Origin of the sequence: Stenotrophomonas sp. (assembly GCF_050737575.1) — a bacterium.
GTDB lineage: Bacteria > Pseudomonadota > Gammaproteobacteria > Xanthomonadales > Xanthomonadaceae > Stenotrophomonas.
Map to the genome: position 1 here is coordinate 1 of NZ_JBOHXW010000006.1, position 56,421 is coordinate 56,421.

Consider the following 56,421-nt stretch of genomic DNA (forward strand, 5'->3'; position numbering starts at 1 on the left):
GCCGTGCAACTCGGTAGTCCTGCCGAGTTGTCGGCCCGCTGACGGGAGAAGGGAAGGAGCGTGGCATCTGGGGACATCGATGCGGGCGGTGCGGGTAGCTGAAAAGTTGCCGTCAGGAATCCAGCTGCAGTGAGCGTGTCTCGCGTTGGAACCACTGGGGTTTGCCGTTGACTGGCTCGAAGACGTGGCTGCGTTGCAGGCTGCGCTGATAGACGTGCACCGACACGGCGATGTCGTCGCTGCGGGCGTTGCGTAGCGTGTGGTATTCGTCGGGTGGAATCAGGTTGCCGGCGCTGCCGCGGCAGCCGTGCAGACAGGGTTGCCGGGCGAAGCGGAAACGTTCGTTTTCGCGTTCGACGAGCTGATATGGCGTGATGTCGAGGTCGCCACGCCAGACGCCTTCCACGCACCAAAGTCCGTCGTGATCGTGAAGTGGGGTGCCCTGCGATGGGCCCCAGGTCATGGCGATGATGCTGTAGCCGTGGCTTGGGCTGCGGTAGAGCTCGCGGCGGGCGTAGTGATCGGTGACCGGTGAATGCACGCTCGGTGGCAGGCTGATGCGGGGATCGTTGATGGCGCGTTGAAGCACCTGCTGTATCTGCAGAACGGTTTCGGTCGCGTCTTTGGCTTGCATCGCTGCATCAATGCCATTGAGCAGATGTTGGCGGCCGGGAAAGTCAGGGTAGTGGTGAGAATCCGAGTGCATGGCCGCAGTCTAGGTGACGGCCGTAAATATTCTGTTGTCGGCAGGTGGGCTTGGCTGGGGAACGTGTAAAGCGCCCTCACCCGCCCTTCGGGCACCCTCTCCGGCGTGCGGGAGAGGGGAGTTCTGCCGACTATGGACCGTCTGCCGGAGCCTCGCGGATCCCGCAGATCACGCCGATTCGGTGACGTTTGCCATGGCGAAAACAAGGCTCAGAATGTCCCCCGCTGGATGAAAGGTGCCTGTTGATAAAGCTGTCGCTCGCCGCCGCGAGGATCATCGCTTTGGTGGCTTTCGGTGTCGAACTGCAGTGTTTGGCGGCGATCCAGCGCGTATTGATCCCATTGCGGCAAGCCGGTGTGATTGGGATTTCCGTGGCGGGCGAAGGCCAGCAAGGCGTCGCTTATCGTGTCGGCGACGCGTTGTGCCTCGGCGCTGTTGCCGGTGCGGGAGCCGGGTTGCTGCAGGTTGTGGAAGACCAGTGGGATGTCGAGGGTGTGGAAGGCGCGCAGGTTGGCGGCGTCGCCGTTGCGGTCGTACCAGTCGAGTTGGTAAGCCCAGGTGGGCGCGCCTTGGCGGGCGCGGGCTTCGAGTTCTTCGACCGCGCCGCGCCAGGAACGGCCGGCGGTGGTGGCGGCGAAGAAGATCTCTGATGGGGTGTAGTTCGGGTACAGGCGGCGGTATTCGGCGATGACGACCGAGGGCAGTAAATCGGTGTACTGCTGGGCTTCGAGCCTGGCCGGCAGCTCATCCCAGCTCAACGCATGGTTCTTGGGATCGTTGCCGAGGAAGGCGCGGGTTTCGTCGTGGGTGTTGCCGATGACCATCGGGATGTTGGCCGATTGCGCGGGTGCCTGTGGCCAGAACGGATGCGCCGGCAGGTTGCGGGCGTCCAGTACCGGGCCGACATAGAGGCTGCTGTTTTCGATGCGCGAAGGGTCGCGGACCTTTACCGCTTCCAGCAGCTTCTCCATCGGCAGCCTGCGCAAGGCATCGGCATCGGCGAGCTTGAAGTGATCGAGCACCAACTGGGCGCGCTGGGTGGCAGCACGCGGACCGGCGGCGGTGACCTGTTGGCCGCTCATGGTCCAGGCGCGGTGGAACAGCCCCTTCGCTGCCGGCATGGCCATCAGCGTGGCGATCTTCGCGCCACCGCCGGATTGGCCAAATACGGTGATGTTGCCGGCATCGCCGCCGAATTCGGCCGCATGCTGACGCACCCATTGCAGTGCCTGGATCAGATCGAGCTGGCCGACATTGCCCGAATCCGCCAATGCCTCGCTGCCGAGCTGGGCCAGATACAGGTAGCCGAACAGGTTGAGGCGATGGTTGACGGTGATGACCACCACGTCGCCGCGCCGGCACAGGTTGCCGCCGTCATACAGCGGGTCGCTGCCCGAGCCGTTGTTGTAGGCGCCGCCGTGGATATAGAGCAGGATCGGCCGCTTGGCGCCGTCGCGCAGGGCGGGCGTCCAGATGTTGAGGCGCAGGCAGTCTTCGCTCCCCGGTGCTTCGCTGCCGGTTTGCGGGGCGGCGGGGCCGTAGGTGAGTGCGTCGCGGATGCCGCGCCAGGGCGCTTCCTGCAGGGCGGGTTGGAAGCGGCGGGTTGAGGTGTCGGCGCCGTAGGGAATGCCTCGGAAAACATGGACGCTGTCTTCGGTCTGGCCGGCGAGACGGCCGCTGCGGACGCGGGCAATGGGGCTGTTGCTGTGGGTGGTTGCCGGATTGGCCCAGCCGGCCGTCGCATGGGTGGCCAGGCCGGCGCCGAGGGAAAGCAGGGTGCCTTGGCGGAGGAAGTCGCGGCGATGCGGGTTGGTGGGCTGGGTCATGGTGGGTTTTTTGGGTGGTTGGTGAGGTCGTGCTGACTTCGGATGGTTTTGGTTGCGCGGAAGGGAGGCGGCTTCGGTTTTGCCCTCACCCCAACCCCTCTCCCGCCTTGCGGGAGAGGGGCTTAAGGAGCAGCTTCCCGCTGCTGCTGCGAAGCCATCCAATCCAGTGCCAGGCGTGGCCAGGCGGCGGTGGTCAGGCCGGTGGTGCCGCGTGTGCCGAAGCCGTGGCCGCCGTGGGGGAACAGGTGCATTTCGCTGGAGATGCCGGATTTTTGCAGTGATTGATAGAACAACAGGCTGTTGCCGACCGGCACTGCTTCGTCGTCGGCGGCGTGCAGGAGGAAGGTGGGCGGGGTGTCGCGGCGGACCTGGGTCTGCATGGCATAGCGCTGCAGCAGCTCGGGTGGGGGATTCGTGCCGAGCAGGCGGGCGCGTGAACCGATGTGGGTGTCGCTGCCGATCATGTCGATGACGGGGTAGATCAGCAGCTGGAAGTCCGGCCGTGCGGATTCGGTGTCGATGGCGTCGGAGGCCGGATAGGCGATCTGGTCGAAGCCGGTGCCCAGGCGTGCGGCGAGGTGGCCGCCGGCGGAAAAGCCCATGACGCCGATGCGTTGCGGGTCCAGGTTCCATTCGCCGGCGCGATGACGGATCAGGCGCAGGGCGCGCTGGGCATCGGCCAGTGCTGCCTCGCGGCCTTCGCGGCCTTCGCCGGGCAGGCGGTAACGCAGTACGAACAGCGTGGTCCTGCCCTGGTCGACGAATGCCGGCACCAGCGCGCTGCCTTCCTTGTCGAGCACCACCCGTTGGTAGCCGCCGCCGGGAATCACCAGCAGCGCGTCGCCATTGGGCTGGGCCGGGCGATAGACGACCAGATACGGCCGGCTGACATGGTCGATGTAGCGGTCTGGCAGGGCGGCATCAGCGCTGCGTTCGACGATGCGTTGCGCTTGCTGCAGCGGCTTGTCCCCCGGTGCCAATCCTTGCGGCCACAACGCGATGCGATCTGCAGAGCCTGGCGCCGGCTCGCCGTCGTTCGAGGCCATTGCAGTTGAGGAGACGACGCTGGAAACCAGCGCAATAAGCAGCAATATCAAGGGTTTTCGGAATGTCAGCGGCTGCATATAGATGATCGGCTCGGCGGGGTCACAAGGCTTCTGGTGCACTGCACATTGTCAGATGACACCGGTTTACCTTATACAGCCAGCCACGGCACTGTCGATTGGCAGTGCAACAAAGACATCAGGAGAGCCACTTGAGCAACGACCCAGGCAGCCAGCCACCGACGAACACCGGACTGGACGACATTGCCCGCAGTTTTGTGGAAGCACGCCGCGAGGGACGTTCGCTTCCGGATTTTCCCGGCACGATCCCGGACGATCTGCTGACGGCGTATCGCGTGCAGGACCTGGCCATTGGTCGCTGGGACGATGAAGTGGTCGGCTGGAAGGTCGGCTACATCGCCGCCGAGCGCCGCGATGCCTCGGGCGATGAGCGCCTGCTTGGGCCGATCTTCAAGCGCAATCTCTGGAATGCTACCGGTGCCATCGTCGATATTCCGGTGTTTTCGGCCGCCGGTGGCTTTGCCGCGGTGGAAGCGGAATACGTGCTGCAGCTGGAAGCCGATGCACCGGCCGACAAGTTCGACTGGACCCCGGAAGAAGCCGAGGCACTGCCGGCGCGCTTGTTCATTGGCGTGGAAGTCGCCAGCAGCCCGCTGGCGACGATCAATGTCCTCGGCCCGCGTGTCGTGGTTTCCGACTTCGGCAACAACAACGGCCTGGTGCTGGGCGTTGAGATTCCCGAGTGGACTCAGCGCGACGAACCGGACCTGCGTGCGCAGACCGAGATCGATGGCGTGGTGGTGGGCACCGGCGGCGCGACGCATTTGCCGGGTGGCTTGCGCGCGGCCTACGCCTTCGCCTTGTCGCGCTCGGCCAAGCGTGGTCGGCCGCTGAAGAAGGGCGATCTGATCGCTACCGGCAATGCCACCGGCATCCACGACATCACCGTGGGCCAGCAGACATTGATCCGATTTGCCGGTTGCGGCGACATTTCCTGCCGGGCTGTGGCCGCCGGATAACGGCGCGGCAATCCGATCACGCGCGGGAGGGCGCAATGGTTACTCGACGAGGTTTTCTCACTACCGGCTTGGGCGTGTTGGCGGCGCCGATGCTGACGGCCTGCTCGGCAGGTGGCAACGGTGCGGCGGGCGGCAGCCAGCTGCTGACCGCAAGCGACGTGCATGTGGCCGACTACCCCACGGTGACGGCGGTGAAGTGGATTGGCCAGCAGCTGCAACAGCGCACCAACGGGCGCTTGCGCCTGAGCCAATACCACTCCGGTCAGCTGGGCCGCGAGTCGGAAGCCATCGACATGGCGCGCTTCGGTGCCATCGACATCACCCGCGTGTATTCCGGCGCGCTGAACAATGCGTTCCCGCTGACGCAGGCACTGTGTCTGCCGTACGTGTTCGACTCGGTGGCGCACATGCGCCGTGCATTGGATGGCGGTATCGCCGAGGCGGTGCTGCGTGGATTCGAGAGCCGCGATCTGGTTGGTTTGGCGGTCTACGATTCGGGCGCGCGCAGCTTCTACAACACCAAGCATCCGATCGTGGAACCGAAAGACCTCCATGGTCTGAAACTGCGTGTCGCCAGCTCGGACATCTTCCTGCAGCTGATGCGCATGTTCGGCGCCAACCCGACGCCGATGTCGCTGGGCGACACGTTCTCCGGCATGGAGACGCACATGATCGACGGCGCCGAAAACAACATGCGCAGCTTCCATTCCAGTCGCCATTTCGAGGCCGCGCATTACTGGTCGGAAAGCCAGCATTCGTACGCGCCGGACATCCTGCTGATGTCGCGCCGCAGCCTGGACGCGCTGAGCCCGGCCGACCGGCAACTGGTGCTGGAACTGGCGCGGCAGTCGGTACAGGTGATGCGTACCGAATGGGACGCTTCGGAAAGCAAGGCACGCGAAGCGGTACTCGCCGCTGGCGTGAAAGCCAATGCAGTGGACATGCCGGCGTTCCGCGAAGCCGCCGCGCCGTTGCTGCGCGATTACCTGAAGCAGGCGGACATCGCCGCGCTCCACCGTCGCATCCGCGACTTCGCCTGAGGACGCCGCACCGATGTCTGACACGAACGAAAACACGGCAACGACGGGCTTCCAGCGCGTATTGGAAACGCTGGCCGATGTTGTCATCCACGTCGCCGTGCTGGCCTTGCTGGGGCTGGTGGTGGTGCAGGGCTGGCAGGTCTTCGCCCGCTATGTGATCAATGATTCGCCGAGCTGGACCGAGCCGGTGACCTTGCTGCTGTTGAGCACGGCAATGAGCATGGGCGCCGCGGCGGGCGTGTATACCAACCGCCACTTCGGCTTCTTCCTGTTGGCCGAGCACATCAACCCGGCGATCAAGCGCGTGATCGATGCACTGGTGCCGCTGATCATCGCGGTCATTGGCGGCTTCATCGCCTGGTGGGGCTGGGTGTTGTGGATGGACGGCCTGCATATCAAAACCGCAGGCGCCAATCTGCCGCAGAGCGTGAACTACCTGCCGCTGAGCATCGGTGGTGCGCTGATGGCGGTGTTCGCATTGAACCGCATGGTGCTGGCCGTGCATGCCGGTGCCGGCAGCGCCGACACCGTTGCTGAAGGGGACCGTTGAGCCATGGGTATCGCAATTCTCTTTGCCATGTTCGGCGTGCTGCTGTTGATCGGCGTGCCGGTGGCGTATGCGCTGGCCGCCGCGTCACTGGCCACGCTGTTGTATCTGGATCTGCCGAGCATCGTGCTGGTACAGCAGATTTCCGCCGGCACCGGTTCGGCCTCGCTGATCGCCATTCCGCTTTTCATCTTTGCCGGTGAAATCATGATGCGCGGCGGCATCTCCGAGCGCTTGATCTCGCTGGCCTCGGCATTGGTGGGACGCTTGCGTGGCGGCTTGGGCCAGGTGTCGATCCTGTCATCGCTGTTCTTCGGCGGCGTGTCGGGCTCGGCCATCGCCGATGTCTCGGCGGTCGGTGGCACGATGATCCCGCAGATGATCAAGCGGGGTTACGACCGCGATTTCGCGGTCAACGTCAGCATCACCGCCGCGCTGGTGGCGCTGCTGGTGCCGCCGTCGCACAACTTGATTCTGTTCTCGGCGGCCGCGGGCGGTGGCTTGTCCATTGCCGATCTGTTTGCCGCAGGCATCGTGCCGGCGCTGTTGATGACGGTGGTGTTGATGATCACCGGCTACGTGGTCGCGCGCCATCGCGGCTACGGCGTTGAAGCGTTCCCGGGCATGCGTGCGGTGTTGCTGCGGTTGGTCGCAGCGTTGCCGGGTCTGGGCTTGGTGGCGCTGATCTTCTTCGGCATCCGCGCCGGCATTTTCACCGCGGTGGAATCGGCCGCGATTGCAGTGGTCTACGCGCTGCTGGTGACCACGGTGCTGTATCGCCAGTTGCGGGTGAAGGAGTTCATGGCAACGGTGGTGCATGCCGCACGCAGCACCGGCGTGATCCTGTTCGTGATTGCCACGGCGGCGGTGTTTGGCTGGTTGCTGGCCTACCTGCAGGTGCCGACCGCCGCGGTGGACTTCCTGCAGTCGTTCGCGCACAGCAAGTACATGGTGCTGCTGATGATCGTGGTGATGCTGCTGTTACTGGGCACCTTCATGGATCTGGCGCCGATGATCCTGATCTGCACGCCGATCTTCCTGCCGGTGGCCAAGGCCTACGGCATCGACCCGATCCACTTCGGCCTGGTGCTGGTGCTGACCGGCGGCCTGGGTCTGGTGACACCGCCGGTGGGCTCGGTGCTGTTCATTGGTACGGCCATCGGCAAGATCAGCGTCGGCGAAAGCATGAAGACCATCTGGCCGTTCTGGCTAGCCGGCCTGGCAGTGCTGCTGGCGGTGGCCTTCTTCCCGGAAATGTCGCTGTGGCTGCCGGCATTGCTGCGCAGTTGATGTGCCTGCTTGAGGGGCCCCGCATGGCGGGCCCCGCTGACCCGGCGCCCACCCGCACCGCGACGAATGGAACGCCTGCCGCATCCCGTTCAGATGGGAAGTGGCGGCAGCCATCACAATGCGACGGGGAGTTTCCTGCAGCGACGCCGGCCTTGCAGGCCGCCGTCACCGGCAAGGCACACACCGCAACATCCGCAACCGCGCTCTGGACCGAGCGCGGGCCGATAGAATGACCGCAATGAACGGTTTCAAGGACATGCCCTTGCGCAGCAAGAAGACCGATATCGACCCAACGTCCCGCAACCTGGGGCGGCCCGCCACGATCAACGATATCGCGCGGTTGTCCGGTGTCTCCAAAAAAACCGTGTCGCGGATCATCAACAACTCGCCGTTGGTGCGCAAAGACACCCGCGACAAGGTGGAGACCTTGATGCGTGAGGTGGGTTACACGCCCGATCCGCTGGCCCGTGGCCTGGCGTTCCGGCGCTCGTTCCTGATCGGCATGGTTTACGACAACCCCACCGCGCAATACGTGGTGGACATGCAGAACGGCGCGCTGGATGCCTTGCGTGGCTCGGCCTTCGAGCTGGTGGTGCACCCTTGCGACACCCGCAGCCCCGGCTACATCGAGGGCGTGAAGCGCTTTGTGCAACAGCAGAAGCTGCACGGCGTGATCCTGGTGCCGCGTGCGTCTGAAGACCAGGCGCTGGCCGACATGCTGGAAGAAATCGGCTGCCGCTTCACCCGTATCGCCTCGCTGCCGCTGGATGAAACCTCGCAGATGGTGATCACCCACGACCGCGATGGCGCGGCCGAGGCGGCAGACTATCTGTTGTCGTTGGGGCATCGCGACATCGCGCTGATCACCGGCCCGTCGGCCTATCGTTCGGCGCATGAGCGCACCGCTGGTTTCATCGAGGCGCTGCGCAACCGGGGCGTCGAGCTGCCGCCGGCACGCATCATCGAGGCCGGTTACACCTTTGAATCGGGTGTGGCGGCGGCCGAAAAACTGCTGCTGGGCAAGCAGCGTCCCACCGCCATCTTCACCGGTAACGATGAAATGGCGGCCGGCGTCTACAAGGTGGCCATGCGCGCGGGCATCAGCATTCCCCGCGAATTGTCGGTGGTGGGCTACGACGACAGTCCCTTGGCCTCGCGGTTGTGGCCGTCGCTGACCTCGGTGCGGCGCAATACCCGCGACACCGGCCGCACCGCTGCGGCCATGCTGATCCAGCCCGAGGGCAAGAACGCCATGCCAATGGCCAGCGTGCGCCCGCACCTGATTGTCCGCGACTCCTGCCAGCCGCCGCAGGACTGATCCACTCAAACGTTTGTTCCATAAAGGAAACACTTCTTTTTGCGGCGCAAAATGACACCGGTTTCCTTTGTGGCTAGAATCACCCCGAACCCGCCCTGGAGCCCTGCTCAGGGGCCACCCGGACACGCCCGCGTCAGCCGCTGAAATGCAGCCGCCGCAACCCTTCCGGCCATGTCGCCGGTTGCAAACCACGAACCACCGCTCAGGGAGAGGAACACCATGACGAATCCATTCAGTCTCGAAGGCAAGGTCGCACTGGTAACCGGTGCCAATACCGGCCTGGGCCAGGGCATCGCGCTGGCGCTGGCCGCCGCTGGTGCCGACATCGCCGGTGCCGGCATCGTCCCGGCCGACGAAACCGCCGAGAAGGTGCGCGCGCTGGGCCGCCGCTTCCTCAACATCGAAGCCAACCTGATCAGCATCGAGCCGGTGGACCGCGTGGTGGCAGAGACCATCGCCGGGCTGGGCCGCGTCGACATCCTGGTCAACAACGCCGGCCTGATCCGCCGCGCCGACGCGGTGGATTTCAGCGAGAAGGACTGGGACGACGTGATGAACGTCAACATCAAGTCCGCGTTCTTCATGAGCCAGGCCGTGGGCCGGCATTTCATTGCCCAGGGCAGCGGCAAGATCATCAACATCGCTTCGATGCTGTCCTTCCAGGGCGGCGTGCGGGTGCCGTCGTACACCGCGTCCAAGAGCGGCATTGCAGGCATCACCCGCTTGCTGGCCAACGAGTGGGCAGGCAAGGGCGTGACCATCAACGCGATTGCGCCGGGCTACATGGCCACCGACAACACCGCGCAGCTGCGTGCCGACGAAGACCGCAACAAAGCGATCCTGGACCGCATCCCGGCCGGCCGCTGGGGCAAGCCGGAAGACCTGGGCGGCACGGCGGTGTTCCTGGCGTCGAGCGCATCGGATTACGTCAACGGCGCGATCATCCCGGTGGATGGCGGTTGGCTGGCGCGCTAACAGCGTAGGAGCGCCCCTCACCCCTACCCCTCTCCCGCAAGCGGGAGAGGGGAACAGCCTGAGATCGCAGGTTGTGCGTTGGTTCTGATTTCCCTTCTCCCGCACGCGGGAGAAGGTGCCCGAAGGGCGGATGAGGGCAGCTTCTGCTCCTCCATCCCAACACCGTTTTTCACTATCAAGAGAGTCACGCAATGAAAATCGCTTTGATGCAGGAGTTCAGCCAGGCCGCCAAGAACCCGGTGATCCTGGAACAGCTCAACACCGTGGCCGCCGCACAGGGCCATGACGTGTTCAACGTCGGCATGGACGGTGACAACGATCACCGCCTGACCTACATCCACCTAGGCATCTGCGCCGCGCTGCTGCTGAACTCCAAGGCCGTGGACTTCGTCGTCGCCGGTTGCGGTACCGGCCAGGGCGCGATGATGTCGCTCAACGCATGGCCGGGCGTGTACTGCGGCTACTGCATCGAGCCGACCGATGCGTTCCTGTTCGCACAGGTCAACAGCGGCAACGCGCTGGCGCTGCCGTTCGCCAAGGGCTTTGGCTGGGGCGCGGAAATCAACATCCGCTACATCTTCGAGAAGGCATTTGCCGGTGAGCGTGGCCAGGGTTATCCGGCCGAGCGCAAGGAATCGCAGATGGCCAATGCCGGCATCCTGGCGCAGGTGAAGCAGGGCGCCTCGAAGGACTTCGTGGAAGGCCTGAAGTCCATTGATCCGGAACTGGTGAAGCAGGCCATCGGCGGCGAGCGCTTCCAGAAGGCGTTCTTCGACAATGCACAGGACGCGGACATCGTGGCCTACGTGAAGGGTGTGCTGGGCAAGTAAGCCCACGCATGCGGTAGCGCCCTTGCGGGCAGACAAGGGCGCCTGAGGGCGCCTTTGTTGTTGGTGGTTTTGATGTGTGGCACAGGTAGCAGCAGACCTTGAACACGAAGCCTTCTCCCCCTGTGGGAGAAGGTGCCCGAAGGGCGGAAGAGGGGAGGCGTGCGTAGCACGCGTGCTTCTCAGTGTTGGCGGCCGATATAGCGGCGATCTTTGATCGCGCTCCCGCTCCCCAACCCCTCTTCCGCAAGGGGAGAGGGGCTCAAGCCAAAGCCCAAACCAAAGCCATAGCAAAAACCAAAACCAAAACCAAAACCAAAGCAGGAACGGGTTCCATGAAGCGTCTACTTCTCAGCATGTTCTTGCTGTGTGCGATCACGGGCGGTGCACAAGCCGAAACTTCACCTCATCGCATCTTCATCGCCGCAGACTCCACCGCTGCCAGTTACGGCCCCGAACGCGCGCCGCAGGCCGGTTGGGGGCAGGCGCTGCAGAGTTGGTTGGATCCGGTGCAGTGGCAGGTGCGTAATCACGCTGTGGGTGGCCGCAGCACGCGCAGCTTCATCAATGACGGTCGCCTGGATGCCATCGCCAGCGCGTTGCAAGCTGGTGATGTGCTGTTGATCCAGTTTGGTCACAACGATGCCAAGGCCGAAGACGCCACGCGCTACACCGATCCAGACAGCGACTATCAGCAATTCCTCTCACGCTATATCGCTGTCGCTCGTGCGAAGGGCGCGACGCCAATCCTGATCACACCCGTCGCGCGCCTGCTCTACGACTTCGGCGCGCTGCTGGATACGCACGGCCGCTACACGCTGGCGATGAAGCGTGTGGCGCGTGAACAGAACGTGCTGTTGATCGACCTCAACGCCAGTTCGACGGCGTGGATCCGCGCACTGGGCGAACAAGGCGCAAAGCCGTATTTCATGTTTGTGCCTGAGCAGAACAAGGCCGACGGCACGCACTTCAGCATGGCAGGTGCCACGGCGGTGGCATGCCTGGTGACGCGCGGTTGGGTGGACGTGCAGCCGCAGATGAAGTCGAGCCTGCAGCGTGATATCGACTGCGGTGCGATCACCGCGCCGGTGCCGACCGGGCCTGCCAAGCCGGCCGCTTTGCCTGCGGCCGCACCGACCACAGCCGATGTGCAGAACGCTCACGGCTCACAGGTAGTCCGCGAGCAGGACATCGCGCGCGAACAACCCGGCCCGCACGGCGGTGCCGGCCCGACCACGGCGTACTCGTTCTTCGCCGACGTCGGCGATCTGCCGTTCGTGCTGCGCAAGCGCGTGTTGCACAAAGGGGCGGGCATCGGCCTGCACCCGCAGCACAAGGACGAGATCTACTACATCGTCAGCGGTCGCGGGATGTACGTGTTGGACGGCCGGCAATACGAGGTCGGGCCCGGTCATGCATTGCTGACCCGCAGCGGCAGTACGCATGCGTTGCAGCAGACCGGTGATGACGATCTGGTGGTGATGCTGGCCTATCCGACCGGCAGGTAGGCGCTTGCCTTCCGCGTTTGCCGAGTGTGGCTCGGCGCTACTTTGGATCTGGCGCGACCGTTGTTGCCCACGGCGCCTGCTCCAGTCGCGCGGCGAGGTAGTCAATCAGCGCCTGCACGCGTGCGGGCCGGTGCAGGCCGGGCGGGGTGATGATGCTCAGTGCCAGCGGTTCGACTTTCCAGTCGTCCATCACTGCTTCCAGCGTGCCGTCGCGCAGCGCTTCCCACACCAGAAAGTCCGGTTGCAGGGCCAGCCCCAGCCCGGCGCGCAATGCGGCATCGAACACTTCTGCGTTGTTGGCCTGCAGTTGTCGCGGCACGGTCTGCGCGAATTCGCCGTGGCGGGTGTGGCGGAAGCGCCAGGTGTTGCCGCTGCGCGTGTAGCTGTACTGGAAGCCGCGATGATCGACGAGATCACGCGGGTGCTTGGGCCGGCCGTGTTTTTCGAAGTACGCCGGGGCGCCGACCAGCAGGATGCGCACCTGGCAGAGCCGGCGCGCACGCAGACTGGAGTCGGCCAGCGTGGCGATGCGCAACGCCATGTCGAAGCGCTCGCCGACCATGTCCACCATTTCGTCATTGAGCTGGACGTCCAGTTCCACGTCCGGGTGTGCCTGCATGAATTCCGGCAGCAGCGGCGCCAAGCGCGACACGCCGAACGACATCGGCGCGGCGATGCGGATCAAGCCACGCAACGCGGCCGAGCGGTCAGCAACTTCGGCTTCCACCGCTTCGCCTTCGTCCAGGATGCGCGCGGCCCGCTGCAGTGCCGCTTCGCCGGCTGCGGTCAGCGACATGCGCCGCGAGGTGCGGTGAAACAAAGTGGTGCCGATGCGCGTTTCCAGCCGGGTGATGGCTTTGGAAATGGTGGCCTGCGACAGCTGCAGCGCGTCGGCGGCGCGGGCAAAGGAGCCGGCTTCGGCCACCTTGGCGAAGATGGCCCAGGCTTCCAGATCGGGGAGTCGGTTCATGGCGGGCAATCGCAGGGAGTGGGCCGATCATGTCACAAACGGAATGGATGCTTTTCCATTGGTTCTATTCTCGGCAGGCAAGTGCCTGCCTAGACTGGGCCCATCGAAACCACACACCCGCAGGAGAACGCCATGATTGAACGTCGCCCCTTTGCCAGCCTCGGTGGAGCCAATCACGGTTGGCTGGATGCCAAGCACCATTTCTCGTTTGCCGAGTATCACGACCCCAAGCGCATGCACTGGGGGGCGATGCGGGTCTGGAACGATGACACCATCCAGCCCGGCACCGGCTTCCCGCCGCACCCGCATGCGGAGATGGAAATCATCACCTACGTGCGCGAAGGCGCCATCACCCATCAGGACGACCAGGGCAACAAGGGACGCACCGAGGCCGGCGATGTGCAGGTGATGAGTGCCGGCAGCGGCATCCGCCATGCCGAGTACAACCGGGAGCCGGGTATCACCCGCATCTTCCAGATCTGGATCTTCCCGGATGAGCGCGGCGGCACGCCGTCGTGGGGCACCAAGCCGTTCCCCAAGGGTGAGCGCTCGGGGCGTTTCGTGACCCTGGCCAGCGGTATGCAGGGCGATGACGATGCACTGCCCATCCGTGCCAATGCCCGTGTGCTGGGTGCCTCGCTCAAGGCCGGTGAAACCACCGAGTACCGTTTCACCGATGCCACGCGCCACGGCTATCTGGTGCCGAACATCGGCAAGGTCGAAGTGGACGGCGTGACCCTGGAGGCGCGCGACGGCGCCGCCATCACTGGCGTGGAAAGCATCCACATCCGCGCGCTGGAAGACACCGAGCTGGTGCTGGTGGATACGGCGGCCTGAGCGGTTTGTCGCGGGTATGAAGCCACGAAGCAAAGGCGCAGGTGACTGCGCCTTTGCTGTTTCTGCCAACGCGAAAGTTGTCGGGCAACGCGTGTCGACGCGTATCCGGGTTACGACGATTCGCCCGTACTTTTCTTCTTTCGCGGTGCGCTCTTGCGCTTTGCAGGTGCGCGGCCGGTTGCGAGGTTGCCGCCTTCGCCACCACTCAACTGGTCCATCCACGTCAGCACATCGACATAGGCGATGAAGTGCTGCAGGTAGTCGGGGCTGATGTCCTGCATCAGCGCCATGGCGCGGTAGGTGAGCACGCTGGAGTGCAGCGGGCCGGCATCTTCGGGCAGTGAATCCAGGCACTGTCGCAACAGGCTCTCGATGCGGATGCGGCTCCACAGCTGCTGGAACTCATCCAACACCGGCATGCGCGCCGCATCATCTGCGTCGTCGCTGCGGTTGCTGTCTTGCGCCTGCGCAGGATTGGCGGCATGCAGGGGCAGGGGATATTGCAGTGGAACCGAATTCAAGTGTTCCAGCAGGGCTTTGAGCGGGCTTTCGTTGGCAACCTTCTGCGCCGCTGCAGGCGCCGGCCTGGCGAGCAGCTCGGCATACGCGTCGGCCAGCGCCGACAAGCGCGCATCCAACTGCTTTCGCACCTGCCCCTCATGCCGTGCGGCGCGATCCGCCAGCGCACACATCACGCCGAAGCGCAGCGGACTGACGCGGTCGGCGCCGGCTTCGCGCCAGGCGTCCAAGCGCGACTGCGGCGTGGTGGCGTTACGGTGCATCCGCCGTGCCGTCCTGTTTCGGTCGCGGAATAGGCGCGATTTCGACGCGGCGGTTCTTCGCGCGGCCGGCTTCATCGTCGTTGGAACTCACCGGCTGCTCGGCACCGAAGGCGGCGGCAAACACCGATGATGCCGGCATGCCATCGGCGATCAGGGTGCGGGTCACGGTGAGTGCGCGTGCGGCTGACAGCTCCAGGTTGTCGGCGAAGCGCGCATTGGCCACGCGCACCGGCTGGTTGTCGGTGAAGCCGCTGACCATCAGGATTTCTTCGCGCGCATGCAGGTACTCGCGCAGCGGGCCGGCGATGCTCTGCAGCAGCTCGCGACCTTCCGGCTGCAGCTGGTCGGAGTTGAGCGCGAACAACACGCTGCCGCTGATGCCAATGCGGCCATTGATGACGGTGACGCGGCCGGCGGCCAACGGCGCGGCCAAGGCCTGCTCCAGTGTCTTGAGTTTGGCGGTCTGTTCCTGGCGCTGCTTTACCTCTTCATCGAGGCGGTTGTGCAGCAACAACTGGATGCCGATGACGCTGGCCAGGATCAACACGAACGCGCCCAACAGCACCGACATCAGATCGCCGAATGCCGCCCAGGTGGTGGCAGTGGATTCGGCGTCGAATTCGATTTCGTCGCTCATGCCGCGCCGGCTCCGTTGCCGTCACGGGCCACGGCCAGCTGCTGCAGTTCGCCGATGATCTGCTTCTGCGACAGCATGCTCAGGTCGATGACTTCGCGTGCCTGTGCAACGTAATACGCCAGCTGCTCATCGCTGCGTGACAGCGACTTGTCCAGTGCGGTTTCGATCAGCTGCAGGCGTTCGTTCAAGGTTTCGGTGGACTGCCCGAACAACTGCACCGCGCCGCCGAAGGCTTCACCCAGGCTGGCCACTTCCACCGCGCTGCTGGTGACATGCGCGGCAGCACTGTCGAGCTTGCCGGCCTCGGTTTCGATCTGCGTGCTGAAGCGATTGCCGACGCGTTCCAGCAAGTCGGCCGAGGTGCTGACGAGTGCGTCAACGGCGCTGCGCTGTTCGGTCGATGCGTGAGTGACTGCGTTGAGCAACGTTTCCAGCGTGGACAACAGATGGCTGCGTTCTTCCAGCATCGCGGTGTCGCGCACCATGCTGTCGGACAGCTTCTGGCGCAGCTCGGCGACCACTTCCGCGGCGGCGCGCGGGGCTTCGGCGGCGCTTTGCACCAGTCGCGAAATTTCGCTGATGGTGTCGCGGGCCTGCGCTTGCGATTGCTCGCTCATGGCCTGCGTGGTCTGCGCCAGCGTGTCGCAGATCTGCTGCTGACGCTGCGCGACCTGTTCGCCATTGCGCTGCCAACTCTGGTCCAGTGCGGCGACCATCGTGGTGAGCGATTGCGACCAGTTGTCCAGGCGCTGCGTGTCGTTGGCGGCGAACGCCGACTGCAGTTCGGCATGCGACTGCTGCAGGGCATCGAGCAGCGAACGCGAGTGGCTTTCAAAACTGGCCGACGCCGTCACCAAGGCGTGTTCGTTGCGCTGCGCCAGCGCATCGTGCGCGCTGTGTTGCTGGGCAAGTGCGGTGTTCCACGCCTCGGCGGTGCGGCCGACGCTGTCTTCCATGCGCGTTGCCACGCTGTCGAGCAGCGTCGCCGAACGTTGTTCAAACGTGGCGGTGAACTGCTGCAAAGCCTGGTGCAGTTCCTGCGTGAGTGCGGTGTTGCCGCGCTGCTGTTCGGCCAGTGCGGTGCTCCAGCTTTCGCTGGCAGCGGTTGCGGCACCGCGCACGGAGGTGTTGATGCCATCGAGCTGCTTCTGCACCGCGTTGTCGATGGCCGCGTGCAGCGCGTTGGATTTCTCCGACAGGCCGAGCATGGTGGCATCCACCACCGGCTGCAGCGCCGCGCCAACGGCATTGGCCTGCTGCTTGATGCCGTCGTGCATGGATTGCTGCAGTGACGACGCCAACTGCGTGTAGGCCGCTTCGGTGCGCTGGTGGAATTCCTGTTGACCGCTGTGCAGGCGCTCGTTGTTGCTGAGCTGCTGCTGTTCGAGGCTGGCCATCATCGCCTGCAGGCGATCGACCAAGGTCGGCATCAGCGCGTTCTGTTCCTGCAGCAGACGGAAGGTTTCGTTGCGCTGGAATGCCTGCGAATGCAGACGCAGATGCGCGGCGATACCGGCATCCAGTTCCTGCACCGCGTTGCTGCGCTCGCGACGCAGCAGCGCCGACAACAGGCCGAGTGCGGCCGACGAGGCGACGCCGGCAATCGAGGTGCCGAAGGCGAAGCCCAAGCCCTTGACCGGCGCGGCCAGCGAGCTGCGGATGGCGTCCAGGTCGGTGGCGCTTTCCAGCGCCAGACCGGTGCCGCGCAAGGTGGCCATCATGCCCAGCAGCGTGCCGAGCATGCCCAGCAGCACCAGCAGGCCAACCAGGTACGGTGTCAGTGCCGGTGCCGGCAGGCCAACGCGTTCGCCCTGCACGCGCAGGCGCACGGCGTTGCGCAGGCCCGGGTTCAAACGCGACAGCCAACCGTCGAGGTTGTCGGCGCCTTCATTGATGGCCGGCAATGCCTGCAGCAGCGTGGTGGTGGCCTGGCGATAGCGGAACAACTCCACCGCGCCGACCAGGTAACAGGCGGCAATCACCGAGGCGACCACCGCCGCCAGTGGATGCGTGCCGGCGTAGCCCACACCGATCCAGCAGACAGCCAACAGGCCAACGAGGAAAACAACGACAGCGACGAAATTTCTAAGCATGAGCGTTGGGTTACCGGGTACGCAGGGCGGCAAGCAGCCCTTCGATGGGATGGAAACGGACATCCAGTTCGGCCAGCAGCGCGGTGCGCAGGTCCTGGCGGAAACTGGCCAGCCAAGGGCTGGTGGGTGCCGCAATGGTGTCCGATGCGGGGGCATCGGGCGAGGTTTCAGTGTTGCGGTCGTACAGGCGCTCGAAATGCAGGCCGAGCAGGGCCGGGACGTTGGACAGCAAGGTGTGTTCGCGCGGGCTGAGGGTGGCTTCCATCACCGCGTCCACTTCGGCCAGCCGCGCCTTGGCCTCGGACTGCCGCGCCAGCATGTCGCGCAGCTTGCCGCGCAGTTTGCCGGTGGCGATCTGCATCGAACGCTGCTGCTTGAGGCAATGCTGGCGATACGGCGCGAATGCGGCCTGGGCAGCGGTTGCCGCGGCCGGTGCGTTGCGCGGCGGGGTCATGTCGATGTCGGCGTGGATGGCATCGGTCAGCAGGGCGCGGATGCGGGCGCAGTCGGCATCCTGTGCGGGGTCGAAGGCGGGGCCTTCCGGCGGCGGTGGCGGGAGGTTGTCCAGCGCACGCGACAGGGTGATGGCGCGGTTCCAGTCGAACCACTGCGCCAAGCGCTCGGGCACGTCCGGCGCGGCGCGCGAGACGGCATCGTCCTTGAAACGGGCCAGCAGGCGAATGAACGCCGGGCCCAGAACGGGCGCCCGTTGGATAGCTTTCGCCATGTGTCCTGACTAAAAAATCAGCATTTTACATGGCCCCGCAAGCTTCGCCCCGGCAGGGGTATTCAGCCTGTTTCGAGGCACGCCTTGATTTATGCCGTTGTTGCGAATGAGTATTGTTCGTACAATGCCGCGCATCAGCCGCTGCCCCTGCGCAGTCAGCCAATACTCGTTCTTATCAGTAGGTTGACTCCGTGTCCTTCCCCCTCCGTTCTGCCGCCGCCCGGCCGGCGCTGTTGTCCATGGCCGTTGCCATGGTCCTGTTCCCCGTCACCGTGTTGGCGGCCGCATCCGAGGTGGGCGACGCGCCCGCCGATGCAGCCCGCACGCTCGATGCGGTGCACGTCAACGCTTACCGCACCACCGCGCATGCCTCCAGCGCGACCAAGACCGACACCGCCATTGCGGAAACCGCGCAGTCGGTGTCGGTGATCGCGCGTGAGGAACTGGACGCCCGTGGCGTGCAGAACCTCAACGAGGCCATGCGCTATGTCGCCGGCGTCACCCTGGAAAGCAGCGGCATCGACAACCGCGTCGACGACTTCCGCATCCGTGGCTTCGATGCCGGCAGCTGGTCCAACAACGTCACCGTGGACGGCATGCGCGCGCCGCAGGGTAGCCAGTGGAACCGCAGCATGGTCGACAGCTGGAACCTGGACCGTGTCGAGGTGCTCAAGGGCCCGTCGGCGGTGATGTACGGGCAGGTGGCGCCGGGTGGCATGGTCAACCAGGTCAGCAAGACCCCGACGCCGGATCAGCAGCAGGTGCTGCGGCTGGGCATTGATGGCAACGGCCAGTACAACACCGCCTTCGACGTGGGCGCCGGCACCGACGACAACCGCCACCTGCTGCGACTGGTCGGGCTGTACCGCGACGGTCAAACGCAGATCGACCACACCGAGCAGCAGCACTGGTTCCTGGCGCCGAGCTACACCTTCCAGATTGCCGAGCGCACCCGCCTGACCCTGCTCGGTCTGTACCAGAAGGATGACGGTGGCTCGACCTACCAGTTCCTGCCAATGGACGGCACGCTGGTGGCCACGCCGTACGGCCGCATGAAGAACACCACCTTCATCGGCGAGCCGAACTGGAACACCTACGACCGCACCATCTGGACCGCCGGTTACCTGTTCGAGCACAGCTTCAACAGCAACTGGACGCTGAGCCAGAGCGCGCGCCATACCGACGTGCAGTCGGTGTTCCGCACGGTGGTGACCAACGGTGGCCTCAATGCCGACGGCCGCACCCAGAAGCGTCGCGGCACCTGGGGTGAAGGCGATTCCAAGGGCGACACGGTCGATACGCGCATCACCGGCAAGTTCAGCACCGGCGCGGCCGAGCACACCTTGCTGCTGGGCGTGGATTACCAGAAGGCGGACTGGACCGGCGCGCGTGGCGCGATGGTCAACCCGGCCGACATCGACATCTTCAACCCGGTCTACACCAACTATGTGCCGGTCACGACCAGCATCAGTTACTCCGGCGGCATCAATCGCCAGACCGGCGTGTACCTGCAGGACCAGATCGCGCTGGACAAGTGGCGGCTGACTTTCGGTGGCCGTTATGACTGGACCAAGGACGACACCTGGACGCAGAGCTACACCGTTGCCAGCAACCGTTACGGCCCGGTGGTGCCCACCCGCATCAAGGATGAGGCGTTCACCGGCAACGTGGGCCTGCTGTTCGTGGCCGACAACGGGCTGACGCCGTACATCAGCTACGCCGAGTCGTTCCAGCCGTCGGGCACCAACACCAACATGAGCTACACGCTGTCGCCGTTCGATCCGATCACCGGCAAGCAGTGGGAAGGCGGCATCAAGTACCAGCCGGCGTCGTTCGACGGCCTGGTGACCTTGTCCGGTTACGACCTGCGCCAGCAGAACATTCTCACCAACGATCCCGACACCGCGCACAACACCTGCGGCGCCAACGGTGCCAGCCAATGTCAGGTGCAGGACGGCGAAGGCCGCGTGCGCGGCGTGGAACTGGAAGGCCGCATCACCCCGCTGGACGGCTTCAGCGTGATCGGCGCCGCCAGCTGGATGGATTCAGAGGTCACCCAGAGCAACAACGGCTACACCGGCAAGCAGCTGGCGATGGTGCCGGACTGGACTGCTGCGTTGTGGGCCGATTACACCTTCCAGGTGGGCGGGCTTGAAGGCCTGAGTCTGGCGGCCGGCGTGCGCTACAACGGCAAGAGCTACGGCGACAGCGCCAACCTCTATCTGATTCCGTCGTACACGCTGTGGGATGCGGCCATCCGCTACGACGTCGGCCAGCACGGCGCGGTGGGCACGCAGTTCGCGCTCAACGTCAGCAACCTTGCCGACAAGCGTTTCGTCTCCACCTGCGGCGGCGTGTCCTCGTGCTACTTCGGCACCGGCCGCACCGTTACCGCCACCGCACGTTTCAGTTGGTAAAGCACCGTTGCGCCCGCCGGGTTCCCCGGCGGGCGTTCTTCATCGCCAGCCTTAGAGCCAGACCGAATGAACACACATTTCCATTGCACGAGTGCTGCGCCATGAACCTGTTGCTGGCGCTCGTTGCCACCACCGCCGGCATTGCCGCGGCGCTGTTGTTGTACGTGGCCACACCGCAGCAACAACTGCGTGCAGCAGGTCGTTGGCCAACGCGGCATGCGTGGTGGCCGGGCACGCTGCTGGCGCTGGTCGCGTTGTTGTTGATATGGCCCTTGCTGGCACCACTTGAAGCGATCAGCACATGGCTGGTGTTGCTGATGCTGGTGTGGTCGGTGGCACCCTTCCTTGGCGCGTGGCGTGCGCGTGTGCGTGCATCACGGAGCCGCGCATGAGCGAGACGCGCGTGCGACTGCAGAGCAGTCACTGGTTCGGCAAAACCTGGGCCGGCGTGGTGCTGGGTTTCGGCTTGGCATTGGCGTTGTCTGGCCTGTTTGCCTGGCTGGGGCCGGACGGCATCAACGCCGGTGGCGGCAAGAATCAATTCAATATGTGGTTGATGGCGCCGATCTGGGCAGCGGTGTTGTCGTTTGTCTATCTGTTCCGCGACAGCCTGCGTGCCTGGGTGTGGCTGGGCGCGGCCAACGTGCTGGCGTTCGGCCTGTTGTGGTTGACGCGCTGGTGGATGGCATGAAGGTGCAGGCATGAAGATCCGCAGCGACATCATCAAGGTCTACAAGGACGTCCATATCTGGATCGGCATCGTCAGCGGGCTGATGTTGTTCATCGCCTTCTATGCCGGCTCGATCACCATGTTCGAGAAGCCGCTGGAACGCTGGGCGACACCGCCATCAACGCTGGCCGTTGCGCCATCGCTGCAGCAGGCCGATGCGTTGGTCGATGCGGTATTGGCCGAACATCCGAAGGCCGCATCGCGCTATTTCATCTCGGTGAAGCCCGGTGCCGATCAGCCGGCGCGTGTGTACTGGCAGGAGCGCGCCGGTGGTCGTCGTCAGTTCAAGGAATACGCGGCCAGCTTCGGCGCCGATGGTCAGCTGCAGGTGGAACAGACCCGCAAAGCGCCGGTCGCGCAGTTGGTGGATACGCTGCACCAGCTGGTCGGCCTGCCATTTGCCGATGCGATCTCGCGGCCGATCATGGGCGCGGTGGCACTGGCGTATGCGGTGGCGCTGATCTCCGGTTTGATCGTGCTGCTGCCAACGCTGACCAAGGACATGTTCGCGCTGCGCATCGGCAAGAACATCAAGCGCATGTGGCTGGACGCGCACAACGCGCTGGGCTTGTTCAGCCTGCCGTTTCATCTGGTGATCGCGCTGACCAGCGTGGTGTTCGCTTTCCACGACCAGTTCTATGACGCGCAGGGCGCGGCGGTGTATCCCACGGAAGTCGAGTGGGCCGAAGCGCCGCACGACGATCCGCCGACCGGCGCGCAGGTGTTGCCCGCGGCCGAGTTGTTGCGCCGGGTGCACGCGCAGCTGCCGGGATTTGAAGTGCAGAACTTCGGTTTCCAGCGCAAGGACGGCCATGTCGAAGCCACGGTGACCGGCCTGGACGTGCGCCACGGCACCCGCGCGCGTCTGTATGCCAGTACCCATCTGGACCCGTACAGCGGCCAGGTGGATCCGCATGATCTTCCCGGCCACATGGACGGCTGGAACGAATCGGTCAACGCCTTCTTTGCCCTGCATTTCGGCAGCTTCGGCGGCAACCCGGTGCGCTGGTTGTACCTGCTGATGGGCTTGGCCGGCGCGGCGCTGTTCTACACCGGCAACCTGTTGTGGGTGGAATCGCGACGGCGCAAACGCAAGGGGCCGGAGATGCCCGTGCAGAAAATTTCCGGCTGGGTATTGGGCTGCCTGACGGTGGGTGTGTCGCTGGGCTGCGTGGCCGGCATCTCGGCCAGCCTGGCCGCAACCAAATGGTTGCCTGCGTTGGTGAGCGATTTGAAGGCGTGGCACACCGGCATTTATTACGCTGTGTTTGTGTTGGCGATTGCGTGGGCGTTCCTGCGCGGCGCATCGCGTGGTGCGGTGGAATTGCTGTGGGCCAGCGCGCTGCTCACGTTGGCGATTCCGCTGTCGAGCCTTGCAGGAATATGGGGCGTTGGCGGCGCATGGAGCCATGCGGGCAGCTGGCCGGTGGATGTCACCGCGCTGTTGTCGGTGCCGGTGATGCTGTACCTCGCTCACCGCACGCAGCTACGCATAGCGCAGGGCCACACCGACAGCATCTGGGCGCAGGCCAACCATCAGCCGGTGTAGTGCGCAGCTGTTGCCGAGCATGGCTCGGCATTACTGAAGAAGCCGCCGATAGGCGGCTTCTTCATGGCTGCCATACGAGGTGCTGATTCAAGTGTCGCCTGCGGGGCCGGGGTGGTGGCCGCGCGCAGGATTCAAGCGGCGACTTCCGTCGCGCGCACTGCCGGTTCGGTGCGATCCACGCTGGTCTGGCCGTCCACGCCGTAGGGCACGTCGCCGGCGATCGTGACCCGGCGCATTACCCGGTGTTGCTCGCCATAGTCGTTGATGGCGTAGTGCTGGGTCGCGCGGTTGTCCCAGATCGCCACATCGCCTTCGGTCCATCGCCAGCGCACCGTGTTCTCCAGGCGCTGCACATGATCCTGCAGCACGCCCAGCAGGTGGCGTGAGTCGGAGCTTGAATGGCCGACCAACCGCTTCACGAAATGCCCCAGCACCAGGCTGCGCTCGCCGGTTTCCGGATGCACCCGCACCACCGGGTGTTCGGCCTCGAACAGGAGGCGGGTGAATACGTCTTTGTAGCGTTTGAAAACCGTGTCGGCCGTCGCGACTGGCGGGCGCGCGGCGGCGTAGTCGAAATCGTTGCCGTGCAGGGCACGCAGTTGTTCGGCGAGTGCCTTCAGTTCGGCCGGCAGGCTGTCATAGGCGGCCACCGTGTTGGCCCAGACGGTGTCACCGCCATAGGGCGGAATGACGACGGCACGCAGGATCGATACCTGCGGGTAGGCGACTTCGAAGGTGACGTCGGTGTGCCACGAGTTGGCGCGTCCACCGTGGTGTGAGTCCAGTTCCAGCAACTGTGTACCGCTCTTGGAGGGCACGGTGGGATGCACCACCAGCTCGCCCCATCGCCGGCCGAACGCCTGATGCTGTGCATCGTCCAGGTGCTGCTGGCCACGGAAAAACAGCACTTTGTGGGTGAGCAATGCCGCCTTGATGGCCGCGAACACCGCCGTCGATAGATCACTGGAGAGACGCACGCCTCGGACTTCGGCGCCGATGTGGCCGGCCTGGCGAATAAGGTCCAGTTCAATGTCTGCTGCTTGCGGTGTCACGCGGGGGGAGGAAGCAAGAGTGCGCATCGGAAGTCCTTTTTCGGGGTTCACGATGATTCTGCGAGTGCGCGCTGGCGTTCCCAAACAAGTGGTGTGCAGCTGGTCATGCCCGCTTCGCCTGAGGTCGGATGGTTATATCGATCTGTGCGATGCGAAGTGCGGCGCTCAGGTGATGGAATCGCCGCTGCGCAGCACCCGGTCCAGAATCTGTTTCTCAAGCGTCGCGAACGCCGGATCGCCCTGCGAACGGGGCCGGGCCAGAGGAATGGCTTGGTCCAGTGCGACGTGGCCGTCTTCGATCAGGATCACGCGGTCTGCCAGCGCCACGGCTTCCTGCACGTCGTGGGTGACCAGCAGCGCGGTGAAACCGTGGCGTTGCCACAGGCGTTCGATCAGGTGCTGCATGCCGATGCGGGTGAGTGCGTCGAGCGCGCCAAGTGGCTCGTCGAGCAGCAGCAGGCGCGGCTGGTGCAACAGCGCCCGTGCCAACGCCACACGCTGACGTTGGCCGCCGGACAGGCGCGCGGGCCACTCCTGCTCGCGTTCGGCCAGGCCCACCTGCGCCAGCACCTCGCGGCCGCCGGCGCTGGCCTCGGCCGGCAGGCCCAAGGTCACGTTGTCGAGCACACGGCGCCACGGCAGCAGACGCGGTTCCTGGAACAGGATGCGGGTATCGGCATCGGGGCCGTTGATATCGCGGCCATCAAGCTGAAGGCTGCCGCTGCTGGCGTGCTCCAGGCCGGCGACCAGCCGCAGCAGCGTGCTTTTGCCGCAGCCACTGCGCCCGATGACGGCGATGAACTGGCCCGGCTCGACGACGAGTTGCGTGCCGCGCAGCACCTCACGGCTGCCGTAGTGCTTGTGCAGGTTTCGCGCGTGAAGGCGCATGCCACCGCTGACCGGATCAATGGGAAAGGGAGAACGCATGAGCGGAATTCCTGGGAGAGGGCTGGCAGGGTTTGGCGCAGGCGTTTGTGCCGGGTGCGAGCAAGGCGGCGCGGCTGTCGGCCTCATTCCGCTGCCGGCGATTGGTAGCCTGGATGCCAACGCAGCCACCACCGTTCCAGACCCCGGGCGCACAGGTCGGCCAGCTTGCCGAGCAGTGCGTAGAGCAGGATGCCGACCAGCACGATGTCGGTCCGCAGGAACTCGCGGGCGTTCATCGTCAGGTAGCCGATGCCGGACTGCGCCGAGATCGTTTCGGCCACGATCAACACCACCCAGACCAAGCCCAGTGAGAAACGCAGGCCGACCAGGATCGACGGCAACGCGCCGGGCAGGATCACGTCGCGGTACAACTGCCAGCGCGAAAGCCCGTAGCTGCGGCCCATCTCGATCAGCTGGACATCCACATTGCGGATGCCGTGGAAGGTGTTGAGATAAATCGGGAAGAACACCGACACCGCGATCAGGAACAACTTGGCGCCCTCGCCGATGCCGAACCACAGGATCACCAGCGGGATCAGCGCCAGCGCCGGGATGTTGCGCAGCATCTGCAATGACGTGTCGAGCAGCACTTCGGCGACCTTCACCGAGCCGGCCAGCAGACCCAGCAGCAACCCGGCGCTGCCGCCGATGGCCAAGCCGAATAGGGCGCGGGCCGCGCTGACTTTCAGGTGCGTCCACAGTTCACCCGATACGGCAAGCGCCCACGCGGCTTTTGCAACGTCCCACGGCGCGGGCAGCACGCGCATGCTGAGCCAGCCCAGCGATGCCGCCAGCTGCCAAACCAACAGCAGGCCGACCGGAACCAGCCACGGCAGCCACCGCGCACGGGTCATCGCGTGACCGCTGTGTCGCGCACGCACGCTCATGCGATCGCCGCCACGGCGGCGGCGTGCAGGTCGATTCTGTTGGGGATCAACTTCAACGCGAAGAAGGTGTCGGCGATCTGTTGCTGCTCGGCCAGGATCGCGGCGGTGATCGGCCCGGTGCCGTAAACCGTGCGGCTTTCGGAGTGCTCGGCCACCGGCAGCGGCAAGCCCCACAGTGCCGACAGTTCGGCGGCCAGCGCCTTGCGATTGGCCGCGCCCCATTGATCGACCTTGCCGATCTCCTCGACGGCGATCGCCAGAATGTCCGCGTTGTTGGCCGCGTAGTCGCGTGAGGAAAAGTAATAGGCGCGGTTGTCGACCACGCCGGTGGCATCAACCAGCACCCGCGCGCCCAGCGCTTTTTCGGCGGCGGCCATCAGCGGATCCCAGATCACCCAGGCATCGACCGCGCCGTTCTCGAAGGCCGCGCGCGCATCGGCGGCGGCCAGATAAACCAAATTCAAATCGCTATAGGCCAGGCCATGTTTCTGGAACAGTTTGACGATGAAGTAATGAACGTTGGAACCCTTGTTGAGCGCGATTTTCTGGCCCTTGAGCTCGGCCACGCGAGTGATGGGCGAGTGCTTGGGCAGCAGCACCGCCTCGGCTTGCGGCCGTGGTTGGGTGGCGGCGACATAGGCCAGTGGCGCACCGGCGGCCAGCGCGAAGATCGGTGGCACCTCGCCCACGTCGCCGAAGTCGATGGCGCCGATATTCAGTGCTTCCAACTGCACCGGCCCGGCCGGAAATTCGGTCCACTTCACACTCACCCCCAGCGGCGCCAGGCGTTGCTCCAGCGTGCCTCGGCTTCTGAGCAGGCTCAGATAACCCTTCTGATGGCCGATGCGGAACTGCCGCGTGGGCGAGTGCAGCAACGCGGCCAGCGAGGGCAGGCCGATGGCGGCCGCAGTAGCCGCCAGAATCAAACGGCGCCGGGGGAGGGAAATGCGGGTCATGGAACGCTCCTGTCGAAAGTGGCGGTGAAGCACGCGATGCCGGCGCGGCGTGGAGCCGGCCGACAACGACACACCTGCACCGCGCGCGCTGTGCTGGCGCAGCGGCAATTCGGGAAGGAACAAGGTGGAGCTGCGCCGCAGTGGCATGGAGTCCGTTCCCGAACGCGCCGTGTCGCGGTGTCCAACATTCTTGATTGCGCGCCGGAAAATCGGAACGAGCGAGTTCGCAGCTCGTGATAGCCAAATCCACTAAGCCGATGCTTATCTTGTGCAGTGTGGCTGGCAGTGTCAGGTGCATGCTTCCCGCACGTTTCCGGCGCACAAAAAAAGAAGCCGCCTTTCGGCGGCTTCTTCATGGTGTGCAACACGCGGCGGTGATTCAAACGTCGCCTTCGCCCGACCAGCCTTCGCCCGTGCCGCGCTGGAACACGTTGTCGCTGTCCTGCACGTCACCGGCCGGGAAGTGTTCCTGTGTGGCCAGGCGCGCGTAGATCGGGGTGAAGTCCGGATCGGTGGCGGCCATCAGCTGATCAAAGCCGTCGATGACGAAATACGTCTTCTGGAAGGTGTCGATGCGGTAGCGGGTGCGCATGATCCGCTCCAGATCAAAGCCAATCCGATTGGGCGCGGCCGATTCCAGCGAGTACAGCGATTCGCCTTTCGACGACACAATGCCGGCGCCGTAAATGCGCAGACCATCGGCGGTGTTGATCAGGCCGAATTCCACCGTGTACCAGTACAGGCGGGTGAGGTTCTGCAGCGCGTCCGGGCCGATCGCATGCGCCTTGACGCCACCGCGACCGTAAGCGGCCATGTAGTCGGCGAACACCGGGTTCATCAGCAACGGCACATGGCCGAACAGGTCATGGAACAGATCGGGTTCGGCGATGTAGTCGATCTGGTCCGGGCGGCGGATCCACCACGTCACCGGGAAGCGGCGGTTGGCCAGGTGGTCGAAGAAGTCGAGCTCCGGCAACAGGCCTTCCACGCCCACCAGCGTCCAGCCGGTGGCCGCGCCCAGCACTTCGTTGAGCTGGTCGAAGCGCGGAATCATGTGCTCGCTCATGCCCATTTCGTCCTGCGCATCCAGGAACTCCTGGCAGGCGCGGCCGACCAGCAGGTCACGCTGGCGCTGGTACAGCGTGCTCCAGGTGGCATGGTCGTCGGCGCTGTAGCTGTCCCACGGCTGCTCCACCACGGCCGTGGTATAGACCGGCACGTAACCCTTGTCGGTCTGTTGGTGTTCGACGCGGCGCGGGTTGGCTTCCATGACGGCAGCTCCAGAAGGGAATAGATAACCGCATGGTAGGAAGCATCGCGCGCAACAGGTTTGCAAAATTGCACGCTCAACCCTTTGTGGCGCAATATTGTTGCGTCAATTCAATGTTGCGGAGCAACAAAGATGGCTTCAGTCACGCTTGATCGCACGGATCTGCGGCTTCTGGCCGATATCCAGCAGCATGGGCGCGCCACCAATGCCGAACTGGCAGCGCGGGTGAACCTCTCGCCATCGGCCTGTCTGCGGCGGGTGCAGCGGCTGGAGGCGGAAGGCGTCATCGCTGGCTATGGCGCGCGCCTGGAGCCACGCGCGATTGGTTTGGGCCTGCAGGCGTTCGTGCGGGTGCAGTTGTCCAAGCACGGCCAGGCGGCCATCAACCATTTCGTCGAAGCCGTGCAGCTATGGGATGAAGTGGTGGCCTGCCACGCGCTGACCGGCGACATGGACTACCTGCTGCACGTCTACGTGCGCGACCTGGACCACTTCTCGGCGTTCCTGCTCGACAAGCTGCTGGATGCGGCCGGCGTGGCCGACGTCAATTCCAGCTTCGTGCTGCGCACGGTGAAAGAGTTCCGCGCGCTGCCGCTGTCGCAGCTGGGGCGGTAAGGGGTGCGCTTGTGGCTTTGAAGCCCCTCTCCCGCAAGGCGGGAGAGGGGTTGGGGTGAGGGCGCTTTTGCTGTTGAGGCTGGGCCTGGTAGCACCGGCCTTGGCCGCGAAGCGAGCACCCTCACCAACCCGACATGGAGTGCGATTTTTTCCCGCTGATGGCGGGCTTTTCGACTCCACAATTATGGTCAGCTTCGCGCCTGAAGGCGCTCCTACCCGCGGGCAGTGATTCAACGCGCCGGCGCGCTGCAATCCTTTTCCACACCACGCAGCTTCTCAAGGCGGCTGCGGCTGTCCTGGCAGCGCTGATGCGCTTCGGCCTGGGCGGCGCTGGTACGCGCTTCAGCGGTGCGCAAGGCGGCGGCCTGCGCCTGCTGCAGGCGGGCGACGCCGGCACGGATCTGCGGCATCGCCGCCATCGCGGCCTTTTCGCCTTCCAGAATCGCGCGGCCACGCTGCTCGAAATCGGCGGCGCCGATGTCCAGTACCGCCGGGCGGATCACCACGTCGGCGCGGCCCAGTTCCTGCTCGCCAAGGCGCTGACCCATGATGGTGATGGACTGGTTCACCGCGCCCAGCAGGCCGCTCGGGCGCTGGCCGCTGGCACGGCTGGAGATATCCACCGCGATGACGAACTCGGCGCCAAGCTGCCTGGCCGCGTCCACCGGCACCGGGCTGACCACGCCGCCGTCCACATAGGTTTTGCCGCCGATGCTGACCGGTTCAAACACGCCCGGGATCGAGCTGGACGCACGCACCGCCTGGCCGACATTGCCGCGCACGAACACCGCGCGGTCGCCGGTTTCCAACTGTGTGGCGACGGCCGCAAACGGCTTGCGCAACTGCTCGGCCGGCTTGTTGCCAACCTGCGTGTTGACGTAATCCTGCAGCTTCTGGCCCTGGATCAAACCACCGGAGAACAGGCGCAGGTCGCGGATGCTGGCTTCATCCAGCGCAACCGCCTTCTGCTGCATGTCGAAGGCGTTCATGCCGCTGGCATACAGCGCACCAACCACGCTGCCGGCGCTGGTGCCGGACACCACCACCGGCTCGAAGCCGTTGGCTTCCAGCATCTTGATCACGCCGATATGGGCAAAGCCCTTGGCCGCACCACCGCCCAGCGCCACGCCGATCTTCACCGGCTTCGCGGCAACGGCCGGGCGCGTGGCCGGCGGCGGCGAAGGCTTGGTGTTCTCGCCACCACAGGCGGCCAGCAGGCCAAACAAGGACAGGGACAGCAGCAGGCGGGCGTTGCGCGGCTTCATGATGAACAGGGGGTTCTGGAAAGGGCGCCAGCATAGCGACAATCGCTGGGATAGCGGGATAGCGGGATAGCGGGATAGCGACAGCCGCGCCCGTTGCGATTCCTGCGTCAGGGCCGTGCTGTTACGACGCTTCTTGTCGCAGTGATTGTGGAAGCTGACGTCTTGACCACTGATATCGAGGGAATACAGAAGTGATCGATCTGCAGCAACGATATCTGGGCTGCCTACTCGGCCTGGCCTGTGGTGACGCGGTAGGTACGGCGGTGGAGTTCTCCACGCGTGGCTGCTTTGAACCGGTGAAGGGCATGGTAGGCGGTGGTCCGTTTGAGCTGCTGCCGGGGCAGTGGACCGATGACACATCCATGGCTTTGTGCGTGGCTGAAAGCCTGCTGGAATGTGATGGTTTTGATCCACTCGACCAGTTGCGTCGCTATGTGAAGTGGTGGAAGCATGGGCATCTGAGTTCGACGGGCGAGTGCTTTGATATCGGTACCACCGTGGCCGGTGCGCTGTACTTCCATTTACGCAACGGCAATGTTCAGGCTGACACCGGCGATCCGATGATGGCCGGCAACGGTTCGCTGATGCGGTTGGCGCCGGTGGTGCTGTGGCAATACCCGGAGGTGGCTGCTGCGGTGGATCTTGCCGCGCAAAGCTCGCTCACCACCCATACCGCTGCAGAAGCCGTGGATTGTTGCCGCTTGCTGGCGGTTGTGATCTGTAATGCGCTGGCGGCAAGGTCGAAGGAAGATCTATTGGCCGGCAGCGTCGCTTTTCTCACTGAACCGAAGGTGCGGGAGCTGGCCGATGGCTGTTACCGGGGAAAGTCCCGTGAACAGATATACGGCAGTGGCTATTCGGTGCAATCGCTGGAGGCGGCGCTGTGGTGCGTACACAACACGGCCAGTTTCGAGCAGGCCATTTTGATGGCGGCCAACCTCGGGGATGACGCCGACACGACTGCTGCGATCAGCGGGCAGATCGCCGGTGCGCTGTATGGCGTGGAGGGTATTCCCCGGCAATGGTTGAAATGCCTGCATCAAACGGAGCTGATCGCGGACTTCGCACGGCGTATCCATCAGCACGCAGGACGCGTCTGCCGTGGAGCCATTTCATGAAAGAGGTGTTGACCGGATATCTGTTCACCACGTGGCCGCGCATTTTCGCTGCCAGTGGAAGTGATCTGGCTATCCTGCCACTGGAACAGCGCATTACCTGTGGTGATGGCTGGTTTCCCATCATCGCCGCCTTGTGTGAGGCCCTGCAGTGGGAAACCGATCATGAAGCGGCACCGCAGATTGTCGTGGCACAGATCAAGACCAAATTGGGTTCGATGCACCTTGCCGCTTTCGGTCCACGCTCGGAGCGCCAGGCCGGCATGATCCAACTGGTGCATATGCTCTCGGCGCGTATAGCCGAAGGCCCTGCTTCACTTCCCGACGAAGCAGAAATTGCCGAAAAACTACCCTGGTGCGCATGTGTTTCCGCCGGTGGAGGCCTGCTCCGGCATGGTGCCGATACGATTGTCCGAATCGCACGCGCAGGCGGCGGCCCCGTTGTCGTCGGTGAAAGCCTGGGCACGGATGCCATCGTTCGCATCATCAAAAGTACAAGGGCACCAATAGTAGTCAAGGCCCGAAACCGCCCGGGCGACGCGCTTGTCCGCATCGCCAGGGCCGGTGGGAGTCGTATCACCATCGATTTCAGTTGATGGTGATACCGAAATGACTGAATCAAGCCGATGGAATTGAATGAATCCAAAGATGCAGAAGGATTACAGGATTGCGAAATCCAACCCCTCAAACGGTTTCCAATTCCGCTGGCATTCGCCCGGATCCAGCCGTTCTTTGATCCAGTAGCTGCTTTGGGATCTTCTTGAACTGGGCAACATAGCTGTCGATTTCTGCGGCACTTGCAATCTGATTGAGATAGAACCTTTTTTCGATGAGGTCACTCCACGTACTCACACCCAGCGCTTCGCAAATTGTGAACTGAGCGGTCCCAAGAGCGGGTGGTAAGGAGTTGTTGTTCTTCTTGCTTTCAATATGGACGCGGAAATATGGTTGGCTACTGTCCTTGTCAATATTAATTCCAAACAGTGGAAGGCCTCGCTTCTTGCCGAATCTTCCAATTCGGATTCTTTTCTTGTTGCCTCTGAGGTGCTGCGCGATATACACATCGCATTGGGGGAAGTGGGACCGGACAACAGAGAATACTCTCTCCAATCCAGCCCAATGTGCTTCCGAAAATTCGGCTCCATGGAGGTCGACAATGGCTCGGTCTCGATTTTCGCTCATGGCTTTTTAGTTGTTCTCTTGATTCTGAGTTGACGGTTGGTGGTCGGCAATTCTGGGGCACATGGTTAGTCTTTCATGTAAAAAGTACCTCATCCCGTTTCAATGCTCTGTTTGGTGCGTGATGTCCGTAACTGCCTCCCCAAATCCTCTCAGCCACCGTCGCAGCAACATGCTGTCCACAACGGTCGCGTTGACCTGCAGCCAGCCGTTTTCCAGTTCCACGACTTTCTGGTCCGGTGATAGCGGGGTTTCCAACAGTTGTTGTCCGGAGTTTCGGGTGATCCGGAAGCTGAGCTGGATGCGCTCGCCCTTGCCAAAGCCGAAATGACCATCTTCGTCGTAATGTTTGAGATCGAAATCCAGCGGACGCTCGAACGACAGTGTGGTGACGCTGGCTGAAAGAATGCGATGCAGTGCGAGGTTGCGGTTGTCGTCGTAGTCACGGAAGCGGCAGACCAGATATAGACGTGGTCCCTGCTGGGCCAGGCCCAGTGGCATGACATCGGCTTGGCTGCGCTTGCTTTGCGAATTCCGGTAATCCAGATGCAGCCAGTGATTGCGGTACAGAGCATCACTGACTGCTTCCAGTACCCCGGGCACGATCTTCGGTGGCAGCAGGGGCTGGCTGGTGGCAACCACGCGTACCTTGGCGGGCCATTCACGCTCCAGTCTGGCACTGCTTTCGGGGCCGAGGTTGCGGCGGGCCTGGGTGAAGAAGCCGTCCATGGACTTCATCAGTCGCGCGGGCAACAGATGTCGAAGATGCTCTTCGGCCAGTTGGAGCAACAATGATTCCTGGGCGCTCAGGTTGGGTACCACCAACGCGTTGGAATGTTCCATCCACCGGTAGCCATAGGGCTTTTCGCGGTCATCACGCTCGATGTCGAAGTGGGCGCTGAGCAATTCGAGCTGTCGTTGGATGGTGCGCAGATCGCGTTGAATACCGGCTTGGTCCAATTGCTGGTGCAGTTCGCGGGCAGTGACCTTGCGGCTGCGCGGGATACGGCGGAGCAGTTCGATGGCCAGAATCAGGGTTTCATGGGTGTTGGGGCGCTTTGCCATTGTTGCTGTCCACTCGTGCCGAGCAATCCTTTGCACTGCCCGGATAGACCGGGCGATGCGCCTACCTACAGGAAGCCTATCGGCCTACTGATGTGTTCCTTGATTGCGCATTCTGCCTGCAGTGCCGATACCAGCAGGGCCGGTGTGGTTATGGGGCGGAAACCATGCTGGCGGGCGACGGCGGCATAGTCCCCCGGGGTCAGATGATCGAGCTTCTTCATGCTCGGCAGCAGCGATGATGACGGTGTCCCCAGGTCGAGTTGCGAGCAGTACCGGCACAGCAGCTCCCAAGCCTGGTTCTGGCGCAGGAAGCCGAACTTCACTTTGAGGTCAAAGCGACGCAATGCCGCCGGGTCCAGGCCATCCATCAGGTTGGTGGATGCGATGAATACTCCAGGGAAGCCTTCCATCCGGGTCAGCATCTCGTTGACCGTGCTGACCTCCCAGCCGCGCTGGGCGTTGCGGCGATCCTGCAGAAAACTGTCCACCTCGTCGATCAGAAGCAGTGCGCCCCGCTGCTCTGCCTGGCGGAAAGCAGCGGCGATGTTCTGCTCGCTCTCTCCCACATACGGTGACATCAGGTCAGAGGCGCGTTTGACCAGAAGGGGCATGTCCAGCTGCTGGGCCAGCCAGCGGCCATAGGCGGTCTTGCCGGTGCCCGATGGACCATACAGGCATAGCCGGCCGCTGCGCGATACGCGCAGCCCTGTGGCTACTTCGACCAGATTGGTGTCGGCATGGATGAAGGCCGGGTCATAGAGCCCAGGTGCACGGTCTGCCGGACGGGGTGACAGTGTTGGCAGACGCTGCGCCTGCAACGTGTTGTTGATCAGCTGCTGCATCGCGTCGGCGGTATTTTCCTTGCCGATTTCATCGCCGATGGCACGCATTACCTGGCTGGCGCGGGTGACGACGGCCGGTGCCAGCTGATCCAGTTCGGCGAAGCGGGCGATCTTTTCGCTGTCGAGCAGGCCTTTGCAGTGTGAACGCAGGATCTTCGCGCGCTGTCGCCGTGGTGGAACCGGCAGTTCAAACACCATGTCGAAGCGGCGAATGAAGGCGGGGTCCATGCAGGCAATGTTGTTGGACAGCCACAACGTGGGTACCGGGTTTGTTTCCAGCATGTGGTTTATCCAGGCTTTGCGCAGCGGTGCTGCGTTGCTGGTGTCATGTGCAATGAAGACATCCTCGATTTCATCGAACACCATCAGCACCTGGCGCTTGGCGAGGAAGCACTGGGCGGCGCGGAAGGATTTCAGGCGTTCTTTGCCGTCAATAGGGTTGCCGTCGCCGTCCTCATGGGTGACCTCAAACAGATCCGTGGACAAGGCTTTGGCCAGTGTCCGTGCCAGTTGGCTCTTGCCGGTGCCGGGCACGCCGTGGATGAGTAGATTGACGCCGCTGTTGCCGACAGCCAGCGTCTGGCGCAGGTAGGGTAGGGCGATATCCAGCGATGACTGGACGTGTGCGTAATCGGACAGCTTCAAATGTCCTTTGCCCGCCTTGGCGACAACGCCACGCAGCAGGTTCAGCGGGTTGGACCGGGGCGTGAGCATGGCGTCAGCGAAACCGGCTGAGAGCAGGTCCAGCCGATCATTCAATGTCAATGTCTGCATGCAGCCGTGGTGGAGGGTGACAAGGCCCGATTGTGAAAGTGCGCCCTGTTGCCGTAGGGCATGCCGTGTATCTGCCTCGTCCAGATCAAGAATCGTAGCCAGCGCCCGGGGTACCTTGGCTGACGGCAGGATTCCAAGTGTCTCGGCGGCGGCGGCCAGCATTCCCTCGGCATGAAGGCAGGTAGCGAACTCCAGAATCCTGCATTCAATATCGTTCAGGGCGGTCAGTCTTGATAGGCGTTCGATATTGCCGCGCAGGCCCGTGGGCAACCGGGCCCGAGCATGTTTTTGTTCAGCAGTGAGATGGAGCTGGCGCAACTCGGACAGCACGCGTCTGCGCGAAAAGTCTTCGTTTTCGACATCGATCCAGTGTGACAAGCCCACGGCTTCTGCAAGCTCATCGTTGCTGAAGTCATGTCGACGGATAAGGGCTTGTTGCCCATTCAAGTGCATCAGAATACGCAGCATCCACAAGCCCACACGTGGATTGATCCCACCCGCTAGGAGAACCCGTACACGACGGGAGCGATGTGGTTTGCGCAAGAGAAAGTCCGGGATCGTGGTCATGATCCGGATGTTCCGTGCGCGAACGACAAGATGTGTCGCAGGAGGGTATGGATTCGCTACGAAGGAGAGTTCCGCCGCGATGCAGTGTTGTTGGAACAGGCAATCGAGGCGGAAGCCCCTTCTACAGGGACGGGGTTATTTCAACGGCCGGCTCAGAACTTGTTGTCCCCATCCAGCAACCTGCCCAGCCCGCCCAGCACCGAGCCTTCGCCGCGGCTTTGCCCACCGCCCTGCGGTGCGGCAGCGAACATGCGGCCGGCCAGGCGCGAGAACGGCAGCGACTGCAGCCAGACCTTGCCGGGGCCGGTGAGGGTGGCCAGGAACACGCCTTCGCCGCCGAAGAACATGCTCTTCAGGCCGGCGACGCGACGCACGTCCATGTCCACGCCGGCGTGATAAGCGACCACGCAGCCGGTGTCCACGTCGATGCGCTCGCCGGCGGCCAGTTCGCGTTCGACCACGCAACCGCCGGCATGCACGAACACCCAGCCGTCGCCTTCGAGCTTCTGCATGATGAAACCCTCGCCGCCGAACAGGCCGGTCATCACCTTGCGCTGGAACTGCACGCCGATCTGCACGCCGCGCGCGCCGGCCAGGAAGCTGTCCTTCTGGCAGATCAACTTGCCGCCGTGCTGGTCCAGTTTCATCGCCAGCACCGTGCCCGGGTACGGTGCGGCGAAGGCGACCTTGGCCTTGCCGTTGCCGGTGTGCGTGTAGACGGTGGCAAACAGGCTTTCGCCGGTGATCACGCGCTTGCCGGCCGACATCAGCTTGTCCATGAAGCCGCCGCCCTGACCGCTGTGCGAGCCATCGCCAAACACGGTCTCCATCTGCACCGATGAATCCTTGAACATCAATGCGCCGGCTTCGGCGATGGCGCTCTCGCCCGGGTCCAGTTCAATTTCGACGAACTGCATCTCGTGGCCGATGATCTTGAAGTCGATGTCATCGGCGCGGTTGCGGTTGCTGCCCATCGGCGGCGGCATCGGCGGCGGTGCGTTCTGGCCACCGAATTCGGGCACCTGCGCCACGGCCAGCCAACCCTGCATGCCGTCGCGCCAGGCCATCGCCTGGCCGTTGGCCTGGGCGAATTGGCGGGCGGCGGCTTCGTCGAGGGGGCCAACGCGGTCGGCGTTGCCGGGGACATGGAAATACCACTGGGTCATGGCGCGTTGCCTGCAACGGGAAAGGAACGCCAAGTCTATGCATACCGCGGGCTTCACGCGCCTGACTGCGGTCATGCGGCTGAATGGCCGACCATTTGCGGTGTGTCGGACGGACTGTAAAAATTTCGTGCTAGGCGCAGTCCCCATTCCTCCCACACAGGCTCCCTCCGCCATGCCCCTGACCCGTCCCCTTCGTCGCCGTTCCCCGGTGGCGCATCCGCTGTTTGTCGCAATTGCCGCACTGCTCCCCTTGGCTGCCACGGCCCAGGACGCGACCACCGCACAGAAGGAAGCCGCCACCCTGGATGCCGTGAAGGTCACGGCCGCACGCAAGGTGGAAAACATCCAGGACGTGCCGGTCTCGATCAGCACCGTCAGCGGCGAGAAGCTCGACGCACTCGCCTCCGGCGGCACCGACGTGCGTTACCTGTCCGGCCGCGTGCCCAGCCTGAACATCGAATCCTCGTTTGGCCGCGCCTTCCCGCGCTTCTACATCCGTGGCTACGGCAACACCGATTTCCGCTTGAACACCTCCCAGCCGGTGTCGCTGGTGTACGACGACATCGTGCAGGAGAACCCGATCCTGAAGGGCTTCCCGATCTTCGACGTGGACCAGGTGGAAGTGCTGCGCGGTCCGCAGGGCTCGCTGTTCGGCCGCAACACGCCGGCTGGCGTGGTGAAGTTTGATTCGGTGCGCCCGACTCAGGAGTTCGATGGCTACGCCAAGGTCGGCTACGGCAGCGACAACCTGTGGAATGTGGAAGCGGCCGTTGGCGGCGCGTTGAGCGCCCGCTGGTCGGCACGCGTGTCGGCCTTGTACCAGCGCCGCGACGACTGGGTGAAGAACACCGGCACCGGCCCGAATGATGGCCTGGAAGGCTATGACGAATCGGCCGTGCGCGTGCAGTTCCTCTACGAAGGCGACAACTTCGAGGCGTTGCTGGGTGCGCACAAGCGTCATCTCAACGGCACCGCGCGTCTGTTCCGCGGCAACATCTTCCGCAAGGGCAGCAATGACTTTGTGCCCGGCTTCGACGAGAACAAGGTGTCCATCGACGGCCTGAATCATTCGGAGCTGGACAGCAGCGGTGCCAACGCGCGCCTGAGCTGGGATTTCGGCAACTACAAGCTGTCCTCGATCACCGGCTACGAGACCGTGGATACCTTCAGCGTCGGCGATATCGACGGCACCTCCGGCCCGTACTTCACCGCCGAGGTTCCGTTCGCCTCGGAAACCGCCGACGGCATTCCCAAGCACTCGCAGTGGACGCAGGAATTGCGTCTGGAATCGCTCAGCGACGGTCCGCTGAACTGGCAGGCCGGCCTGTTCTATTTCAAGGAAGACTATGACGTTGACAGTGTCAGCTACGACACCACCAACGGCAGCAAGCAGGACGGCTTCCAGCGCATCAACCAGACCAACGATGCGTGGGCGGTGTTCGGCGGCGCGAGCTTCCAGGCCACCGACAAGCTGGAGCTGCGTGCAGGCGTGCGCTACACCGTCGACAAGAAAGACCTGACGGTGAAGGATTATTGGAACACCGGTTTTGCGCCGTGCGTGCTGGCGGGCAAGTGCGATCTGGCCGGTCTGCTCGCCGCACAGCAGGCCGCGTTTGCTGCAGGCGATGCTGTCGATCCGTATCTGTCGGCCGCGACCAAGGACAAGAAATTCAACTGGGACGCCTCGGCCACGTACGCGGTCAATGACGACGTCAACGTGTACGGCCGCGTCGCCACCGGCTTCCGTGGCAGCTCGATCCAGTCGGCTGGCGCCTTCAACGAAAAGACCGTGGCCGATCCGGAAACTGTGTTGTCGTTTGAAGTGGGCGTCAAAGCCGACTTCTGGGACAACCGCGCGCGTTTGAATGCCAGCGTTTACCACTACCGGGTCAAGGACCAGCAGTTGACCGCCGTGGGCGGCTCCACCGGCAACGCCAACATCCTGCTCAACGCCGACAAGAGCGTGGGCAAGGGCGTCGAGCTGGACCTGCAGGCCTACCTCACCGACAACCTGTTGGTGACCCTGGGCAGCGGCTACAACCACACCGAGATCAAGGATGCCGATCTGAGCGTGGCCGGTTGCATGTCCTGCACCGTGACCAATCCGCTGGATGGCAACGGCAAGGTGCTGATCAATGGCAACGCGTTGCCGCAGGCGCCGGAGTGGACCCACAACATGACCGCGCGCTGGTCGCTGCCGCTGGCCGATGGTGCACAGTTCTACGTGTTCACCGACTGGGTGTACCGCAGCGAAGTGAATTTCTTCCTGTACGAGTCGAAGGAGTTCACCGGCAAGTCGTTGCTGGAAGGCGGCCTGCGCGTGGGTTACCAGTGGAACGACGGTGATTACGACGTGGCACTGTACGGCCGCAACATCACCAACCAGATCCGCGCCACCGGCGGCATCGACTTCAACAACCTCACCGGCTTCATCAACGAACCGCGTTTGTGGGGCGTGGAGTTCAAGGCGCGTTTCTAAGCGCAGGTTTGTAGGTTGAACACAGAAGGCGCGGAGCAATCCGCGCCTTCTGCTTTTCTGTAGTGCCGAGCCATGCTCGGCAATGGGGCATTACCGGTGAAGCGCCTGCCGGGCATGGCTCGGCACGACCGGATCAACGCGCCGCGTCATGCAGTGCTTTGTGCAGCACATCCAACAACTGCTCGTTGTCGTCCTGCCGCTGCTCCCAATACATGATGCCGCCCAGTCCGTGCTGTTTCACATACGCGGCCTTGATCGCCAGTGAGCGCGGATCGTCGTAGCTGACCATGCGGCGTTCCTTCGGATTCCACAGCCACGGCACCTGCGCTTCTTCGTCCCAATGCTGCTCCCACTCCGGATTGTTGAGGCGGGTGTGGACGATGTCGCGCCAGGAAATGAAGCCGCCTTCGCTGCTGAATTTCTGGAAGCGGCCGTGGTTGTCGGTGCCGACATCACCAAACGTGCGGCCGTAGAACGGCACACCGACATTGATCTTGTTGGCCGGCACGCCGGCATCGAGGAAGTACTTCACCGCCGCTTCGGTGTTGCGCCCATCGGCCGATGCCAACGGCGAACGCGACAGCGCGGAATGATGGCCGGTGGTCTTGGTCAGGCTGCCGTAGAAGTCGTAGGTCATCAGGTTGATCCAGTCCAGCGACTGCGCGATGCGCGGCAGCTCCAGACCTTCGGCGGCGCGGCCTTCGGCGGCAGCGATGGTCAACAGGTAATGGCGCTTGCCGGCGCCTTCGGTATCCAGCCGCGCGCGCAGTTGTTCCAGCAGCACGGTGAAGTTGTGGCGGTCATCCGGGCTGTGACTGATGCCGGCATCACCGAGCGTGGGGTATTCCCAGTCGATATCCAGGCCGTCCAGTTTGAACTGGTGCATCAGCGCGATGCTGCTGTCGATGAAGCGCGTGCGTGCGGCATCGGTGGCGGCGGCCTCGGAGAAGTTGCCGGCGGCCCAACCGCCGATCGACAACACGATCTGCAGCGACGGGTTGTCCGCACGTTTGGCGACCACCGCATGCAGCCGCGCCGGCGCGACGTAGTCCGGCAGGTAGACGCTGCCGTCTGGCCGCACCACGGCGAAGGCGAAATTCACCACATCCAACTTGTTGGCTGACAACTGCAGCGGTGCCGGGCCGTCCATCACATAGCCGATCACGCGCGGTGATTGCGCTTGCGCAGTGGCGGCGCTCAAGGAAAGCAGCGCGGCGGCCAGCAGCGTGCGCAGGTTGCAACGTCGGTGGAATACAGCCATGGGAACCCCCCAAATACAGAAGAGTCCGGACTGTAACCGGCCGGATGCAATCCAGCGCATGGCGGTGACGTTGGAAACCATTGCGTCGAGCGTCGGGCGCGCAAACCGAAAGCGTGCAACCCGCAGGCTGGGATGACATCCCAGCGATTCGATTCGAGTGCAACGAGGCGCCGGGATTACGCGTTGCTGCATCCCAGCCTACGGCGCGGCACTACCGGTGCAACGTTCGACGCGACAGGTTCATCCCGCGTCGAACGCCGCACGTTGCCGTGGCGTTACCGCGCCTCGGGAATATCCGACGTCAGCGCAGCCGTCTCGGCGGCGCAGTCGCGCGGCATCGGCAGTTTCAGCGTGCGCGCGTGGTCGAGTTCGCGACGGGCTTTGGCCAGGTCGGCATTGAACTCGGGGTTGTCATGCAGGCGCGCCACGGCGGCGGCGCCCATGAACTGGCCCTGCTGCACGTCGCTGTACCAATGCACGTTGCAGACCAGGCGGCTGTGGCCGTAGTTGCGGCCGCGTTCCAACAGCGCGGTGGCGTGGTCCGGCGCGATCTCGGCCAGGATCAATGCCCAGGCCCAGCCGATGGCCGTGTGGCCGGACGGGTACGAGCCGTTGCTGCGCAGGTTGGCTTCGTCGTCCGGCGTGCAGGTCGGTTCGTTGTTGACGGTGAACGGACGTGGGCGCTTGTAGTGATTCTTGGCGGCCTTGGTGGCAGCGCTGGCGTCGATGCGGCTGCGTTCAAGCAGGCGGTACAAGGTCGGCGTCTGTTCGGCGGTGACCGGCACACCCAACGCACAGCTGAACTGGTCGGCGCCGGCCGGGAAACTCAGGTCAGCATCGGTATGCGCCTGCTGGAAACGCGCGCTGCCGCGCATGGCCACGGCTTGGCGGGCGACGGCTTCGTCCAACTGCGCCCACGCCGTGCCGGGGGCCGGCGGCGCGGGGCTGAGCGCCAGGCTGTCGGGGATGGCATCACCGTGCAGGTAGCCGATCGCGCGCGGGGCGGTGTCTTTGCCGGATGCAGTGGGTGCGGATGGAGTGCTGGAGCAGGCGGCCAGCGCAGTGGCCAGCACGAGCGCGGCGCCGATGCGCAGCGGGGAAACGAAAAGGGACATTGGAGCGACGACGGGGTGGTGAAACGGACCGGCATCATCGCACTGCGAAGCGGGGAGTGGGGAATCGGGATTGGGGATGGGTTTGGAGCAAAAGCCAGAGCAAAAGCAAAAGCCGCCGGTCGTTCCCGCGCAGCGCCCAAGTGAGAGGGTGTGTCTGCAGTCTTTGCATTTGCTGCTGCCGTTTACCCCTCCCTTTCACCGAAGGTGAAGGGGAGGGCGGGGGAGGCTCTGGCTTTCGCTTTCGCCCTTGCCTCTACCCAATCCCTATTCCCGACGCCCCATTCCCGGCCCTCAAACCACCCGGGCGCTCAACCGGCCATCTTCCTCACGCACTTCAATTGGCCCGCCAAACACCTCCGACAGCGGCTCGGAGCGCAGCAAGTCCTCACGCTTTCCGTCGGCAAAAATGCGGCCGCCCTTCATCAGCACGACGCGGCTGATTTCCGGGATCACTTCTTCGATGTGGTGGGTGACCAGCACCAGCGTGATGCCCTGCTGGGCCAGGTGCTGCATGGTGTCGATCAGGTGCTGGCGTGAAATCAGATCCAGCCCGGTCGATGGTTCGTCCAGCAGCAACGCCTTGGGTTGGTTGACCAAGGCGCGGGCGATCAACACGCGCCGGGTTTCGCCAGCCGACAACTCGGCGTAGCTGCGGCCCAGCAGCGGCAACGCGCGTGCCAGGCCCAGTGCGTCGCGGGCGCGTTGACGCATGGCGTCGCTGACATCGCGGTGTGCCGGCACCACATAACTGGCGAAGAAGCCGGAAATCACCGCCTCTTCCACGCTCAGTCCGGGCATGTCGGACAAATTGCTGGAGAGATCGCCGGTGATGATGCCCAACTGCGAGCGCAGCCGGTCCACCTGCCAACGCGTCTGCCCCAGCACCTGCACCGGCGGCGGGCCCACCACACGCGCGAGTGGATACAACTCGCGCGTGATCAGCTTGATGAATGAGGACTTGCCGCAGCCGTTCGGGCCGAGGATGGCGGTGTGCTGGCCCTGTTCGATGCGCAGCTTGAGTTCATGCAGAACGCGCACCTGGCCACGGACGACGCAGGCATGGTCCAGCTCGATCAGGGGTGCCGCGATGGCGGCCGGGGCAATGGTCATTCAGGTGTGGGTTTTGATGTGAAAGGCAGCTGAGGATTCGACCAACGGACGAACCGCAGGCGGATGAAGTTTGCAGCGACAGGCCCCATCATGTGTAGCACTGGTTTCATCTGCCACCGACCTGGCTGGAGTTCTGCAATGTCCGATGCGCTGCTCACGTTTCTCACTGGTGGCATCGCCGGCCTGGGCTGGTGGGGCATGCTGGCGGTGATGTTGGTGTTCACCCAGCTCACCATCTTTGCGGTGACCTTGTACCTGCACCGCAGCCAGGCGCATCGCGGCGTGGATTTCCACCCGTTGATCTCGCATTTCTTCCGCTTCTGGGTGTGGCTGACCACCTCGATGATCACCCGCGAATGGGTCGCCATCCACCGCAAGCACCACGCCAAGGTGGAGACCGAAGAGGATCCGCACAGCCCGGTCACCAAGGGCATCGGCCAGGTGTTCTGGCGCGGCGTGGAGCTGTACCGCGAAGCGCGCACGCAGCGTGCCGACATCGAACAGTACGGGCGCGGTGCACCGGAAGACTGGATCGAGCGTCATGTGTACACGCCGCATGCCAACCTTGGCCCGGTGGCCTTGTTCGTGATCAACACGGTGCTGTTCGGTTTGCCGGGTATCGCCTTGTGGGCGATCCAGATGGCGTGGATTCCGTTCTGGGCCGCCGGTGTGGTCAACGGCCTCGGTCACTGGTGGGGCTATCGCAATTTTGAATCGGCGGACACCTCGACCAACCTGACGCCGTGGGCGTTCTGGATTGGCGGCGAAGAGCTGCACAACAACCATCATGCTTTCCCCAGCTCGGCACGTTTCTCGATGCGGCGTTGGGAATTCGATATTGGTTGGCAGGTCATCCGTCTGTTGCAGGCGATGCGGCTGGCCAAGGTGCTGCGCGTCGCACCGAGCATGGACGTTCGCCCGAATATCGCGGTGCCCGACGCCGACACGCTGAAGGCGCTGTTGTCACATCGCTTCCAGGCGATGACCGACTACCAGCGCAATGTGTTCGCACCGGCACTGAAGGAAGAAGCCGCCGCGGCCGGCGCCAAGCTGCGCAAGCTGTTGCCGCGCCGCATGCGCAAGGGCTTGGTCAATGACGGACGTTGGCTCAAGCCGGCCTGTCGTGACCAGTTGAACCAATGGGTGCAGCAGCGCCCGCGCATCCAGCAGTTGGTAGAACACCGCGCGCGGTTGTCGGCGTTGCTGGAAGCGCGCAGCCATGACGCCGCCGAGCGCCTGCGCCAGCTGCAACAGTGGTGCCAGGACGCGGAGGCCAGCGGCAGTGCCGCGTTGCAGGCTTACGCGGCGCGCCTGAAGGGCTACTCGCTCAGCGCGACATGAGGGCGGTCATCTTGGGTGTGTGCGTGCTGGTCTTGTCGCTGCCGGCGATGGCGCAGGTGCAGGACACCAACCAATACCTGCAGCGCATGGATACCGACGGCGATGGCCGGGTGAGCCCGGAGGAATACCTGCAGTGGATGCTGTACGCCTTCGACCGCATGGACCGCAACGGCAATGGCGTGCTCGAAGCGGACGAACAACCCGGCGGGCGCGGCAAACCGATCACCCGCGAGGAGCAGCGGCAGGTGATCCTGGCGCGCTTCGCCCGGCAAGATGCCAATGGCGATGGTTACCTGAGCGCCCGCGAGTTGATGGCGCCGCCGCGTTGATCAGAATGCGCGTAGGAGCGGCCTTGGCCGCGACGCCGCTATCGCCAAAACAACGCTCGCACAGCGCACAAATGAACGGATGCTGGCCGTTCCACAACGCCAGCTTCGCGGCCGAGGCCGCGCCCACGAGAAGCGTGTTTCATGCCTGAATTGCCTGAAGTAGAAACCACCCGGCGCGGCCTGGAGCCGCATCTCACAGGGCGTCGCATCCACGGTGTGATCCTGCGCCGGCCGGACTTGCGCTGGCCGATTCCAGCGGAGATCGAACAGCAATTGCCGGGCCAGCGGATCGAGGCGATCCGCCGTCGCGCCAAGTACCTGCTGCTCGACACCGAGGTCGGCAGCGCGCTGCTGCACCTGGGCATGTCCGGCAGCCTGCGCGTGCTGCCGGGCGACACGCCGGTGCGCGCGCACGACCACGTCGATATCAGCCTGGAAGATGGCCGCTTGCTGCGCTTCAACGATCCGCGCCGTTTCGGCAGCCTGCTGTGGCAACCGGCAGGGGAAACCCACGAGCTGCTGCGTGATCTGGGCCCGGAACCGCTGGACGCGGTGTTCGACGGTGACTACCTGTTCCAGCGCAGCCGCGGCCGCAGTGCATCGGTGAAGACCTTTCTGATGGACCAGCGCATCGTGGTTGGCGTGGGCAACATCTACGCAGCCGAAAGCCTGTTCACAGCGGGCATCAATCCACTGCGCGAGGCGGGCAAGGTGTCGCGTGCGCGCTATCAGCGATTGGGCGACGCGGTGAAGGACATTCTCGGCCACGCCATCACCCGCGGCGGCACCACGCTGCGGGATTTCATCAGCCCTGACGGCGCACCCGGATACTTCGAGCAGGAGCTGCTGGTGTACGGCCGCGAGGGCGAAAACTGCAAGCAGTGCGGCCGCCTGCTGCGCTACGCCAGCATCGGCCAACGGGCGACGGTGTGGTGCGGGCATTGCCAGCGGTGAGAGCGGAGCCCCGGTAGTGCCGAGCCATGCTCGGCACCACCTGCATCTGCTTCCTCCCTTTGCCGCAGGCAAGGGGAGGGTTGGGGAGGGGGAGGTTTTCGCTGGCTGAAGCGGATGTTCATCAGGCGAACGTTCCGGGCTGTTGATTCACACAATTCCACCTACCATGCAGCGGTCCCCAACTGGCACGTCTTTCCATGCAACGACGCGACTTCCTGCGCAACGCCTCCGCTGCCCTGGCCGCTTTCGGTCTGCCGTCCTTCGCCGCCTGTGCAGCCGCGCCCGCGCAGATGGGGTTGCGCCGCATCGGCCAGCCGCAGCCATTCGACTTTGCGGCCCTCAAAGGCCAGGCGCGCGCGCTGGCGCAGGCGCCTTACCAGAGCCACAAGCGGACCCTGCCGGCGGAGCTGGAAGCGCTGGATTGGGACCAATACCAATCCATCCGCTATCGCCAGGATCACGCCCTGTGGGCCGACCAGCCGGGCAGGTTCCAGGCGAAATTCTTCCACCTGGGGCTGTACTTCCACTCGCCGGTGCGCATGTTCGATGTGGCCGACGGCAAGGCGCAGGAGCTGGCCTATGACGGCGCCGCGTTCGATTACGGCAAGAGCGGCATCCACGGCAAACGCCTGCCGGCTGACCTGGGCTTCGCCGGCTTCCGCCTGAACACCCGCGCCGACACCGACCGCGACTTTGCCGCGTTCCTCGGCGCCAGCTACTTCCGTGCCGTGGGCAAGGAAGGCCAGTACGGCCAGTCCGCGCGTGGCCTGGCCATCGACACCGGGATGGGCAAGCCGGAGGAATTCCCGGACTTCATCGCCTATTACCTGGAGCAGCCGGCCGGCGATTCGGACACGCTGATTGTGTACGGCCTGCTCGATTCGCCCAGCGTGGCCGGCGCCTACCGCTTCGCCATCACCAACGGCGACGTGCTGCTGATGGACATCGACAGCGCCCTGTACCCGCGCCAGCAGATCGAGCGCCTTGGCATCGCACCGTGCACCAGCATGTACCAGGTGGGCGAAAACGACCGCCGCATGGACTGGGACTGGCGCCCGGAGATCCACGACACCGACGGCCTGTCGATGTGGACGGGTTCCGGCGAATGGATCTGGCGCCCGCTATGCAACCCGGCGCACCTGCGCTTCAACATGTTCATGGACAACAACCCGCGCGGCTTTGGCCTGCTGCAGCGTGACCGCAACTTCGACCATTACCAGGACGACGGCGTGTTCTACGAGAAGCGCCCATGCCTGTGGGTGGAGCCCAAGGGCCAATGGGGCGAAGGCTCGGTGCAGCTGGTGGAGATCCCCACCGTTGATGAAACCTTCGACAACATCGTTGCCTTCTGGAATCCCAAGGCCAAGCCGCAGCGGGGCGAGGAACTGCTGGTCGGCTACCGCCTGTACTGGGGCGCCGAGCCGCCGGCCCGCCCGCCGTTGGCACATTGCGTGGCCAGCCGCACCGGCCTGGGCGGCGTGATCGGCAAGAAGCGCGAGGTTTTTTCGTGGCGCTTTGCGGTGGATTTTGAAGGCGGCGAGCTGGCCAGCCTGATCGACAAGGGCGAGGTGGAAGCGGTGGTGGAAACCAGCGCTGGCAAGCTGGAAACCATTTCCGCGCGACCACTGCGCGAGATCAAGGGCTACCGCGCCATGTTTGACCTGGTGCCGCCGGAAGGGAGTTTCGACCAGATCGACGTGCGCCTGTACCTGCGCAGCGGCGGCAAGACGCTCACCGAGACCTGGCTGTACCAATACACCCCGCCGGCGGCAGACGCGCCGGAGCGGACGTTGTATTGAGTGATTGAAGGCGTTGCTTGAAGCCTTTGCTTGAGGCTTCTGCTTAAAGCCCCTCTCCCGTATACGGGAGAGGGGTTGGGGTGAGGGTAGGGGGCGAAGCCACTCCTGGTGTTCTGTTACACAGGGCTTCGCCCGTACCCTCATCCGCCCCTTCGGGGCACCTTCTCCAGTAGGGAGAAGGGGAGGGGGTTACAGCGGCAGCGGTGCCTGCATCGGGTCAATCCGGCCTTCACCACGGGTGATCTTCTTGAACTCGGCGCGGCTCACCGACACGTAACGCTCGTTGCCGCCGATTTCCACCTGCGGGCCGTCCTGCACGGCGAAACCATTGGCATCCACGCGCACGGTCATCGTCGCCTTCTTGCCGCTGTGGCAGATGGTTTTGATTTCCTGCATCTCGTCGGCCCAGGCCAGCAGGTATTGGCTGCCCTCGAACAGCTCGCCACGGAAATCCGTGCGCAGGCCGTAGCACAGCACCGGAATGCGCAGTTCATCGACCACTTCGGACAGCTGCCACACCTGGGCCTTGGTCAGGAACTGGGCTTCGTCCACCAGCACGCAGCCGAGCTTGCCGTGCGCGGCGATGTCGCGTTCGATCAGTTTCTGCAGGTCGGTGTCCTGCTCGAAGGCGGTGGCCTCGGCCTGCAGGCCGATCCGCGAGGCCACCACGCCGGCGCCGGCACGGTGGTCCAGGCGCGGGGTCAACAGGGCCACCCGCATGCCGCGCTCACGGTAGTTGTGCGCGGATTGGAGCAGGGTGGTGGTCTTCCCGGCGTTCATCGCCGAGTAGTAGAAATAGAGCTTGGCCATAGTGCAGACGTAAGTGAATAGGAGTGGGAAGCGCGCGCGGGCGGCAGGCACTTCCGGGTAATGACAGAATACCCCGGCGCTGGTGGTCTGCCTTTGCGTTCTCTCGTTCCTCATTGATCTTCATTCGCCCCTAGATGCTCGATTCCCTCAATTCCCCCCAACGCGCTGCCGCTGTTCACGCCGATGGCCCCTTGCTGGTGCTGGCCGGTGCCGGCAGCGGCAAAACGCGCGTGATCGTGGAAAAAATCGCGCATCTGATCAGCATTGGCCGCTATCCGGCACGGCGCATCGCCGCGATCACCTTCACCAACAAGTCCGCCAAGGAAATGCGCGAGCGTGTGTCCAAGCGACTCAGTGGCGAGGACGCGGCCGAAGTCACTATCTGCACGTTCCACGCATTGGGGCTGAAATTCCTGCAGATTCAGTACGAGCAGGTGGGCTTGAAGCGCAGTTTTTCCATCTTCGATGCCGACGACGCCGGTGCGCAGATCAAGGATCTGCTGGGCGGCAGCAATGCCAAGCCTGACGATGTCGAGGACATCAAGAATCTTATTTCGCGCGCCAAGAATGCCGGGCTGTCGCCGGAGCAGGCGATGGCGGCGGCGCGTAGCAGCCGCGAAAAAAATGCGGCGATGGTTTACGAGCTGTACCAGTCGCGATTGACCTCGTTCAACGCGGTGGATTTCGATGACCTGATCCGCCTGCCGGTGCAGGTGCTGGAAGAGAACCCGGACATCGCGCTGGCCTGGCGCGAACGCATCGGCTACCTGCTGGTCGACGAATGCCAGGACACCAACGACGCGCAGTACCGGCTGCTCAAGCAGTTGGCCGGGCCGCGCGGCAACTTCACCTGCGTGGGTGACGACGATCAGTCGATCTACGCTTGGCGCGGTGCCAATCCGGAAAACCTGCAGCAGATGGCGCGCGACTACCCGGCGCTGCAGATCATCAAGCTGGAACAGAATTACCGCTGTTCCAACCGCGTGCTGCGAGCGGCCAACGCGCTGATCGCACACAACCCGCACGAGCATCTGAAGACGCTGTGGTCCGATCAGGCCGATGGCGAACGCATCCGCGTGTGGGAGTGCCGCAACAGTGAGCACGAGGCGGAGAAAGTCGCTTCGGAAATCCACTTCCTGGCAACCAGCCGCAAGATTCCGTGGAGTGAGTTCTGCATTCTGTTCCGCGGCAATTTCCAGTCGCGGCCGCTGGAAAAAGCGATGCAGCTGGTCGGCGTGCCGTATCACCTCAACGGCGGCACGGTGTTCCTGGAACGGCAGGAAGTGAAGGACACGCTGTCGTGGCTGCGCCTGCTGGTGAACCCGGACGACGACACCGCGTTCATGCGCGCGGTGCAATCACCCAAGCGTGATGTCGGCGCCAGCACGCTGGCCAAGCTCGCGGAGCTGGCGTCGGATAAAGACATGCCGATGGCGCAGGCCGCCGAAGCGATGGGCGCGCTGGCGCAGCTGTCACCGCGTGCGGCCAATAGCCTGAGCAAGTTCACCGACATCCTGCGCGCGCTGCGCATGGACATGCGCGACATGACTTCCGGTGATCTGGTGCGTCGTGTCGCCAAGGATTCAGGCCTGCTGGCGGAGATGCGCAACCAGGCAAAGGACACCACCAGCTATGAGCGCCGCGCCAACAACATCGAAGAGCTGGCGTCGTGGTTCGAGAGCGGCCCGCGTGGCGCCAGCGCCGCCGACATGGCCGCGCAGCTGGCGTTGATATCGCGCAACGACAAGGACGACGGCGGCAACCAGGTGCGGATGATGACGCTGCATGCGTCCAAGGGCCTGGAGTTTCCATACGTGTTCATCGTTGGCTGCGAAGACGGCGTGTTGCCGCATCAGGTCAGCCTGGACGAAGGCACGCTGCAGGAAGAACGGCGTCTGCTGTACGTGGGCATCACCCGCGCCAAGATCCAGCTGTGGATGAGTTTCAGCCGGCTGACGCGCAAATATGGCGAGCACATTCGACTCAAGCCGAGCCGGTTCTTCGATGAGATTCCGGCCAGCGAAATCCAACGCGACGGCGCCGACCCGGTCGCCGATGCCGCGCACAAGCAGGAGCGCGCGAAGGCGGGGTTGGCGGCGATCCAGGCGTTGTTTGATTGAGCTGAGGGTGCGCGGTTCTTCTGCGCTTTGATTCATTGCTTCTTGCTCGTCATTCCCGCAAAGACGGGAATGACGGTCTGATGGATGGTCGCGATGGGGGATTGCATCGCAACCGATGATGCACCGTGCAGCACTTGCATCGGATCGCCGCGCACATGACGCTTGTCTCATCTGAGACCCCGGAGTGCCCAATGCCGCCCTTGATCGAAACCGACCGCCTGCACCTGCGCCTGCTACGCGATGACGATGTGGACGCCGCCGGCATGCTGGCATTGCTCAATGAACCGGGCTTCCACAAGTTCATTGCCGACCGTGGTGTGCGCACGCTGGAGCAGGCGCGCGAGTACATCCACAAAGGGCCGTTTGTCAGCTACGCGGCCAATGGCTTCGGCATGTATGTGATCGAACGCCGCAGCGACGGTGCATGGATGGGCAATGCCGGGCTGGTGCGCCGCAACGGTCTGGTACACGTCGATATCGGCTATGCGTTGTTGAGCGATTTCTGCGGCCAGGGCTACGCGCTGGAAGCAGCACGCGGCGTGGTCAAGCATGCGCGTGAGGTGTTGGGGATCGAAACCCTGTGCGCGATTGTTTCAAAGGGCAATGCGCGGTCTGTGGGCTTGTTGGAGAAGCTGGGATTCGTGGCGGATGGGGTGACGCGTTTGCCTGGGGAGAATGAGGATGTTTTGTTGTTTTTGTTGGGTGAGGCTTAGAAAGAGAAGGGCTAGCAACAATTCAGTTTGTAGGGAGCTGTAGCAGAACTCCCTTCTCCCCTTGCGGGACGACAACTCGGCAGGATTGCCGAGTTGCACGGCGAAGCCGCCCGAAGGGTGAGGCACATGGATGTGCCGAATGCAGGTGCCCGGAGGGCGGAAGAGGGGGGCGCGAAGCGTGCTTTCTGTTGCGGTTGTTTGCCATTGCTGGCTTCGCCGTACCCTCACCCCAACCCCTCTCCCGCTGGCGGGAGAGGGGCTTGAGCAAAGCTCGGGCTCAACCCGGCCTTACGGCATCACCGGTGGCACATACGCCAGCGTTGCGCCCAATGCCCACAGCAGTATCAACACCAACGGAATGTGCACCAGCAGCTGCACGAAGGTGAAGCCGATCAGGTCGCGTGCCTTCAAACCCAGCACGCCCAGCAGCGGCAGCATGTAGAACGGGTTGATCAGGTTCGGCAGTGCCTCGGCGGCGTTGTAGATCTGCACCGACCAGCCCAGGTGGTATTGCAGGTCGTTGGCCACCTGCATCACGTACGGCGCTTCGATGATCCACTTGCCGCCGCCGGACGGAATGAAGAAGCCCAGCACCGCCGAGTAGCTGCCCATCAGCAGCGCATAGGTGTCGTGGCTGGCGATCTGGGTGAAGGCGGTGGAGATGATGTGCGCGACGCTGTGGCCTTCGCTGCCGTTGACCGTGGTCATGATCGCGGCGATGGAGCCGTACAGCGGGAACTGGATCAGCACGCCGGTGGTGGACGGCACCGCGCGCGCCACCGCGTCCAGGAAGTTGCGTGGGCGCCAGTGCAGCAGCGCGCCCAGCATCAGGAACAGCAGGTTGTAGGTGTTCAAACCGGAGATGGCCTGGATGGCCGGCTTGGTTGAGAACTCGTGCATCAACCAGCCGCCGGCCAGCACCACCAGCAACAGAATCAGCAGCGGGCTGTGTTCCAGCCATTCGCCCGGGCGCGTGGGTTTGGCCTTGGGCGGGGCGACATCGTGGTGCACGTCCACACCGCAGTCAGCCGCGTCACGCGCGGAGCTGGCGTTGGGGGCGGTGACGTAGGAGATCACCAGCGACACCAGCACCAGGGCGCCGAGCAATACACCGGATTGCCACAGGAAGATGGTTTCGGTGAACGGGATGACGCCGGTGATGGACAGGATCGAGGTTGGCAGGCTGGCCGGGTTGGCCTGCAACTGCGCGGCCGAGGATGACAGGCCCAATGCCCACACTGCGCCCAGGCCGAGATAACCGGCGGCACCCGCGGCGCGGTAGTCCATCTTCAACTCGGTGCGGCGCGCCAGTGCGCGCACCAGCAGGCCGGCGAATACCAGGCTCAGGCCCCAGTTCAGCAGCGAGGCCAGCATCGACACGATGGCGACCAGTGCAACCGCGGTGCGGCCGTTGCGCGGCACCCGTGCCAGGCGGTCGATCAGCCGCGAGGCCGGGCCGGAAGAAGCCACCACATAGCCGCCGATGACTACGAAGGCCATCTGCATGGTGAAGGGAATCAGGCTCCAGAAGCCGTCGCCGAACGCCTTGGCGGTGTCGGTGGGCGCTGCGCCGATGGACAGCGCGGCCAGGCTGACGGCCGCAAGGGCGAGGGCGGCGAACACCCAGGAGTCAGGGAACCAGCGCTCGGCGAACTGCGCGCAGCGGATGGCGAAACGCGCCGAAGCGGTGTCTTGGGAGGAGGTTTGCATGGGAGCTACCGTGAGGGACTACGGCGGTGACGGTAGCGTGTGGGTGCGGGGCGCGGAACTGGACCTTTGGATAGGGTCGGATGTGGTTGGGAGGTATTTCTTCTGGCCTCCCCAAGAGCACCCCTCCCCAGCCCTCCCCTTCGCTGCGCGAAAGGGAGGGCAGGAGCAGCTTTCGCTGCAATCCGACAACCCAAGCAGAACCACCCCCTCCCTTTGGCCGAAGGCCAAGGGGAGGGCTGGGGAGGGGTAAGGCCGTTGGCAGTGAAGCCTCAGCCCTCCACCCCTCCCACCTCACTCAGTAGCGTCGAACGAGAACTGGATGCCCGCCGTGCCACCGGTGCTGATGAACAGTTCCATGAACTGCTTGGCGGTATCGCTGCGGTTCCAGTCGCGCTGCAGTTCGCAGAACAACTGGGTCACGCTGATCGGCTTGGCGCCGGCCTGTTCGATGCGACGCAGCGCGGCGTCGTGCGCCGCCAGCGAGGTGCCGCCCACGGCGTCCACCGGCACGTACACCTCGTAGCCTTCGCGCAGCGCATCCAGCGCCGGGAAGGTGAGGCAGGCTTCGGTCCACAGCGCGGTCATGATCAGCTTCTTGCGGCCGGTGGCTTCCACCGCCTTGCGGAATTCCGTGTCTTCCCACGAGTTGATCGTGGTGCGGTCATAGGTGGGCTCGTCCTTCAACACCTTGCGCAGCTGCGGAATCGGCGGCTTGTTCAAACCGGTGTTGACGTTGACGGTGGAGTGCACGATCGGCAGACCAAACACCTTGGCAGCCTTGGCGACACCAACGATGTTGTTGATCAGCAACTGTCGGTCCATCGACGCGATGGAATTCACCTGTACGGGTTGATAGTCGATGACGATCAGCGCGGAGTTTTCCGGGGTCAGCAGGTCGTCTTTTTTCGGATCACGTTTGCTTTCACTGGCCATGATGTCGCTCTCTTCTGGGGATGCGCAGTACGCGCCTGGGGTGGAGGAAACCAACGCGCATCCGCGGTTGAACTGCGTGACGCGCGCTGTTTCCGTTGGTTGAATCGCAGCAGCGGATCCAACGCGCAGCGCCGACGTTCGTGTCGCGCGCTGTGTTCGTTGAATGGCTCGTCCGTGAGGAGGTTCAGTCCATCGCGCCGCGCTGTTGTCAGCCTTGTCGGGTACAGCGCGACGAACGGGGTTGAGTGCTTCCAAAACTGAATCGGGGGGCGGCAACCGCGTGTTGCCGCGTTGCTTCGACGAAGGCCCGGCCGTTGTGGCCGGGCCACGTCGTGCGTGCAGCCTTATTTGCGCTGCGAATCCAGTGGTTCGTGATTGGTGACCACTTCCTGCGCCTTGGTGTAGCTCTCGATCAGCAACTGGTAGTTCGGGAAGATCTGGGTATAAGCCTGCGCCCATTCGGCGGCGTCGTCACGGTTCCAGGTCTTCTGCAGTTCCGAAGCCACGGCGGCCACGTCGATGACCACCACGCCGGCCTGCACCATTCGCGCCAAGGTGATTTCCTGCGCCATCTTCGAGTAGGTGCCGGAGGCATCGATCACTGCAAACACCTGGTAGCCGTCGGCCACCGCGGCAATCGACGGGAATGCCATGCACACGCTGGTGATGGTGCCGGCGATGATCAGCTGCTTCTTGCCGGTGTCCTTCACCGCCTGCACGAAATCGGGGTTGTCCCACGCATTGATTTCACCCTTGCGTGCCACGTACTTGGCATGCGGTGCGTTCTGGTGGATTTCCGGAATCAGCGGGCCGTTCGGGCCCTGCGGCACCGAGGCGGTGGTGATGACCGGAATCTTCGCCAGCGTGGCCAGTTTGGCCAGCGTCGAGGCCAACCGGCGCAGCGTGGTGAATGGCATGTCGTGCACGGTCTGGAACAGGCCGCTCTGGTGATCGATCAACAACATGGCGACGTTGGCCGGGTCGATGACGGGTTTTGCACCATTGAAATTGGCGACGTTCGGGAAGGCGTTCATGGCGGGATTCTCTTGGTGAGTGGCATAGCGTCGCGCCGCCAAGCGAAAGCCGGCGCGAACGGGAGATGACCGGGCGGGCCCTGTCATCGGGGAACACGCGGTTGTTTACGTGGTGCTGGCTTCGTTCTGCCCTCACCGGAACCCCTCTCCCAGAGGGAGAGGGGCGTGAGCCTTACGCGGTGATCTGGCCGAAGCGGCCGGAGTTGAAGTCGTCCATCGCCTGACGGATTTCGTCCTGCGTGTTCATCACGAACGGGCCGTAACCCGCGATGGGCTCGTCGATCGGCTCGCCGGCCATCACCAGCACGGTGGCGTCGGTGTTGGCTTCCAGTTCCACCTGCCCGGCGCTGCGGTCGAACAGCACCAACTGGCCTTCGCGCGCCACCTGGTTGCCGTTGAACAGCACCGTGCCGTGCATCACCACCATCGCCACGGTGTGTCCCTCGCTGAAGTCCAGCGTGGTGTGGTGGTCGCGCTGCAGGCGCAGGTCCCAGACATCCATCGGCGTGTGGGTGCGGGCCGGGCCGCGCTGGCCACCGAACTCACCGGCAATCACGCGCACCTTGCCGGCGCCATCAGGCAATTGGACGACCGGAATGTCGGCATTGCTGATGTTCTGGTAACCCGGCGCGGACATCTTGTCCTTGGCCGGCAGATTCACCCACAGCTGAATCATCTCCAGTTTGCCGCCCTTGCGGGTGAAGGCTTCGGAGTGGAACTCCTCATGCAGGATGCCGGAGGCGGCGGTCATCCACTGCACGTCGCCAGGGCCGATTTCGCCGCCAGCACCGGTGGAATCGCGGTGAGCCACTTCGCCTTCATAGACGATGGTCACCGTCTCGAAACCACGGTGCGGATGCTGGCCAACGCCACGCGGGGTGTCGGTGGGGGTGAATTCGGCCGGGCCGGCGTGATCGAGCAGCAGGAACGGACTCAGCTGACGACCGTGTGTGTTGTAGGAGAACAGCGAACGGACCGGGAAGCCGTCGCCGACCCAATGCGGGCGGGGTGCGCTGTAAAGGCCACTGATCTTCTTCATCTTTCTGCTCCAGTGCGGCGCGGCTGCGCCTTCGTTGGAGCAAAGATTAGATTTGGAACGCTGCCCCCGGTAGATGGCAAAAAGTGGTCTCATAGTCCTATCCGGTGAACGATGGAGCGGCCCATGCAGGACCTGAACGACCTGTACTACTTCGCCAAAGTGGTTGAGCACGGCGGCTTTGCCCCGGCCGGGCGCGCGCTGGGCGAGCCCAAGTCCAAGCTGAGCCGGCGTATCGCGCTGCTGGAAGAACGGCTGGGCGTGCGCCTGATCCAGCGCTCCACGCGGCACTTTTCGGTAACCGAGGTCGGCCAGACCTTCTACGCCCACTGCCGGGCCATGCTGGTGGAGGCCGAAGCGGCCGCCGAGTCCATCGAGATGACCCGCTCCGAGCCGCGCGGCGTGGTGCGGGTGAGCTGCCCGACGATGCTGCTGGATTTCCGGGTGGCGGCGATGGTGGCCGACTTCATGGCGCGCTGCCCCGAGGTGCAGGTGCACCTGGAAGCCACCAACCGCCGCGTCGATGTCATCGCCGAAGGCTTCGACCTGGCCATCCGCGTGCGCCCGCCGCCGCTGCAGGACAGCGACCTGGTGCTGAAAGTGCTGGCCGAACGTACGCAGTGCCTGGTCGCCGCACCGTCCTTGCTGGACCGTTGCGGCATGGCACACGGCCCCGCCGACCTGCATCTGCTGCCGAGCTTGGCACTGGGCGTGCCGCAGGGCGAACACGTATGGCGCTTGATCGGCCCGGACGGCGCCACCGCCGAAGTGCCGCACCATCCGCGCCTGATCACGCGCGGCATGAGCGTGCTGCGCGAAGCCGCCATCGCCGGCGTGGGCGTGGCGCAGCTGCCAACGATGATCCTGCGCGACGCATTGGATGACGGCCGCCTGCGGCAGGTCGCCGAGGGTTGGGCGCCGTCGAAGGAAATCGTCCACGCGGTATTTCCATCACGGCGCGGCCTGTTGCCTTCGGTGCGATTGTTCATCGACCATCTCGCGGCGGGATTTGCGGCGTTGGAAGAAGCGTAGGAGCGGCGTTCGCCACGAAGCTGAGCCTCTGCAAGCCTGCACGCAACCTGCAATTGCACGATGCCTGATCGCGGTTGCTCCACCGGCATCGCGACCAAGGTCG

At 64.0% G+C, this 56,421-nt stretch carries 50 protein-coding genes; 24 read left to right on the top strand and 26 right to left on the bottom strand.

From position 1 onward, the window contains the following. Window positions 1-112 precede the first annotated feature (112 nt). From ACREP4_RS12295 to ACREP4_RS12305, 3 genes are all read right to left on the bottom strand, one after another. Complete coding sequence (locus tag ACREP4_RS12295; RefSeq protein ID WP_431596480.1) at window positions 113-634, bottom strand: cysteine dioxygenase; 522 nt, start codon at window positions 632-634, stop codon at window positions 113-115. A 281-nt stretch (window positions 635-915) separates the two neighbouring features. Then, window positions 916-2,532, bottom strand: a complete 1,617-nt coding sequence (locus tag ACREP4_RS12300; RefSeq protein ID WP_431596481.1) for a carboxylesterase/lipase family protein — start codon at window positions 2,530-2,532, stop codon at window positions 916-918. 122 nt (window positions 2,533-2,654) lie between these two features. Next, window positions 2,655-3,578, bottom strand: a complete 924-nt coding sequence (locus ACREP4_RS12305) for an alpha/beta hydrolase (protein ID WP_431596482.1) — start codon at window positions 3,576-3,578, stop codon at window positions 2,655-2,657. 209 nt (window positions 3,579-3,787) lie between these two features. Here ACREP4_RS12305 and ACREP4_RS12310 point away from each other — a divergent pair, with 209 nt between their 5' ends. The 8 genes from ACREP4_RS12310 to ACREP4_RS12345 all read left to right on the top strand — a co-directional run bounded on the left by ACREP4_RS12310 (window position 3,788) and on the right by ACREP4_RS12345 (window position 12,120). Further along, window positions 3,788-4,615: a 2-keto-4-pentenoate hydratase gene (locus ACREP4_RS12310; protein ID WP_431596483.1), complete on the top strand. Its 828-nt coding sequence runs from the start codon at window positions 3,788-3,790 to the stop codon at window positions 4,613-4,615. 35 nt (window positions 4,616-4,650) lie between these two features. After that, window positions 4,651-5,655, top strand: coding sequence for a TRAP transporter substrate-binding protein (locus ACREP4_RS12315; protein WP_431596484.1), 1,005 nt, complete (start codon window positions 4,651-4,653; stop codon window positions 5,653-5,655). Window positions 5,656-5,668: 13 nt separating this feature from the next. Continuing rightward, window positions 5,669-6,205 (top strand): TRAP transporter small permease, encoded by a 537-nt coding sequence (locus ACREP4_RS12320; RefSeq protein ID WP_431596485.1) that lies wholly within the window; start codon window positions 5,669-5,671, stop codon window positions 6,203-6,205. A gap of 3 nt (window positions 6,206-6,208) precedes the next feature. After that, entirely contained in the window at window positions 6,209-7,492 is a 1,284-nt protein-coding gene (locus ACREP4_RS12325; protein ID WP_431596486.1) for a TRAP transporter large permease, read from the top strand. A gap of 256 nt (window positions 7,493-7,748) precedes the next feature. Beyond that, on the top strand, window positions 7,749-8,810 hold the full coding sequence (locus ACREP4_RS12330; protein WP_431596696.1) for a LacI family DNA-binding transcriptional regulator: 1,062 nt from the start codon (window positions 7,749-7,751) through the stop codon (window positions 8,808-8,810). Between the two features lie 219 nt (window positions 8,811-9,029). Then, on the top strand, window positions 9,030-9,785 hold the full coding sequence (kduD, locus tag ACREP4_RS12335) for a 2-dehydro-3-deoxy-D-gluconate 5-dehydrogenase KduD (RefSeq protein WP_431596487.1): 756 nt from the start codon (window positions 9,030-9,032) through the stop codon (window positions 9,783-9,785). Between the two features lie 191 nt (window positions 9,786-9,976). Then, entirely contained in the window at window positions 9,977-10,615 is a 639-nt protein-coding gene (locus ACREP4_RS12340; protein WP_431596488.1) for an RpiB/LacA/LacB family sugar-phosphate isomerase, read from the top strand. A 332-nt stretch (window positions 10,616-10,947) separates the two neighbouring features. Next, a complete protein-coding gene (locus ACREP4_RS12345; protein WP_431596489.1) occupies window positions 10,948-12,120 on the top strand; it encodes a GDSL-type esterase/lipase family protein in 1,173 nt (390 codons plus the stop codon). Between the two features lie 37 nt (window positions 12,121-12,157). Here ACREP4_RS12345 and ACREP4_RS12350 read toward each other — a convergent pair whose 3' ends face one another. After that, complete coding sequence (locus ACREP4_RS12350; protein ID WP_431596490.1) at window positions 12,158-13,090, bottom strand: LysR substrate-binding domain-containing protein; 933 nt, start codon at window positions 13,088-13,090, stop codon at window positions 12,158-12,160. Between the two features lie 132 nt (window positions 13,091-13,222). Here ACREP4_RS12350 and ACREP4_RS12355 point away from each other — a divergent pair, with 132 nt between their 5' ends. Then, window positions 13,223-13,927, top strand: coding sequence for a pirin family protein (locus tag ACREP4_RS12355; protein WP_431596491.1), 705 nt, complete (start codon window positions 13,223-13,225; stop codon window positions 13,925-13,927). Between the two features lie 110 nt (window positions 13,928-14,037). On the opposite strand, the gene ACREP4_RS12360 is transcribed toward ACREP4_RS12355, so the two are convergent. From ACREP4_RS12360 to ACREP4_RS12375, 4 genes are read right to left on the bottom strand one after another with little or no spacing between them, the layout of a single operon-like run. Beyond that, window positions 14,038-14,709 carry a DUF2894 domain-containing protein gene (locus ACREP4_RS12360; RefSeq protein WP_431596492.1) on the bottom strand — a complete coding sequence of 224 codons (672 nt, stop codon included), beginning with the start codon at window positions 14,707-14,709 and terminating at the stop codon, window positions 14,038-14,040. Next, a complete protein-coding gene (locus tag ACREP4_RS12365) occupies window positions 14,699-15,346 on the bottom strand; it encodes an OmpA family protein (protein WP_431596493.1) in 648 nt (215 codons plus the stop codon). The genes ACREP4_RS12360 and ACREP4_RS12365 overlap by 11 nt, the downstream gene beginning before the upstream one ends. Continuing rightward, window positions 15,343-17,439 carry a DUF802 domain-containing protein gene (locus tag ACREP4_RS12370; protein ID WP_431596494.1) on the bottom strand — a complete coding sequence of 699 codons (2,097 nt, stop codon included), beginning with the start codon at window positions 17,437-17,439 and terminating at the stop codon, window positions 15,343-15,345. Before ACREP4_RS12370 ends, ACREP4_RS12365 begins: the two co-directional genes overlap by 4 nt. A 10-nt stretch (window positions 17,440-17,449) precedes the next feature. Further along, entirely contained in the window at window positions 17,450-18,166 is a 717-nt protein-coding gene (locus ACREP4_RS12375) for a DUF3348 domain-containing protein (protein ID WP_431596495.1), read from the bottom strand. Window positions 18,167-18,357: 191 nt separating this feature from the next. On the opposite strand from ACREP4_RS12375, the gene ACREP4_RS12380 reads away from it, so the two are divergent. The 4 genes from ACREP4_RS12380 to ACREP4_RS12395 all read left to right on the top strand — a co-directional run bounded on the left by ACREP4_RS12380 (window position 18,358) and on the right by ACREP4_RS12395 (window position 22,862). Then, a complete protein-coding gene (locus tag ACREP4_RS12380) occupies window positions 18,358-20,583 on the top strand; it encodes a TonB-dependent siderophore receptor (protein WP_431596496.1) in 2,226 nt (741 codons plus the stop codon). Window positions 20,584-20,684: 101 nt separating this feature from the next. Next, a complete protein-coding gene (locus ACREP4_RS12385; protein WP_431596497.1) occupies window positions 20,685-20,975 on the top strand; it encodes a hypothetical protein in 291 nt (96 codons plus the stop codon). After that, entirely contained in the window at window positions 20,972-21,274 is a 303-nt protein-coding gene (locus ACREP4_RS12390; RefSeq protein WP_431596498.1) for a hypothetical protein, read from the top strand. The genes ACREP4_RS12385 and ACREP4_RS12390 overlap by 4 nt, the downstream gene beginning before the upstream one ends. 10 nt (window positions 21,275-21,284) lie before the next feature. Further along, window positions 21,285-22,862 (top strand): PepSY-associated TM helix domain-containing protein, encoded by a 1,578-nt coding sequence (locus tag ACREP4_RS12395; RefSeq protein WP_431596499.1) that lies wholly within the window; start codon window positions 21,285-21,287, stop codon window positions 22,860-22,862. A 131-nt stretch (window positions 22,863-22,993) separates the two neighbouring features. Here the strand turns inward: ACREP4_RS12395 and ACREP4_RS12400 are convergent, their stop codons facing one another. From ACREP4_RS12400 to phhA, 5 genes are all read right to left on the bottom strand, one after another. Beyond that, window positions 22,994-23,941: a TauD/TfdA dioxygenase family protein gene (locus ACREP4_RS12400; protein ID WP_431596500.1), complete on the bottom strand. Its 948-nt coding sequence runs from the start codon at window positions 23,939-23,941 to the stop codon at window positions 22,994-22,996. A 138-nt stretch (window positions 23,942-24,079) separates the two neighbouring features. Next, window positions 24,080-24,841 (bottom strand): ATP-binding cassette domain-containing protein, encoded by a 762-nt coding sequence (locus ACREP4_RS12405; RefSeq protein WP_431596501.1) that lies wholly within the window; start codon window positions 24,839-24,841, stop codon window positions 24,080-24,082. An 83-nt stretch (window positions 24,842-24,924) separates the two neighbouring features. Continuing rightward, window positions 24,925-25,728 (bottom strand): aliphatic sulfonate ABC transporter permease SsuC, encoded by an 804-nt coding sequence (gene ssuC / locus ACREP4_RS12410; protein ID WP_431596502.1) that lies wholly within the window; start codon window positions 25,726-25,728, stop codon window positions 24,925-24,927. Then, on the bottom strand, window positions 25,725-26,831 hold the full coding sequence (locus ACREP4_RS12415) for a sulfonate ABC transporter substrate-binding protein (protein WP_431596503.1): 1,107 nt from the start codon (window positions 26,829-26,831) through the stop codon (window positions 25,725-25,727). The genes ssuC and ACREP4_RS12415 overlap by 4 nt, the downstream gene beginning before the upstream one ends. Window positions 26,832-27,063: 232 nt before the next feature. Next, complete coding sequence (gene phhA / locus ACREP4_RS12420; protein WP_431596504.1) at window positions 27,064-27,954, bottom strand: phenylalanine 4-monooxygenase; 891 nt, start codon at window positions 27,952-27,954, stop codon at window positions 27,064-27,066. Between the two features lie 132 nt (window positions 27,955-28,086). Here phhA and ACREP4_RS12425 point away from each other — a divergent pair, with 132 nt between their 5' ends. Next, on the top strand, window positions 28,087-28,569 hold the full coding sequence (locus ACREP4_RS12425; RefSeq protein WP_431596505.1) for an Lrp/AsnC family transcriptional regulator: 483 nt from the start codon (window positions 28,087-28,089) through the stop codon (window positions 28,567-28,569). A 230-nt stretch (window positions 28,570-28,799) separates the two neighbouring features. Here the strand turns inward: ACREP4_RS12425 and ACREP4_RS12430 are convergent, their stop codons facing one another. Beyond that, window positions 28,800-29,834: a patatin-like phospholipase family protein gene (locus ACREP4_RS12430; RefSeq protein WP_431596506.1), complete on the bottom strand. Its 1,035-nt coding sequence runs from the start codon at window positions 29,832-29,834 to the stop codon at window positions 28,800-28,802. A 191-nt stretch (window positions 29,835-30,025) separates the two neighbouring features. On the opposite strand from ACREP4_RS12430, the gene ACREP4_RS12435 reads away from it, so the two are divergent. Both ACREP4_RS12435 and ACREP4_RS12440 read left to right on the top strand, forming a co-directional pair. Then, window positions 30,026-30,952 (top strand): ADP-ribosylglycohydrolase family protein, encoded by a 927-nt coding sequence (locus tag ACREP4_RS12435; RefSeq protein ID WP_431596507.1) that lies wholly within the window; start codon window positions 30,026-30,028, stop codon window positions 30,950-30,952. Further along, window positions 30,949-31,545, top strand: coding sequence for a hypothetical protein (locus ACREP4_RS12440; RefSeq protein WP_431596508.1), 597 nt, complete (start codon window positions 30,949-30,951; stop codon window positions 31,543-31,545). Before ACREP4_RS12435 ends, ACREP4_RS12440 begins: the two co-directional genes overlap by 4 nt. An 88-nt stretch (window positions 31,546-31,633) precedes the next feature. Here ACREP4_RS12440 and ACREP4_RS12445 read toward each other — a convergent pair whose 3' ends face one another. From ACREP4_RS12445 to ACREP4_RS12460, 4 genes are all read right to left on the bottom strand, one after another. Beyond that, window positions 31,634-32,131, bottom strand: coding sequence for a hypothetical protein (locus tag ACREP4_RS12445; RefSeq protein ID WP_431596509.1), 498 nt, complete (start codon window positions 32,129-32,131; stop codon window positions 31,634-31,636). 99 nt (window positions 32,132-32,230) lie between these two features. Beyond that, window positions 32,231-33,193 (bottom strand): helix-turn-helix transcriptional regulator, encoded by a 963-nt coding sequence (locus ACREP4_RS12450; RefSeq protein WP_431596510.1) that lies wholly within the window; start codon window positions 33,191-33,193, stop codon window positions 32,231-32,233. 65 nt (window positions 33,194-33,258) lie between these two features. Further along, window positions 33,259-35,376: an AAA family ATPase gene (locus ACREP4_RS12455; protein ID WP_431596511.1), complete on the bottom strand. Its 2,118-nt coding sequence runs from the start codon at window positions 35,374-35,376 to the stop codon at window positions 33,259-33,261. A 152-nt stretch (window positions 35,377-35,528) separates the two neighbouring features. Beyond that, entirely contained in the window at window positions 35,529-36,542 is a 1,014-nt protein-coding gene (locus ACREP4_RS12460; RefSeq protein WP_431596512.1) for a TIGR00266 family protein, read from the bottom strand. 172 nt (window positions 36,543-36,714) lie between these two features. Between ACREP4_RS12460 and ACREP4_RS12465 the strand changes: the two genes are divergently transcribed. After that, complete coding sequence (locus tag ACREP4_RS12465) at window positions 36,715-39,021, top strand: TonB-dependent receptor (RefSeq protein WP_431596513.1); 2,307 nt, start codon at window positions 36,715-36,717, stop codon at window positions 39,019-39,021. Window positions 39,022-39,154: 133 nt separating this feature from the next. Here ACREP4_RS12465 and ACREP4_RS12470 read toward each other — a convergent pair whose 3' ends face one another. The 3 genes from ACREP4_RS12470 to ACREP4_RS12480 form a co-directional block, all read right to left on the bottom strand. Continuing rightward, on the bottom strand, window positions 39,155-40,282 hold the full coding sequence (locus ACREP4_RS12470; RefSeq protein ID WP_431596514.1) for a glycoside hydrolase family 18 protein: 1,128 nt from the start codon (window positions 40,280-40,282) through the stop codon (window positions 39,155-39,157). Window positions 40,283-40,557: 275 nt separating this feature from the next. After that, complete coding sequence (locus ACREP4_RS12475; protein ID WP_431596515.1) at window positions 40,558-41,397, bottom strand: acid phosphatase; 840 nt, start codon at window positions 41,395-41,397, stop codon at window positions 40,558-40,560. Between the two features lie 291 nt (window positions 41,398-41,688). Beyond that, the gene (locus ACREP4_RS12480; RefSeq protein ID WP_431596516.1) at window positions 41,689-42,507 is read right to left on the bottom strand and encodes an ABC transporter ATP-binding protein; all 819 of its coding nucleotides are present in this window, start codon (window positions 42,505-42,507) and stop codon (window positions 41,689-41,691) included. A 138-nt stretch (window positions 42,508-42,645) separates the two neighbouring features. Between ACREP4_RS12480 and ACREP4_RS12485 the strand changes: the two genes are divergently transcribed. The 4 genes from ACREP4_RS12485 (at window position 42,646) to ACREP4_RS12500 (ending at window position 46,930) form a co-directional block, all read left to right on the top strand. After that, a complete protein-coding gene (locus ACREP4_RS12485; RefSeq protein WP_431596517.1) occupies window positions 42,646-43,848 on the top strand; it encodes a DesA family fatty acid desaturase in 1,203 nt (400 codons plus the stop codon). Then, window positions 43,845-44,177 carry an EF-hand domain-containing protein gene (locus ACREP4_RS12490; protein ID WP_431596518.1) on the top strand — a complete coding sequence of 111 codons (333 nt, stop codon included), beginning with the start codon at window positions 43,845-43,847 and terminating at the stop codon, window positions 44,175-44,177. The genes ACREP4_RS12485 and ACREP4_RS12490 overlap by 4 nt, the downstream gene beginning before the upstream one ends. A gap of 141 nt (window positions 44,178-44,318) precedes the next feature. After that, window positions 44,319-45,131: a bifunctional DNA-formamidopyrimidine glycosylase/DNA-(apurinic or apyrimidinic site) lyase gene (gene mutM, locus ACREP4_RS12495; RefSeq protein ID WP_431596519.1), complete on the top strand. Its 813-nt coding sequence runs from the start codon at window positions 44,319-44,321 to the stop codon at window positions 45,129-45,131. A gap of 197 nt (window positions 45,132-45,328) precedes the next feature. Beyond that, complete coding sequence (locus tag ACREP4_RS12500; RefSeq protein WP_431596520.1) at window positions 45,329-46,930, top strand: glucan biosynthesis protein; 1,602 nt, start codon at window positions 45,329-45,331, stop codon at window positions 46,928-46,930. Window positions 46,931-47,119: 189 nt separating this feature from the next. On the opposite strand, the gene ACREP4_RS12505 is transcribed toward ACREP4_RS12500, so the two are convergent. After that, a complete protein-coding gene (locus ACREP4_RS12505; RefSeq protein WP_431596521.1) occupies window positions 47,120-47,740 on the bottom strand; it encodes a thymidine kinase in 621 nt (206 codons plus the stop codon). Between the two features lie 134 nt (window positions 47,741-47,874). Here ACREP4_RS12505 and ACREP4_RS12510 point away from each other — a divergent pair, with 134 nt between their 5' ends. Both ACREP4_RS12510 and ACREP4_RS12515 read left to right on the top strand, forming a co-directional pair. Continuing rightward, a complete protein-coding gene (locus tag ACREP4_RS12510; RefSeq protein WP_431596522.1) occupies window positions 47,875-49,860 on the top strand; it encodes a UvrD-helicase domain-containing protein in 1,986 nt (661 codons plus the stop codon). A 191-nt stretch (window positions 49,861-50,051) separates the two neighbouring features. Next, window positions 50,052-50,573, top strand: coding sequence for a GNAT family N-acetyltransferase (locus tag ACREP4_RS12515; RefSeq protein ID WP_431596523.1), 522 nt, complete (start codon window positions 50,052-50,054; stop codon window positions 50,571-50,573). A gap of 288 nt (window positions 50,574-50,861) precedes the next feature. Here ACREP4_RS12515 and ACREP4_RS12520 read toward each other — a convergent pair whose 3' ends face one another. The 4 genes from ACREP4_RS12520 to ACREP4_RS12535 all read right to left on the bottom strand — a co-directional run bounded on the left by ACREP4_RS12520 (window position 50,862) and on the right by ACREP4_RS12535 (window position 55,289). Beyond that, window positions 50,862-52,283 (bottom strand): short-chain fatty acid transporter, encoded by a 1,422-nt coding sequence (locus ACREP4_RS12520; protein WP_431596524.1) that lies wholly within the window; start codon window positions 52,281-52,283, stop codon window positions 50,862-50,864. A gap of 291 nt (window positions 52,284-52,574) precedes the next feature. After that, entirely contained in the window at window positions 52,575-53,216 is a 642-nt protein-coding gene (locus ACREP4_RS12525; protein ID WP_431596525.1) for a hydrolase, read from the bottom strand. A gap of 344 nt (window positions 53,217-53,560) precedes the next feature. Beyond that, complete coding sequence (locus ACREP4_RS12530; protein WP_431596526.1) at window positions 53,561-54,250, bottom strand: isochorismatase family protein; 690 nt, start codon at window positions 54,248-54,250, stop codon at window positions 53,561-53,563. Between the two features lie 172 nt (window positions 54,251-54,422). Next, complete coding sequence (locus ACREP4_RS12535) at window positions 54,423-55,289, bottom strand: pirin family protein (protein ID WP_431596527.1); 867 nt, start codon at window positions 55,287-55,289, stop codon at window positions 54,423-54,425. A gap of 123 nt (window positions 55,290-55,412) precedes the next feature. On the opposite strand from ACREP4_RS12535, the gene ACREP4_RS12540 reads away from it, so the two are divergent. Further along, window positions 55,413-56,318, top strand: coding sequence for a LysR family transcriptional regulator (locus ACREP4_RS12540; RefSeq protein WP_431596528.1), 906 nt, complete (start codon window positions 55,413-55,415; stop codon window positions 56,316-56,318). Window positions 56,319-56,421 lie beyond the last annotated feature (103 nt).

Excerpts from the sequence above, each read along its gene's own strand:
- ACREP4_RS12295 (WP_431596480.1), bottom strand. The coding sequence starts at position 634 with ATGCAAGCCAAAGACGCGACCGAAACCGTTCTGCAGATACAGCAGGTG.
- ACREP4_RS12300 (WP_431596481.1), bottom strand. The coding sequence starts at position 2,532 with ATGACCCAGCCCACCAACCCGCATCGCCGCGACTTCCTCCGCCAAGGC.
- ACREP4_RS12305 (WP_431596482.1), bottom strand. The coding sequence starts at position 3,578 with ATGGCCTCGAACGACGGCGAGCCGGCGCCAGGCTCTGCAGATCGCATC.
- ACREP4_RS12315 (WP_431596484.1), top strand. The coding sequence starts at position 4,651 with ATGGTTACTCGACGAGGTTTTCTCACTACCGGCTTGGGCGTGTTGGCG.
- ACREP4_RS12320 (WP_431596485.1), top strand. The coding sequence starts at position 5,669 with ATGTCTGACACGAACGAAAACACGGCAACGACGGGCTTCCAGCGCGTA.
- ACREP4_RS12325 (WP_431596486.1), top strand. The coding sequence starts at position 6,209 with ATGGGTATCGCAATTCTCTTTGCCATGTTCGGCGTGCTGCTGTTGATC.
- ACREP4_RS12330 (WP_431596696.1), top strand. The coding sequence starts at position 7,749 with ATGCCCTTGCGCAGCAAGAAGACCGATATCGACCCAACGTCCCGCAAC.
- kduD (WP_431596487.1), top strand. The coding sequence starts at position 9,030 with ATGACGAATCCATTCAGTCTCGAAGGCAAGGTCGCACTGGTAACCGGT.
- ACREP4_RS12340 (WP_431596488.1), top strand. The coding sequence starts at position 9,977 with ATGAAAATCGCTTTGATGCAGGAGTTCAGCCAGGCCGCCAAGAACCCG.
- ACREP4_RS12345 (WP_431596489.1), top strand. The coding sequence starts at position 10,948 with ATGAAGCGTCTACTTCTCAGCATGTTCTTGCTGTGTGCGATCACGGGC.
- ACREP4_RS12350 (WP_431596490.1), bottom strand. The coding sequence starts at position 13,090 with ATGAACCGACTCCCCGATCTGGAAGCCTGGGCCATCTTCGCCAAGGTG.
- ACREP4_RS12355 (WP_431596491.1), top strand. The coding sequence starts at position 13,223 with ATGATTGAACGTCGCCCCTTTGCCAGCCTCGGTGGAGCCAATCACGGT.
- ACREP4_RS12360 (WP_431596492.1), bottom strand. The coding sequence starts at position 14,709 with ATGCACCGTAACGCCACCACGCCGCAGTCGCGCTTGGACGCCTGGCGC.
- ACREP4_RS12365 (WP_431596493.1), bottom strand. The coding sequence starts at position 15,346 with ATGAGCGACGAAATCGAATTCGACGCCGAATCCACTGCCACCACCTGG.
- ACREP4_RS12370 (WP_431596494.1), bottom strand. The coding sequence starts at position 17,439 with ATGCTTAGAAATTTCGTCGCTGTCGTTGTTTTCCTCGTTGGCCTGTTG.
- ACREP4_RS12375 (WP_431596495.1), bottom strand. The coding sequence starts at position 18,166 with ATGGCGAAAGCTATCCAACGGGCGCCCGTTCTGGGCCCGGCGTTCATT.
- ACREP4_RS12385 (WP_431596497.1), top strand. The coding sequence starts at position 20,685 with ATGAACCTGTTGCTGGCGCTCGTTGCCACCACCGCCGGCATTGCCGCG.
- ACREP4_RS12390 (WP_431596498.1), top strand. The coding sequence starts at position 20,972 with ATGAGCGAGACGCGCGTGCGACTGCAGAGCAGTCACTGGTTCGGCAAA.
- ACREP4_RS12395 (WP_431596499.1), top strand. The coding sequence starts at position 21,285 with ATGAAGATCCGCAGCGACATCATCAAGGTCTACAAGGACGTCCATATC.
- ACREP4_RS12400 (WP_431596500.1), bottom strand. The coding sequence starts at position 23,941 with ATGCGCACTCTTGCTTCCTCCCCCCGCGTGACACCGCAAGCAGCAGAC.
- ACREP4_RS12405 (WP_431596501.1), bottom strand. The coding sequence starts at position 24,841 with ATGCGTTCTCCCTTTCCCATTGATCCGGTCAGCGGTGGCATGCGCCTT.
- ssuC (WP_431596502.1), bottom strand. The coding sequence starts at position 25,728 with ATGAGCGTGCGTGCGCGACACAGCGGTCACGCGATGACCCGTGCGCGG.
- ACREP4_RS12415 (WP_431596503.1), bottom strand. The coding sequence starts at position 26,831 with ATGCCACTGCGGCGCAGCTCCACCTTGTTCCTTCCCGAATTGCCGCTG.
- phhA (WP_431596504.1), bottom strand. The coding sequence starts at position 27,954 with ATGGAAGCCAACCCGCGCCGCGTCGAACACCAACAGACCGACAAGGGT.
- ACREP4_RS12425 (WP_431596505.1), top strand. The coding sequence starts at position 28,087 with ATGGCTTCAGTCACGCTTGATCGCACGGATCTGCGGCTTCTGGCCGAT.
- ACREP4_RS12430 (WP_431596506.1), bottom strand. The coding sequence starts at position 29,834 with ATGAAGCCGCGCAACGCCCGCCTGCTGCTGTCCCTGTCCTTGTTTGGC.
- ACREP4_RS12440 (WP_431596508.1), top strand. The coding sequence starts at position 30,949 with ATGAAAGAGGTGTTGACCGGATATCTGTTCACCACGTGGCCGCGCATT.
- ACREP4_RS12445 (WP_431596509.1), bottom strand. The coding sequence starts at position 32,131 with ATGAGCGAAAATCGAGACCGAGCCATTGTCGACCTCCATGGAGCCGAA.
- ACREP4_RS12450 (WP_431596510.1), bottom strand. The coding sequence starts at position 33,193 with ATGGCAAAGCGCCCCAACACCCATGAAACCCTGATTCTGGCCATCGAA.
- ACREP4_RS12455 (WP_431596511.1), bottom strand. The coding sequence starts at position 35,376 with ATGACCACGATCCCGGACTTTCTCTTGCGCAAACCACATCGCTCCCGT.
- ACREP4_RS12460 (WP_431596512.1), bottom strand. The coding sequence starts at position 36,542 with ATGACCCAGTGGTATTTCCATGTCCCCGGCAACGCCGACCGCGTTGGC.
- ACREP4_RS12465 (WP_431596513.1), top strand. The coding sequence starts at position 36,715 with ATGCCCCTGACCCGTCCCCTTCGTCGCCGTTCCCCGGTGGCGCATCCG.
- ACREP4_RS12470 (WP_431596514.1), bottom strand. The coding sequence starts at position 40,282 with ATGGCTGTATTCCACCGACGTTGCAACCTGCGCACGCTGCTGGCCGCC.
- ACREP4_RS12475 (WP_431596515.1), bottom strand. The coding sequence starts at position 41,397 with ATGTCCCTTTTCGTTTCCCCGCTGCGCATCGGCGCCGCGCTCGTGCTG.
- ACREP4_RS12480 (WP_431596516.1), bottom strand. The coding sequence starts at position 42,507 with ATGACCATTGCCCCGGCCGCCATCGCGGCACCCCTGATCGAGCTGGAC.
- ACREP4_RS12485 (WP_431596517.1), top strand. The coding sequence starts at position 42,646 with ATGTCCGATGCGCTGCTCACGTTTCTCACTGGTGGCATCGCCGGCCTG.
- ACREP4_RS12490 (WP_431596518.1), top strand. The coding sequence starts at position 43,845 with ATGAGGGCGGTCATCTTGGGTGTGTGCGTGCTGGTCTTGTCGCTGCCG.
- mutM (WP_431596519.1), top strand. The coding sequence starts at position 44,319 with ATGCCTGAATTGCCTGAAGTAGAAACCACCCGGCGCGGCCTGGAGCCG.
- ACREP4_RS12500 (WP_431596520.1), top strand. The coding sequence starts at position 45,329 with ATGCAACGACGCGACTTCCTGCGCAACGCCTCCGCTGCCCTGGCCGCT.
- ACREP4_RS12505 (WP_431596521.1), bottom strand. The coding sequence starts at position 47,740 with ATGGCCAAGCTCTATTTCTACTACTCGGCGATGAACGCCGGGAAGACC.
- ACREP4_RS12510 (WP_431596522.1), top strand. The coding sequence starts at position 47,875 with ATGCTCGATTCCCTCAATTCCCCCCAACGCGCTGCCGCTGTTCACGCC.
- ACREP4_RS12515 (WP_431596523.1), top strand. The coding sequence starts at position 50,052 with ATGCCGCCCTTGATCGAAACCGACCGCCTGCACCTGCGCCTGCTACGC.
- ACREP4_RS12520 (WP_431596524.1), bottom strand. The coding sequence starts at position 52,283 with ATGCAAACCTCCTCCCAAGACACCGCTTCGGCGCGTTTCGCCATCCGC.
- ACREP4_RS12525 (WP_431596525.1), bottom strand. The coding sequence starts at position 53,216 with ATGGCCAGTGAAAGCAAACGTGATCCGAAAAAAGACGACCTGCTGACC.
- ACREP4_RS12530 (WP_431596526.1), bottom strand. The coding sequence starts at position 54,250 with ATGAACGCCTTCCCGAACGTCGCCAATTTCAATGGTGCAAAACCCGTC.
- ACREP4_RS12535 (WP_431596527.1), bottom strand. The coding sequence starts at position 55,289 with ATGAAGAAGATCAGTGGCCTTTACAGCGCACCCCGCCCGCATTGGGTC.
- ACREP4_RS12540 (WP_431596528.1), top strand. The coding sequence starts at position 55,413 with ATGCAGGACCTGAACGACCTGTACTACTTCGCCAAAGTGGTTGAGCAC.